Raw genomic sequence first — 57,054 nt, 5'->3', positions numbered from 1 at the left:
CAGGGTGACACCGACCGCATATTCCTCGTGGCAGTGTTTTTTGTACGTAAAGTCGCTCATGCTTGCGGATAGGGCCAGAACATCCTCTGATTTTTTGTAAATAAACTGCTCCACAGCTTCCGCCTCCCTCCTCTACAAAATTCCCGAAACCATTACAGCCGAGTATATCATAAACAGTGCCATAACCGTGTTCGCCGCCCGCCGGTGAGCCTGCAGAAAGGCTCTGAACACCGCTCCGAATACCAGCCAGGCCATAAATGCCAGGAACCCGATAACCGTTATGACAATGACGAACACGGTGAGAATAAGCGGAGAGCTGTAATAAGGCAGGATATAGCCTGGGATTACAGTTAGCGTAAACAGGATTACCTTAGGGTTGATGAACTGCATCAGCAGGCCGGAGGCAAAGCTGGACGTATTGTGATTCTGGGCTTCCGCTGTGTTCATACGGTAAATCTGATAGGCCAGATACAGCATATACAGGCTGCCAACGGCCTGCATCACGGTGAGAACACCGGGCAGCACGCCGGCCAGTATCCGGTTCAGCAGGGCAGAAGCGGCAAGCAGCAGGCCAAAGGCCAGCGTTGCACCCCATACGTACTTCATGGCCTGCTTCAGGCTGTTGTGCTGGACTGTGGAAAGGATGACAATGTTGGTCGGTCCCGGAGTAAAGGTGACAACGACGCAATATACAAGAAAAGCGGTAAGATTCATGAGGACCTCCTGTTGTGTAGTCAACATGAATCGTACACCGGAACGCACGGCGGCTATAGTACATTATTGCAGCAGACTGGCGTAGGCCTCAGACCAGCTGTTTGCCGGGCAGCATCTGATTCTGCTCCAGCATCGCCCATAGCTGCCCGGTAATATCTTCGGCTGAATAGGGCAAGGGGTTCGTGAACCACCATTCGATCACTCCAACAGTCGCGGAAGCCATAAATTGAATTCGTACCTCCTGATCCACCCCGGCGGGGAACTGCTCCTCCGTAAATTGCTGACGGATACCCAGGCAGATCATCTCAAGCAGGCGGCTGCGCAGGGCGGGAACTCCCTTGCTTGTCAGCAGGGTGGTGTAGAACGCGGTATGCTTTTCCAGCATAGTGAATACACGCAGCAGGGAGTCTTTTGTCGGATATGGGGGTTCATTATTCCCTTCCAGCGGCATGCAGCTGGCGATGAGCTGATCCAGATGGGTCTCGATGCATAAGTCCAGCAGGTGGTACTTGTCCGTATAATGGGCATAGACGGTTCCGCGGTTAATGTCTGCGCGCTCGGCAATTTCATTGATTGTAATCTTCTCGAATTCCTTTTCCGCCATCAGGCTGATCAGGGCCTCCATTATGGCTTCCTGGCTTTTCCGGACTCGTCTGTCCATGCGCGTGCTCTCCTTTGATTCAGCTTATTTAAAAAAGTTATCGGACATTTGTGTGCATTCTGTCGGGTAACCTACAATAACGCCGATTTTAACAATTGTACAGAAGGATAAGCTGAATTATATTGGACAAATGATCGAAAAACAACATTTGTTCGAAAAAGAGGGGATAAAGATGAAGACATTGGTTTATGGCGCAGGGGTGCTCGGAAGCTATCTGGCGCATGTGCTGATCCAAGGCGGAAATGATGTAACGATGCTGGCGAGAGGGAGCCGGGCGGAGGAGCTGAAGCGGAACGGACTGATCATCCGCCACTATTTTCAGCTTAGGACGACCACTGACCCGGTGAAGGTAATCAGCACGCTTGAGCCCGAGGAGCATTATGATCTGATTTTTGTCGTGATGAAGTTTAATGACTTCCCGGCAGTCCTGCCGGTGCTTGCAGCGAATATTAGCAGCAACATTGTCCTGGTGGGCAATAATCCGGAGGCGCATGCTACGCAGAGAATGCTGGAGGAGCTTAGCGGAAATAAGAAAAATATGGCGTTCGGATTTCAGCTGAGCGGCGGACGGCGGGAGAAGGACCGCATGATTTCCGTCCGCGCAGGTGGACAGATGGTGCTTGGGGCGCTGGACGGACCCGTTCCCTTCCAGGACATGCTGGCTACGGCCTTTGCACATACCAAATATAAATTAAGCTTCCTTGAGGATATCGATACGTGGCTGAAAAGCCATATTATCACGATTCTGCCGATGAATCTCGCTACATTTGCGGTTAAAGGCGATGTGAAAATACTTGCGCGCAACAAAAAGCTGCTGCAGCAAATTATCACGGCGATGGATGAAGGCTTCAGTGTGCTTGAGACACTGGGATATACTGTAGTCCCGGCAGGTCAGGTTAAGGCAGTCCGTTCCTACCGCAGGCTTATGTATCTGTTCCTAAAGGTGTATCACAGGCTTCCGGTCGCCCGGATGATCGATGGCTCGGTGCATGAGCTTACGGCGCTTAACAGCGCTTTTGACAGGCTGAAGCAGCAGGCAGGGGTGGGAACTCCGGTTTGGGATGAGCTTGTTGCCCTGAATGGCGAAAGGTAAGACTGGCTGAACGCAGAATCCGGCGACAATTCGGGCGAATTTGTGTACACTAGGCTTAAGCACATGCTTAATCTGCATCTGAGGTGTCGAAAAGAATGGATAATGAGCTAACCATAAGCAGGCTAACAGCCGGGGACAGGGGCGCGGCAGCGCAGATTTTCGAGATTTCAATTACGGATGCCTTTGAACAGGAAGGGCTGGGGGATCTGCGGGAGGATCTGGCTCAGGAGATCGACGGTAAAAATCATCTGGTCCAGGCTGCGCTTTCCCGTGCCAATCCGGACACTTTTCTGCTGCTGGCCAGGCTGAACGGCGAAGCCGCCGGAACGATATCCTTCGGGCCCTGCGGTGAAGAAGTGCGGATATGCACCGGCGGACGGCTGAACGATGTAGGTGAGCTGGGCAGCTTGTACGTACTCCCGCAGTTGCAGAACCGGGGTATCGGATCAGCGCTGATCCGTAGTATGGCCGAGCTGCTGGATGGACAGGGAATTGAGCAGTTTTGTCTGGACAGCGGCTATAAGCGCGCACAGCAGAGATGGCTGCAGAAGTTCGGTGAGCCTTATGTAACCGCCCAGGACTACTGGGGTCCCGGCAATCCGCATATGGTGTGGCTATGCAAGGTGAAGGATTACGTGTAGACTGCCGGTGCCCGGGACTTAACGATATTCCAGGCGGAGATTATCACTGTCAAAATAGACGAGATCCCCCTCATCATAATGCCATACGGCTCTCAGCCGGTTGGGCTGGCGGATGCCGTTAATGATTCTGTAGTTATCCATGTATGCCGTCCAGCGTACGTTCTGCTTGGAGCCGTCTATGCCTATTGCGGTACGGTCATCTGTAGTAAAAGATATGCACTCGCCGTTCTCGCGGAAGCTGAAGATGCCGCTGGCTGTGCTGCCGTAACGGGAAATGGTCGCTTGGGCGTGCAGATCATCAATGGGCTTCCAGGTGACATAGCTTTGGAGAGCAGCACTTGGCAGCAGTAAAGCTTCCGAGAGAAAGGTGACCAGACAGGCCTGATCCATTTCAGCCCCCCGTTCATTGAAGAGCGTGAACACCTTGCCCAGAACCCCCTTCATTCCCCCCGTACCCTCAATATAGGTATCAAGCCCCTGAAATGGAATACCGTACAGCTTCGTATTGATAAAAGCGGCCCTGGCTGTATGTGCTGCGGAATTAACCTGCTTGTAACCGATGCTGATAATAGCTTTGCCGGGACCCAGGCTAAACTTAACATTGCGGAATTCAGCCTGCATTGCGGACATCTTCGCGCAGCCGGTAAAGCCAGCCGTTTCAAAATACCTCCGAACCGGAGGCGGGAGTGGTGTCCAATCCTCTGCGGTGAAAGCAGTACCTGAAGCCGGTTCACCGGTTATTAGGTTGTTAGACAGCCGCTGAAACCGGGTTTTGATTCCTGAGTAGGGAATCCGCCAAAAGACCAGGACAGCAGCAGCCAAACAGATTATAGTGATGGTTAGCACAATCATGAATAATCTACTCCTTTTCAACAGCCGGAGAACCGGCTTCCATCCGGATGATATTCCGGCTCAGCCCGGCTAATCCGCGGAACAAACCGCCTGTTAACTCCCCGTCGAAGCCATTGAATAATTCTGCCATGAACTTCTCCTCTTTCCCGCTTCTTCCCGCCAAATAAACCATACATGCCTCAGTCAGCCGAACACGGACAATCCTTGCATCCTGTGCATCCTTGGCCAGCTCCACCAGCCCTTGCTTTTCAAGTAACAGCGCCATCTTCTTGACATTCTGCCGTGAGCTTCCGGTCATTGCCGCGAGATCGGACAAGGTAGGGGCAGCCGAGCCGCTTTTCAAAATAACAGCGATCAGCAGCCACTGCTTCGTCGTCATTTGCGCATCGAGCTTATCGCCCAGTGCCTGAATCCGGTTGGCAAGCATGAGTAAAGTCCCCAGAATGTATGCTTGTTGTTCTTGTTGTTCTTGTTGTTCTTGTTGTTCTTGTTGTTCTTGTTGTTCTTGTTGTTCTTGTTGTTCTTGTTGTTCTTGTTGTTCTTGTTGTTCTTGTTGTTCTTGTTGTTCTTGTTGTTCTTGTTGTTCTTGTTGTTCTTGTTGCTCATTCTCATTCAAAATGATCATCTCCTGCGCTGAAGGGTAACTAGTTACCTATTTAGTATATTCAATAATCCCCGCGGTGTCACTACATCCCGGGGCGGAGATATAAATGGTCTTGGAGACTGTTAAGCAGGGCCGGGGAGCAGGAGTATAATGAGGCAGCAGTGAACGTTCCGAAAGGATACATACACGTTTACATTCAGTTTAAATAAGGGATTTAAGATCCTTATATATTAGCAGTGCAGGAGGAGAGGCCAATGAATCAGCAAGGAAACAAAGCTGGGCAGCAGGGTGAATTAGCGATTGAGGCGCAGGGGTTAGTCAAAATTTTTGGAGATAACCGCGCGGTGGATGGCGTGGATTTGAGGGTGCCTACCGGCACCATCTACGGGGTGCTGGGGCCCAACGGTGCGGGAAAAACGACCGCGATCCGTATGCTGGCTACACTGCTTAGACCGGACGGCGGCTCAGCCAGAATTTTCGGGCATGATGTAGTGAAGGAGCCGCAGATCGTGCGGCAGCTGATCGGAGTGACCGGACAGTATGCCTCGGTCGATGAATCGCTCAGCGCCACCGAGAATCTGGTGATTTTCTCCCGGCTGCTCGGGCTGGGCCGTGCCGATGCTAAGCGCAAGGCGGCGGAGCTGCTGGAGGAGTTCGGGCTGAGCGAAGCGGCCAGACGGCCGCTGAAGAATTTCTCCGGCGGGATGCGCCGGCGTCTGGATCTGGCGGCAAGCCTGATCGCGCAGCCGCCGCTGATTTTTCTGGATGAGCCGACGACCGGGCTTGATCCGCGGACCCGCAACCAGATGTGGGATACGATCCGCCGTCTGGTAGGCTCGGGCTCGACCGTGCTGCTGACGACGCAGTATCTGGAGGAGGCGGATCAGCTGGCCGACCGGATTGCGGTGATTGACCATGGCCGGGTTGTAGCCGAAGGCACCGTCGATGATCTGAAATCCTCAATCGGCAGCTCATCGCTGCATCTCAGAGTCCGGAATACGCAGCAGATGATGCTTGCCCGTCAGACGGTTGAGCGTGTGCTCAAGGTACAGACGGCTATCTCAGCAGAAGCGGCAGCAATTACTGCGCCTATGGGCAATGCGGATGCTGTGACCGACCTGCTGATTGCCCTCCGTGAAGCAGGGATTCCCTTGTCGGAGATGAGTGTACAGAAGCCGACGCTCGATGAGGTGTTTCTGTCACTGACCGGCAGCAGTTCAGGGGAAGCTGCCCCACAGGCATCAGGAAAAGAAAAACAGGTGGAGGGACAGAAGTATGAGTACATTCATTAAACCGGGCGCAGAGCGCCAGCTAAAGAACCATTCCAGCCTTGGTCAGTCGTTGCGCAATTCATTAACAATGGCCTACCGGGGGCTGCTCAAAATCAAACGCACACCGGAGCAGCTGTTCGACGTTACGCTGCAGCCGATTATTTTCACCCTGATGTTCACCTATATCTTTGGCGGGGCAATCTCCGGGGACGTGGTCAGCTATCTGCCGGTCATTATTCCGGGCATTCTAGTCCAGACAGTCATTACGACTTCCATAGTAACCGGAGTGCAGCTGCGCGAGGATATGGAAAAAGGGGTCTTCGACCGCTTCAAGTCACTGCCGATCTCACGCATCGCTCCGCTGGCCGGGGCGCTGCTCGCCGATACCGTCCGTTATACGATTGCTACGGTGCTAACCTTCACTATGGGGTACCTGATGGGCTATCGTCCTGAAGGCGGCCTTGGTTATGTAGCCATAGCGGCCCTGCTGGTTATTGGCTGCTCCTGGGCAATCAGCTGGATTTTTGCCTTCTTCGGTGTAATTGCGCGTACGGCTTCCAGCGTTCAGGGAATTTCGATGATTGTCCTGTTCCCGCTGACCTTCATGTCCAATGCCTTCGTACCGGCAGATACGATGCCGGACTGGCTGCAGTGGTTTGTTGCAATCAACCCGATCTCCCATCTGGTCACCGCTGTCCGGGAGTTAACCAACACAGGAACAGCAGGCGCAGACCTTATCTATTCCCTGATTGGCGCCGCTGTGATCGTGGCGGTCTTTGCCCCTATTACGGTGCGAGCCTACATGCGGCGCACATAAACTATTGTGATAGCTGTGTAAATGTGCGAAATGAAGGGCACAAATGCCTCTGATTTCGCCGGATGCAGCTAAATGAGCAAAATGAAGGGCACAAATGCCTTTGATTTCGCCCGATGCGGCTAAATGAGCAAAATGAAGGGCAATAATGCCCTTGATTTCGCCGGAAGCGGCTAAATGAGCGAAATGAAGGGCGATAATGCCTTTGATTTCACCGGATGTGGCTAAATAAGCGCAATAGAAGCAATTCAAAGAAAGGAATGTTCTAAAGACGTATAGTCTAGGGACATTCCTTTTTTTGTATGCGGATTGACAGATCATGGATTGAAGGGTATTATGATTTTGGATTTACTAATTTACTAAATTACTAAATTAGTAAAATCGAGAGGCCAAAGCAGCAACCCAAAGCAGCAACCCAAAGCAGCAACCCAAAGCAGCAACCCAAAGCAGCAACCCAAACTATTTATAACTGGAGCGTGTGAACAATGAAAATTCCTACGACGTTGAAGCATAAGCCTGTAATTGTATCCGAGAATTATGAGCAGGTGGACGGCCGTTATGCCGGTAATACGGATGCACAGGGCCTGTCACTGGGATTAGCCCAATGGAATGACCGGGGTAAGGTGGATATTTCAGCCAAGGTGTGGAGACATACGGGAGAGAAATGGTCCAGACAGTCTGAGGAGCTGCCGATGCACCGGGTGCTTGACCTGGCGATTCTGATCTGCAGAAGCAGCCTGTATTTTCAGGATGCCTACCGGCTGCCTGATATGTATGATGCTGAGAACCCGCAGATTGACCGGATCGGACTGCAGGGCGACGCGATGAATGTGGCGGTGTGTACCGATAATCCGATGATCGGCAACGATATTAAGCTGTTTGCCCAGGCGCTGGGCGAGGACGGCGAAATGATTGGTGAACGCCTGAGCGTCCTGTCACGGGTGCTGAAGGAGATGGGCTATTAAAGCTCAAGCCAGCTGCCTGCCACGGCTGAGCTAACTATGCAAGCTGAACTAAATATTGACGCTCAGCAAATAGCCCCGGGAACTCAGCATTCGCAAGATCAGCAAATAGCCCCGCCGACACAGTATTTGCAACAGTAAATTGCCCAGCAGAACACAGCATTCATAAAATCAGCAAATTGCCCAGCGGAACTCAGCATCCGTAAAATCAGCAAATTGCCCCGCGGAACACAGCATCCGAAAAATCATCAAATTGCGCCCGCCGAACGCAGCATTCGCAAGATCAGCAAGTTATCTTATACGCTCACCCTGTATACCCACACATTAAGCAACAGAGCGCAGATCAACGAGAGGAGAGAATCACATGGACAAGAGCAAACGTAAAGAGCTGCAGGAGGAATACAAACAGATCAAGACCTACATGGGAGCTATTCAGATTACCAACAAGGTCAGCGGAAAAATCTACATCGACTCGTTCTCCAACCTGAAGAACAAATGGTTTACCCTCCAGATGCAGCTGGACATGGGACGGTTCGCGAATGCGGCCCTGCAGAAGGATTGGACGGAGCTCGGTGGCGCGGAGAACTTTACCTATGAGGTGCTGGAGCAGAAGGAAGCCGATGAAACGGCCGATATCAAATGGGAGTGCAAGCAGATGCTGAAGCAATGGCTCGACAAGCTGCAGCCGTATGAGGATAAAGGGTATAATAAACCGTTACTCCGTTAAAATTACTCCGGCAAAATAAACCAGCCGCATGAGCTCAAGCGAGACTCATGCGGCTGTATTTTAATCGATCAGCCATTCTCCCCGGGCCACCTGATGGACCAGTCCCCCGACGCTGATGGCAAATTGGCCAGCTATTGTCTCTGCATTAACATGAATTAACGACGGTCTGCCGATCATGTACCCCTGTTCTACTCGATACTGCAGCCGGCTGCTGCCCAAGACCTCATACTTCAGCAGGTAGCCCGCCAAATTGCCGTTCGCACTCCCCGTAGCCGCATCCTCCGGAAATCCGGAATCCTCACAGAATACCCGCACATGAAGAGCATTGTCCTCATGAACCGTCTCCCTGCAAAAGACAAGCAGATTCGCCCGGAAAAATTCCGCCAGGAACCTTTCATAAGCGATATGGTTAATCCGGCACGATTGCACAGCCTCCAGCGAGCGCAGCGGCACAATAATGGAAGGAAGACCCGTGGATATCTCCTGGACAGGATAATCCGGCTCCAGCTCGTCCGGGCTGATACCCAGAATCTCAGCGATAACCGCAGCATTCACCGTGCTTCCGAATTGAGGAGGATTCTGCTTCATCCACAGCTTGCCGCTGCTGTCCGGCGAAACAGGAATTTGTCCTACCCCGAGATTCAGTACAACGGTGGTGCCGGAATCTTCATTTTCCCTCTGACGGATCCGCTGCTCAATCTCCTGCCGGATAATAAAGGCTGTCCCCAGACTCGGATGACCGGCAAAAGGCACCTCTGTATCCGGGGTGAAAATCCGCACATTATAACCGCCGTTCACCTGCTCATCTGATGCGATAAACGTGGTTTCTGCGAAATTGGTTTCTTTGGCGATTTGCTGCAGCAGCGTCTAAAGAAGATCAGCGGTATGGCGGAATACGGCCAGCTGATTGCCTGCATATTTTTTTTCACCAAAAACATCTACAATATAAAAAGGAATCGAACTCAACTTATAGCCTCCCCGGATCGTTAAGAATACTGTCAAGAATAAAGGGTAGCCGGGCGGATTGCAAGATTCCGGTGCCGTGCTTCAGCAGACTTAATCCTTCATCACCCGCAACTTCCAAATATAGGAGACGTATATAAGGGAAAACGAGCGGATAGGAGGAGTTGCCATGGGAAACAGTGCTAAGAGGTTTTTAAAGCTGTTTTATAAAAATGTAAAAGAGATCCGGGCCCCGGCCCCTTATGAGGTAAACAACCTGCGTGTCATCTGCGTTCATTGCCGGCATGACCGGTTTGACCATAGCTTTGCCCAGTTGAATACGGCTTTGCTGAGCTTTTTTAATCTGGATTTTGCGAACCGTTCGGCTAATATTCTGACCTGTGACCGCTGCGGGTATGTTCACTGGTTCAATAAAGATATCAGGAAGGTGAAAATGTGATAAAGACAAAAGCCTTTGCCGGATTAACCACGTGTATGATAGCGGCAGGTCTATTGCTCACAGCATGTAACACGGAGCCCAAGCCCGATAAGCTGTCCCTCCAGGATGCTGAAGCTGTTATCCGGGAGACACTGGGACAACAGTCAAGCACCGCTGTGTTAACGGGTGAGCTGACTGAAATTACTCCGGAGGACGTGTGGACGGAGACGGGCTATCAGCTTTTTAAGGATGGCAGCAGTCTGGACACCTATGTTGTAGCAGACGGCAAAGCTGCGGTGCTGGGAACCGGCTTTGGCGGTTATGGGGTTACTAGCGTTGTGCCTTTTGATGTGAGTGGTGACGGGACGAAGGATCTTGTGTATGCTTATTCCTACGGGTCAGGTATCCACCGTTCGGTGATGTCCTGGATGGACCTCAAGAGTATGGCCGAGTATCCGGTGCAGAGTACCTTGGAAGACGGCGGCTTCCGGACCTATGATCTTATTTTGCAGCAGGAAGAGGATTCAATCGGCGTATACCAAATTAGCGGTGAACAAAACCGGGAAACGACAACCAAGGCGCTGCTGAGCTATCCGGCTCAAAAGGATGTCCAGTCCATGAAGCTCACCAAAGACGGTGCACTCGTACGGGAGAATGACGGACTTTATTATGAAGCAACCGGCGGAGATTAAGCGAACAGGTATATACTAACAACAGGTTGGGAGATGATGCTGCTTGTTCCTGCGCGGTCTGGAAATGATGCTGAACAATATACCGGAGCCCCGCCGCTACCCTTTTTCCATCCCGGCTTTGAAGAATCTTGAGCGGCTTGAATTTAAGAACAATGTAACGTTTCTGGTCGGAGAGAACGGGTCAGGGAAATCCACTCTGCTGGAGGCGGTAGCGTACCAGTGCGGCTTCAATACGGCAGGCGGCGGCCGGAACAATACCTATGAGGTAGATGCCTCGCATTCGGCACTGGGCGAACACATCCGCTTATCCTGGCTGCCAAAGATTACGAATGGATTTTTTCTGCGGGCAGAGACCTTTTACCATTTTGCCTCCCATCTGGATACAATGCCTGAAAGCCTGCGGTATTACGGGGGCCAGTCACTGCATAAGCAGTCGCACGGGGAGGCCTTTTTGTCCCTTTTTACTAACCGGTTCGGGAAAAAAGCGATCTATCTGCTGGACGAGCCCGAAGCCGCGTTATCACCTGCAAGACAGCTGTCTTTGCTGCGCATTATCAAGGATCTGGAGAAGGAAGCCCAGTTTATCATCGCGACGCATTCGCCGATTCTGCTCGGTTACCCGGGTGCGCAGATTCTGAACTTTGACAGCCACCCTGCCGGAGAGATCCGGTATGAGGATACGATGCACTACATCATTACCAGACAGTTTCTGGAGAACCGGAATGCGGTTTTGCGGGAGCTGTTCAGTGACGAGTGAACGAATGATTGATTGAACGAATGAACATCGCAGGAGGAATCATCATGGCAAAGGAATATTCAAGAGCATATCTGGAAAGTGTGAAGCAGGAGCTGCTAAACAGGCTTGGACTGAAGCAGGTATATTACAAGGGGATGGCCGGCGATGACCTGCTGTTTGAGGCGACGGGCTTTGACCGGGGAACCTCTCATAAATTTTGTGTCCGGACCAAAAACGGCTCGGTTGATGAAGCAGTCGGCGGCAAATGGATGAAGGTACGCGGCTTTACCGTTAAAAGTAAGGAATTAGGCTAAACTCCCGGCATTAGCTGCTTCGCTGGATTTGTGGCGGTTTTTTGACTAAGTTCCTTGTATTCGATATAGTTGAAACCAAGATAGAGGCAGTTGAGAGACAGGAGGAACAGCATGGAGGTTTTTGCAGAGTACCTGGACGGGATCAAGAATGCTGCACACCGTACCCGGACGGAAGAGGTGCTTAACTGGGTAGCCGGACGTTTTCCTGAGCTGGAGCCCAAAATAGCCTGGAATCAGCCGATGTTCACCGATCATGGCACCTATATTATCGGTTTTAGTGTATCCAAGCAGCATATGGCTGTTGCACCGGAGGTAGCGGGAATTAACCGGTTCTCCGGTCAAATCGTACAAGCCGGCTACGATCATACGAAGCAGCTGCTGCGGATAAAGTGGGAAAGTCCGGTTGACTACTCCCTGCTTGAGGAAATGATTGAATTTAACATTCTGGACAAAGCAGACTGTGCCACCTTCTGGCGGAAATAGAGTAAGTAGTTTAATACAAAAGAAAGCCGGCCGCAATGCTTTTCATTGTGGCTTTTTTGTATTTCTGAGAGAATATAACAAAGTCAGTTAACTGTAGAAAAGGATGTGGCTTAATATGCAGTTCGAGACGGAACGGTTATTGATCAGGGAGTTTACGCTTGAGGATTTGGAGGAGGTCCATGCCTATGCCTCAGATCCGCTGGTAGCCAAGTATATGATCTGGGGACCGAATACGGAAGCCGAGACAAGAGATTATATTAGCTTGACCATGGAGCTGCAGAAGCAGTCGCCGCGCCGCGATTACGAGTTGGCAGTTGTGCTGAAGGCTACCGGTCAGTTGATGGGCGGCTGCGGGATTCATCTTAGCGAGCCCCGGCAGGGGGAGATCGGCTATTGCTTCAATCCTCTTTTCTGGAACAAGGGATATACGAGTGAAGCTGCAGCGGCGCTGCTCCATCTCGGATTCGGTGAATTTGCGCTGCACCGGATTTATGCCACGTGCCGGCCGGACAATATCGGTTCAGCGAAGGTGATGCAAAAAATCGGCATGCGTTACGAGGGGCACCTGCGGGAGCATATGTGGCATAAAGGCAGATGGCATGATTCCTTCCTGTATTCGATTCTTGAACATGAATATATGCAGAAATTCTGAATATTCCCGTATAGGGGGCATAAGATGAGAAAAATCAGCTTGTTTGTTCTTTCGGCTTGTGCAGCTGCAGCCTATCTGATTCTGGCCGGTTGCTCCAGTGAGGTTACGATGCCGAGCGAGCCTATTAAACCCGAGGTAAGGATACAGAAGGAGCAGGTATCGCTCGTTAGCGGAGAGTCCTGCTGGGCGTTAACCGAGAAAGAGGGACTATGCTCAGATCCCCCGCACCCGGATACTTTTTATAAGACAGTCAAGGAAGGAGCGGTAACAGCCGGCGGCGGGAAAAAGCTGACCTTTGATTATCCGCTAAAGCCGGAGGCATTCTATCTGACAAGGATTGACCCGGACGGCACCGCGGAATCAGTAGGCAAGCCAGATCAATACAGCTACAGACTTCCCGGAGAGCCGGGGGAATATATCTACAAATTGTCGGCGGTCTGGGATGAACGGCGTTCGGCGGCGGTCTATTTTGCCGTAGTCATTAAGTGAATGTGCGGAAATAGGGTAATAACCGAGTAAGGAGGAATGCTGAGTGGAATGGATATTAGAAAATGTTGAAGAAACCAGCCTACTGTACCCGGAATCGTTCTTTATTCCCTCTGAGCATGAAAGAAGCTCCCAGCAGACCGGAAGACTGGTCAGACTGCATTTCGTATTAACGAATCCGGCAGAAGGCGGGCCGCGTGCAGAACGGATGTGGGTGGAGATTACCGGACAAGACCCTGTCAGCTGCCGTTATACCGGTATTTTGACCAATGCACCGGAATACCTGAAGTCACTGAAGCATGGAGACACGGTACAATTTGAACCGAAGCATATTGCCCGCACCATTCTTCGTGAAGGTGACCCGCTATGGCTGGCAGTCGGCGAGAAAATGGCGCTCGTCTCGAAGAAATGCCTGGAGCCCGGCAGCGCGGTGCACTGGATGTACCGGCAGGCCCCGGACCGGGAGCAGGACAGCGGCTGGAGGCTGTTTGCCGGGGATGAGGATGAAGCGTATCTCGGAAATTACAGCAATGTGCGATTGATGCACGTATATGCCATGATGGATCAGGACCCGAGCCTGCTTGAGCCGTTTAAGGGAGAGGTTGGCAGTGCTTTTGAGCGGGAGAGCAGGGACGGGGCATGGGTCCGGGTGAGGGATTGGGTGCTGGAGGAGTAGGTGGGCCGAGGGGGAAAGTGTGATGCCGGAATACTCGCATATTCAGACTTATGTGAGGTACAGTGGACTTAAATGGGAAGTGGCGGACAACGGTTTTATGTATCAAGGCGGGAATGCAGATGCAGAGGAGGTCCCTGTAGAGGGGCTTTCGCTGCATGTGCGGTCTTATTTGGTTGGTCTTACGCCTGAGGTGTTTCCCGAGCTGTCTGAGTCGTGGCTTGAGGTGAGCTTGCTGTTCTGGACGGAGGAAATTACAGCAGATTACAGAACGGGTGAGCTGAGAAGTGAGGTACAGCCCTATATTTGGAGTCTCATGGAGCAGTTTGCGGATTACTATGATCAGGCGGGAATTTACTTTACGGACGAGGCGACTGGTGGCAAGCCATGGGATGCGGCGGTGACCGGAAACAACGGAGAATTGTGGTCATTTGATGCTGCACTAATTCCTGAGGAGCTTATTGAGCGGTATGGCCGGCCTGATGAACAGCTGTTTCACTATACATACTCCGGGAAACGTTTACTATTGGTACGTAGAGAGGTTTGGGGTGGGGAACCGTGGCTGTAACTTCCACTGAATAACTGTACTTTGTGCAACTATATCAACGACTTTTTGAGTTTTATCGGTTTAAGTGTACTCGGTGCAACTATTATCGGCCCTTTTGAGCTAAAGCGCAGTTTTAGTCCAAGATAGTTGCACGGAATACACTTATTCCTGAAAAAGTGGCTTTACTCCCCGGTTTAGTTGCAGCGAATACACTTATTTCTCGTTTAGGCCCGATACAACAAACAGCCGCCCCATCAGGAGCGGCTGTTTAATGCTAATGGTCTATTCTTCCTCCGCAACCTCACGGTCCGGAAGCTGCGACACATAGCTGTCAGACAGCTGGAGCAGCTTCAGCGCCGAATTGAATTCGTCTTCGGTGGACTGCAGCGGCTTGTCGCCGTCGCCGGACAGCGTGTAATGCTGGCCGTCCTCGAAGCCGCTGCCGGACAGGAACAGCTCTTCATTGTTGACGAAGGAACCGGTCGGCAGATAATAACGCTGCGGCAGCAGGTTGTATTCTCTCTCGTTCAGAATATCCTGGCCAAAGTGAATATGTTTGTCAAGCGGCACGCCAAGCAGATTGGCTACTGTCGGCAGAATGTCCACCTGACCGCCTAGCTGGTTCTGTACGCTGGCCATGGGTACTCCGGCAGACGAAATGATCAGCGGAATGTTGATCAGGTCGCGTTCGGTGTATTCTTTTCCGAGAATCTCCTGCAGCAGAACCTTATCCTCATCCTTCAATGAGAAAATCGGCAGTCCGCGGTGGTCGCCGTACAATACAACCAGGCTGTCATCCCATACGCCGTTCTCCTTGAGCTCAGCGATGAACTGCCCCAATGCATAGTCTGCGTAGTTCTGGGCGCGAATGTAGTTACCGACAAAGGTACCCTCATACCGCTCCGGCAGTGTCATCTGATACTTGTTCTCCGGGATGGTAAACGGATTATGTGAGGACATCGAAATGACATGGGAATAGAACGGCTGGCTGCTCTCATTCATCCGGGCCAGTTCTGCAGAAGTCCTGGAATAGAGCACCTCATCGGAAGAACCGTAGAAGATCGTATCGTTCTCGCCAAAGAAAGCTTTGTCATAATAACGGTTAAATCCCAGCGCCCGGTACAGCTCGCCGCGGTTCCAGAAATCTACTTCATTCGTATGGAAGGTTGCGGTGTCATAGCCCTGCTCCTGCAGCAGCTTGGGTAAGCTTGGCAGCTCCTTGGGCGCATAAATCTCGGTTGCCGGACCGTCCGGCGGTACATAGAACGAGGTGTTAACGATAAACTCCGCGTCCGAGGTATTGCCTTGGCCGACCTGCTGGAAGAAGCGCGGGAAATAGATGCTGCTGTCTGCCAGCTTATTCATGTTCGGTGTAATTTCCTTGCCGTCGATGGAAAGATGGATCAGGAAGTTCTGGAAGGATTCCATTTGAATAATGACCAGGTTTTTACCCTTGGCGGCCCCGTTCAGAATCGGTTCAGTCTTAACGGTAATGCCTTTAGTCTGATCAATGACAGACTGCGTAATCGCCGAGCTGTCGATCAGCTCCTCCTCATCATCTGCAAGCAGGGCATAGGCTTCGTAATTGAGAATACCCATCTGCTCGGCCTGAACCGTTTCGTTCATACTGGCTTTGTTCGGGAAGATATTCATCATACAGATCACGAGCGAAATACAGAACAGGACGGCGACAGCCTTACGGTTGCTGCGGCGTGACATCGCCTTTTTCCAGGCCACTGCCTTCTTGCGGCTGAGCATGATCAGGCTGATGACGATAATATCCAGGAAGATCAGCATGTACTGCGGATGGAGCACGGCAAAAATACTCTTTTTAACGGCACCCACCTGTTTAGCTTGGCCAAATACCTGCGAGGTAGCAATAATTCCGAAGTGGTTGTGGTAGATGATCAGTGAAAAGAATAAAACGGTAATCAGCAGATTGACGAGCATGTAAATGGCGATCTTCCGCTTTGTGGCGAACCACTCAATCAGACAGAAGATAATCAGGACAAAGGGGATTTCTTTGAACAGGGTACTCCAGGTCGGCCCGTCTTCGAACAGGTAGTACCAGGCAAAGTAGCTTTTTAACAGCATAATGATAGAGAAGAATAGTATAGATCGTTTACTGAGTGTGCGTGGTTCCTTCAACCGCATTGCTTATGCGCATCCTTTACACTTTAATTAGTTCATTCTATTACATCGCAGCTTGCAAATTCAACTCTAATAGATTACCTGAAAATGCTGAAAATTCCTATGTAAAAATCAAATATATTTTGCAGCAAATATTTTCAATCCCTTCTGGAGTTGCGGCCCCAAAACCTTTATAATATGACGAGTATACTTTGTAAAGGAAAAGGTGTTAACTTCATGAGCATATTAAATGTAGAGAAGCTGAGTCACGGGTTTGGTGACCGGGCTATTTTCACGGATGTATCCTTCCGCCTGCTGAAGGGTGAGCATATCGGTCTGATCGGTGCCAACGGTGAAGGGAAGTCTACCTTCATGAACATCATCACGGGTAAGCTTCAGCCGGATGAAGGCAAGGTTGAATGGGCTAAGCGCATGCGGGCCGGTTATCTCGATCAGCATGCCGCGCTGACTAAGGGACAATCAATTCGTGATGTGCTGCGCAGTGCCTTCCAGTACCTGTTCGATATGGAGCAGGAAATGAATGATATGTACGGCAAGATGGGCGATGTCACTCCGGAGGAGCTGGAGCAGCTGCTGGAGGATGTCGGTACGATTCAGGATACGCTGACTAACCAGGACTTCTATATGATCGACGCCAAAATCGACGAAACTGCCCGCGGTCTCGGCCTGACCGACATCGGTCTGGACAAGGATGTTCACGATCTGAGCGGCGGACAGCGCACCAAGGTACTGCTTGCGAAGCTGCTGCTGGAGAAGCCGGACATTCTGCTCCTCGATGAGCCGACGAACTATCTGGATGAGCAGCATATCATCTGGCTGAAGCGTTACCTGCAGGAATACGAGAATGCCTTCATTCTGATCTCCCATGATATTCCGTTCCTCAATAGCGTAATCAATCTGATCTACCATATGGAAAATCAGTCGCTTTCGCGTTACGTCGGCGATTACGAGTATTTCCAGCAGGTGTATGAGGCGAAGAAGTCGCAGCTTGAATCTGCGTTCAAGCGTCAGCAGCAGGAAATTTCTGACCTGAAGGACTTCGTTGCCCGGAATAAAGCGAGTGTGGCTACCCGTAATATGGCGATGTCACGCCAGAAGAAGCTGGACAAGATGGAAGTCATCGAGCTGGCCAAGGAGAAGCCGAAGCCGCAGTTCAATTTCAAGCAGGGCCGTACTTCCGGCAAGGTTGTATTTGAGACGAAGGATCTGGTAATCGGCTATGATTCTCCGCTCTCAAGACCCCTTGACCTGAGCATGGAACGCGGACAAAAGATCGCGCTCGTCGGCGCCAACGGTATCGGTAAAACGACACTTCTGCGCAGCATTCTCGGTCAGATCCCGACTCTTTCCGGTTCCGCCAGACTTGGCGACCTGCTGGAAATCGGCTACTTCGAGCAGGAAATGAAGGATGCCAACTACAATACCTGTATTGAAGAGATATGGACAGAGTTCCCTTCCTTCACCCAGTTCGAAATCCGCGCGGCACTTGCCAAATGCGGCCTGACCACCAAGCACATCGAGAGCAAGATTGCGGTTCTGAGCGGCGGCGAAAAAGCTAAAGTCCGGCTCTGTAAGCTGATTAACCGTGAATCCAACCTGCTCGTACTCGATGAGCCGACGAACCACCTTGACGTAGATGCCAAGGAAGAGCTGCAGCGTGCGCTCAAAGCGTACAAGGGCAGCATCCTGCTGATCTCCCACGAACCGGAGTTCTACCGCGATATCGTAACCGATACGTGGAATTGTGAGTCGTGGACTACAAAAGTATTTTAATAAAGTATTCTAATCTGTATAGCTGTGTGACGGGCTGCCTCGGTGAGGCGGCCCGTTTTTGCGTGGAGGCGGCGGATTGTATAATCCTTTATAGGTAAGCGGGGGTGTAGCTGGTATTATATTGGGTATCGGAGCTTAGGAGGAGGGGTTATATGAGAGTAAACATGCGGGCAGGCCGAAAGCCTAAAAAAGAAGAGCGGCTATGATTTGTAAAAACAGTAAACACAGCCTTATAAGCCTGCTGGCTATTATATTACTGGTATGCGTCAGCGCTGGCTGCTCCGGAAAGGTTGACAAAGATGCAGCAACAGATAACCCGATCGACCGTGCCTTCAATGAAGATATCAAAAATGCATCAGCTAGCTACAACTGAGGTAAGGTATGTAGCTCATACGTATTTGGCGGCATGGGAGGCGGAATGGAACTATCTGTTTGAGGGCTTGATGAAGCACTACCAGTTTGAAGAAGACAAAAACATACTGAGGGAATATAAGAAGAGCTATGAGGCTTTTATTGAAGCGGGATCGACGCTGGAGTGGACAGACTGGACGGATACCTCTGTAGCGCCAGGCAAAGATCGCCCATACGGAACCGGAACAATAGGTGCTTCTTTAATGGAGGAAGCCAGCTTATACCGTAATCAGGTTCTGTACCTGATAGATAAGTACTATTCTGATTCAGAAAAGTACCAATATGGAGAATACACTTATTTGTACAGCGGAAAAGGAGCGGAGTTTGATAAAGCTTTGTAATATGATCAAGGAGCTGAACCATGATTTCAAAATCCAAAGCCTTTGGAATTTTAGCAATAATCCTGTTATTGTACTTATTCTGGAATTCGCTCAGGTCATCTACCTTCGAACTTGCTAAGGTCACAGCGATAGATGATAAACAGATTCAGATTGTAAATTTGAGCGGGCAGATCAGGACATTGAAGACATCGGTTGATCTATCAGGGCTGGTTGAAGTAAATCATGAATATTTAATTGATTTTGATAAACGAATCGGAGTAAAACCCCAGCTGCAATCCATTAAAGTATTCGAGTGAAAAATCAAATAGTAAGCAGATAATCCAAAAACGTATCGGAGGCTAATATGGACAGCATTATTTTTGATCTGGACGGGACGATGTGGGATTCTTCGGAGGTGGTGACGGTGGCGTGGAATGATGTGCTGCGCAGGTATGCGGATATTCCGCATGTAATCACCAAGGAAAATTTACAGGGGATTATGGGCCTGCAGCCGGCCGAGGTTGGCACAATCCTGCTTCCCGGTATGGAAGAGGCAGTGCAGCAAAAGCTTCTGGACGAGTGCTGTGAGGCCGAGTGTCACTACCTGGCTAAGCAGGGCGGCGTGTTATATGAAGAGCTTGAAGCCGTGCTTACGGCTTTATCGGCACAATATAAGCTGTTCATTGTAAGCAACTGTCAGAAGGGGTATATCGAGGCTTTTTACGAGTATCATCAGCTGGGCAGGTTCTTCGACGACTATGAGAATCCGGGCCGGACAGGGCTGTCCAAGGGAGAGAATATTAGGCTGATCATGCAAAGAAACAAGCTGGAGAATCCGGTCTACGTGGGAGATACGGAAGGGGACCAGAAGGCCGCAGCGTTTGCCGGAATTCCGTTTGTTTTTGCCAGCTACGGGTTTGGTGCGGCCAGTGGTGCGGATTATACGATTAACCGCTTCAGTGATCTATTGGAGCTGTTCAATTAAGCCTTACCTCCAAATTAGCCAGGGATGGAGCTGAAACACATGCACGGAAAATCGAGTGTTGTTAAGTTTGGCGGAGTTGCGCTGATTGTGGCGGGGGTCCTCTTTTGGATACAGTATCTGTTTATGCTGCCGGTACCTGCTCCTCCAATGACCTCTGATCCTGAGCTGATGGCATGGCTGGCCGAGTGGAAATTTAATATGTCCATGGCGGATGAGCTGCTGTTCTTTGCCCCGCTGTGTCTGATACCGGCTATTGCTGCGCTATATCATGTTCTGGTAAAGACTGATTGGATCAAAACCCTGGTGGGCTGTGCACTTCTGGCGCTCAGCATTCCCGTTTACATACTGCTTGTCATTATCCTCGGGAGAGTGGTTTACCCAGTCTTTAATATTGAAATTTCTGCAGAGAGCCTCAGGCTGATGTTCAGCATGTATTACGGGGGACTGCATACGGCGGCGCTTATCATGGGGATTGCAACGATTGTACTGAGTTTGGTTATCCTCAAAAGCCCGCTCGGCAGGTCCTGTGCCTATTTGGGTTTTGCTGCCGGGGTCCTCGACCTGATCGGGTCTTTCCCCTGGCTGATCGGGACAACTGCAACGTTTATATGTCAGCTGGCTTCTGCGGTGTGGTTTGTTGTGCTTGGAGCCGGACTGATCAGGATTTCCCGAACGGCAATGCCGGTGAGTCTGCCAAAGAGCTGAGCAGCGGCTTGACTTTCGAGGTCTACTGCAATAAACTCATCACATGAGGTTTACTACAGTAAACTTGATATGAGGAGGAGCTGCATGGAAGCCTATAAATTGTTTGATGCCGAGTATAAGTTCGCCTGCCTGATCTGGGATAACGAGCCGATTAATTCAACAGAGCTGGTGAAGCTGAGCCAGACCAAGCTGGGCTGGAAGAAATCTACTACCTATACCGTGCTCAGAAAGCTGTGTGAGCGGGGAATTCTGAAGAACGAGGATGCAACCGTTACAGCTATTATCAAAAAAGCAGAGGCACAGCAGCACGAAAGCGAGACGGTAGTGGAAAAAGCCTTCGGGGGGTCGCTGCCGCAATTTCTAACTGCTTTTCTGGGCAAAAAGAAGCTGTCCGAAAAGGAGGCAGAGGAGCTGAAGCGGATCATTGAGGAGGCGACCCGATGATTACGGAGCGGTTTATCTCTGTCCTCAATATGAGCATTACAGCGAGCTATGTGGCAGCTGCAGTGATTTTGATAAGGTTATTTCTGCGCCGTGCGCCCAAAATATTCTCCTATCTGCTATGGTCCGCCGTAGGAATCAGACTGGTTCTGCCTGTCAGCTTCACTTCGGACTTCAGTCTGCTGCGGCTGTTTCAGCCTCACTCACAGACAGGGGCTGGAGCAGGGGTTATGAATTTTGTACCGCCTGACATTGGTTTGCAGTTCCTTCCGGCTGTGGATGCAGGTATTAATGGAGTAAGCAGGCTGATTAACAGCTCACTTCCGGGTGCTGTACAGACCGCCAGCGTAAATCCGCTGCAGCTCATCCTGTGGACGGGAAGTATGATCTGGCTGACAGGGGCAGCCATTCTTTTACTCTACAGCGTTGTATCCTATGTGCGCATTACTGTTAAGCTGCGGACGGCAACGCTTGTTAAAGAAAATATTTATGAGTCGGATCAGATTGCAGCGCCCTTTGTGTGCGGTTTTATTAAGCCAAAGATTTACGTTCCTACCACAATGAGCAGTCAGGAGCTGCCCTATATCATACTGCACGAACAGACGCATATCCGCAGGATGGATTATCTGATTAAGCCGTTTGCCTTCCTGCTGCTCATCCTTCACTGGTTCAATCCCCTGATGTGGCTGTCATACGCGCTTATGGGCAAAGATATGGAAATGTCATGCGATGAAACGGTCGTGCGGAAGCTGGGCAGCGGGATTAAAGGGAGCTATTCTAGCTCGTTGCTCACGCTTGCCTCAGGCAAAAGGGGAGTTCCGGCAGGCAGTCCGCTTGCTTTTGGCGAAGGGAATGTGAAATCCAGAATCAAAAATATTCTCGCCTACCGCCAGCCCTCCCCATGGATCACCGCATTTACGTTTATCGTAATCACCATTATCCTTGCTGTTTGTATAGTTAATCCAAAGCCTCAGGTTGAAGTGCCCCCAGTACAGCAGGCTTATAAAGGCTACAAGGTGGAGCAGCTGTTAAAAAACCGCACACCCTACGTGGGTGCTGCCAGCAAGGTTGGCGGAATAATCGGCGGCCTGCCGGTGCCGGAGGGTTTGGAGCCTGCGGGGATGGAGCTTCAGACGGTGGCTCCGCCGTATGGCTTGACTATTAAATATGACATGCAGGATTCAGCCGGTGTGACCAAAAATGGTGCGATCAGCGGCGATGCGTTCTACCGCAATTCCATTGTGCTTTTTAGCCTGATCGACAACGTGGACAGTATAACCGTTGTCCTTACTGACCGGATGGGGGCAGTCACCTACCCGCTTACGGATGGCTTTATTCCAAATGGAGAAATAACCTACAGCTTTACCTTTGAAAGGGAACAGCTCGCCAAGCAGCTCGAAGGAGATATCCAACTGTATGCTACAGATGAAGCAGGGCTGCATCAGTTGATTGACCGTGTAGAGGGAGTTTTGCCGGTAGACTTATAACACATGATCAGTCAGTAATTAGTTGCCCGTATTCCGCCAAACAATACGCTTACAGGAGGCTGTAACCATGCAAAAGCTGTTTGAATACAACTGGCAGGTCCGCAAGGAATGGTTCAACTGGTGTGAAACGGTGAGTATGGAGGAGCTGATGAAGAAGCGTACCGGCGGTATCGGTTATTTTCTGCCTACGCTTTATCATATTGTGGCTGTGGAGTACGGCTGGATCTGCGGTGGTATTGAGCAGCGTGAGATTCACGTTCCTGACTTCGGGGAGGTAGCCAGCCTGCAGCTGGTGCAAGAGTTCTCGGAGCGCTGCCATGCAGAGCTTGCCCCATTCGTTTATAATTGGAATGACAGTCAGGAGAACCGGATGATGACTGACATCCTGGATGACGGCACAGAGGTGCCCCATCCGTGCGGAGAGGTTATGCGGCACCTGATTGCCCACGAAATCCACCATACCGGCCAGCTGTCCGTCTGGGCCCGGGAGATCGGTAAAGAGCCGGTGAGTGCCAATTTTGTCGGCAGGGGCCTGTTTTATAGTTAGCCTCTTTGAAGGCTTAGTAAATCTGAAATTAGCACTGGAAAAGCGCACAGAGCCGCGGGTTTCCGGTGCTTTTTGTGTAGTAGAGGCGAAAGGAGAAGTACCAAATAAATGGGGAGCATTCTATGGAACGAAAATATCAAGAAATACGTGAGTACACCGGACTGGAAATCAAAGAGATTCTAGATCGTCAGGTGATTGAAGAACTGATTCTGTTACCGATATCAGTAGGCTTGCATCACCCTAATTGGAGAATGGCTCAAAATTTATGTTTGGAATTAGCACAGCATAAAGATGCTCATGTAAGAGCAAATGCTGTGTTTGGATTAGCTCATATCGCAAGGACAAAGGGAGTGCTTGATAAGAGATTAGTAAAGCCGGTTATTTTAAAGGAACTAAGGCAAAATGAAGAATACAGGGGAACAATTATAGATGCAGTAAGTGATATCAATCTGTTTTTAAATTGGAAGTTAGCCAAACGGTATTCTACAGATTAAATCTATAAGTGAAATACGTGCCATGAGAAAATGGAAGGAATCGAAGAAATTCTTTGTGAGATAAGGGATAAAAAATAAAATAATAGGAGGAGGAAGTAATCGGGTGATTCCATACTTACCACATATTGCTGCAAAAATAACTCTGTTAAAAAGTGACGGGAAAGGCAATGGCCGAAATAGGCCAGTGCAATCAGGCTACCGTCCGGCACATTTGGTGAAAGATGATTATTTAACGACGGGTATACATAAATATTATGGAGATGTTATGGTACAACCAGGGGATAGTGTAATGGGGACTATTACTTTTATAACTCCGGAATATTACCCTCGTACTTTATGGATCGGCAGAGTGTTAACAATTCAGGAGGGCAGCCGAGTAGTCGGATATGCCGAGGTAACACAAATATACAATGATATTTTGGTAAAAACAGATTGAACTATTACCCTCCAGAAACGTGAGGAACCAACAATGACCCTAACCCTGGCAGCAACCGGCTTTTCAATCCTGATTACTATAGTCATTTTGTTTCAGGCAGCACTGGCTGCAGGTATGCCCTGGGGAGAGTATGCGATGGGCGGAAAGTTTCCTGGAAGGCTTCCGGCTCCTATGCGAGTGGCGTGCCTGATTCAGATTGTAATTCTTGCTCTGCTTGCGCTGATAGTGCTTAGTAAAGCGGACATTCTTTTGCCCGGCTGGCGGGAGCTTGCGGATGTGGCTGTCTGGTTCGTAGTCGCTTTTTCCGTGGTAGCTTCTGTTCTAAATCTTATTACCAAAAGCGTCCGGGAACGAAGAATCTGGGCACCGGTTTCGATATTAATGCTGATCAGCAGCCTTATAGTGGCACTTGGAGGATAATGGAGGAGCATAAATGAATATTACAAGCGATACAGGAATGAAGAAAAGGGGATTGACCTGTGAGATTCCGAATGAGCGCGGACGTTTCCTGGGAGATCTCCTGCAACCGTTCGATACTGCTGCCTATGACTGGTATAACGGGGGCGAGGAGGCTTATTTCTGTAATGAAGAGATTATTACAGACCCTCTTTTCCCTAATCAGCTATTTGATATGGACGGTGTCGTGCTTAAGGATATTGTAGAGAATAACGAGTACTATATTATTTTTGCAGACCTGAAGGCTTTTCCGAAGGGGACGAAGGTGGTCAATGTTCAGACGTACGAAGAGTACGTAAAAAGTGACTGCCAGTTTGTACTAATCATTGTGGATTGTGTGTATGCTGCGGTTTACTGTAAGGATCAGGACAAACTGGCGGAGCTGTATTTGAATGCACAATCACAGGGCTACAGCAACGTGCAATACACGACAGATGAAAATGATTTCAGAACGAGGTTGTCGGCCTGGTAGCGGCGCTGATTATTATTAGGCATGTAGAATCATAAGTCACAGAAAAGGAAACCGTTTGCAATTATAATGTAAGCGTTATCTAAATGCTGCTATACATTATTGCGCAAATGGAGGAATAGGACTTGAGCTTACCCAAAGTTTCCTTTAACCTGCTTGTGTTTATGGGGCTGTGCATTCAGTACACTTTAATGCATCTTTTTTCGGCCGGGGAGATTATCGCGATTTCAACCGCGGAGCTGGTCATTTATATGCTGTTCACTTTTGCCGGGCTGGGCACCTTTTTCTCCCGCAGAAGACGTGCTCTGGCGGAGCAGGGCTGCGGATCGGTAGGACTCTTTTTCACCGTGCTGTGGACAGTTTCCCTGTGCTCCCAATTCCGTAAAGAATCTTATCCGGAGGCGCTCACGCTGATCAATTCGTTTGGTGTATCTGCGGCCGGTCTGGTGCTGCTGACAGAGATTATTGTGCTGTTCAAGGTTTAGTGTGTATGTACATAAGCTCCTGCTGCTAATGGCGGGGGCTTTTTCGTGTTTTTTGCACAAGGCCTCTATTGTCTAAGAGCAAGAATCACCGTTTCATTGCTTAATCTCTTCTTCAACATATGCTGAACTACGGCACACAGTATAGTAAGCAATAGCAGGCTTGAACCGATGGTCCAGGTAATCGAGCTGTGGCCGGGAACCCATCCCAGCTTGTTAATGAGCGTTCCGGTCAGCGTTGCTCCAAATACGAACAGCACAGAACCAACAGACAAGGCGGTGCGAATCCGCTCCGGCGTTGTTGATAACATGGAAACCAGCGTCATTACACTCGTTACACTGCGGGTAAACAGCAGGAAAGTAATTGCGAAATAGACAAAGGCAGTGCTGAAATATACCTCCTGCAGTATCTCCTGCTTCATAATTGAAGCGTACCCCATAATGAGAATGTTCAGAAAGACAATGGGCCCTATACACAGCAAATGGGAGGATAGACTGTAGATCGAGGTTAGGCGATGAACATCCAGCTTATTGGCGAGGTAATATTCGCAGCGTCCGGTACTCTTTTCTGAGATGACAATCAGGCCAACCGTTAACATATTCAGCAGAAAATAGACCGATAGATTCAAGGTGAGCAGCGTATAGGCCACCGTAAATCCTGCTGAATCAGATTTGCCGTAGGATATCTGTATAACCGACTGAAGTGGAACGAGCAGTACAATAATAGCCATACTCAGATAAGAGGGACTACGCATTACATCTTTCAGGTTAAGCCGGTTAACCGGATGAAGATTCATGATCTAAGTTCCTCCAATGTGTCGAAAAATCGCTGTTCCAAATCTCCGTCAAAAGTCGCATTATTGATAACCGCAGCGTTACGCCCGTCTACCAGAATAGTAATCCAGTCACTGACCTTCTGGACCTCCGCCAGATCATGGGATGTGATGAGAATGGTTTTACCTTCGGCTTTTAGCCGCTGCAGTACGCTCCGCATGACCATTCTGGACTCCGGATCAACACCGGACGTTAATTCATCCAGTATCAGAATCTCCGTATTACGCAGTAATGTTATGAGCAGGGAAAGCTTCCGCTTCATCCCCTTGGAGTAGGTCGCAACCTTGCGGTCGAGCGCGGAGTCCAGCTGCAGCAGCCCGGCATATTGGAATACAGTGGATTCAACCTGCGCGGCGTCTGCTCCAAAATAAATCCCGAAATCCCGCAGATTGTTAAGGCCGGTCTTGGCCTCAAATAAGTAATCGTTCTCCAGAAGGACAGATACCGCCTGCTCATCCAAGCCGTAACGGATATCACCCTGGTCTAAAGGTAAAAGCCTGGTGATCAGGCGCAGGAGGGTGGTTTTGCCTGCACCGTTAGGACCGATAATGGAATAAATGCTGTTAAACGGGATGTGAAATGATACGTTTCTGATAATTTCCGTGCCGAGGAGAGCTTTACTGGCGCCATCTACGTTGATAGCGTATTTGCCGGCATGCGGGATATCTTGCTTGTATACCATTCTAGTGAGCTCCTATCACCTATAAATCATACTTGACTAGTGTGAATAATAGGTTTATAGTATGAAAAAAAGCTTGAAAAAAGAGAAAACTTTCCAAACAAGCAGTCAGTTACTCCGTTAAAGCACTAAAATAATAATTGTATACAATTATACAATTATATTTAATGAGTTCAAGTACATTTTCACATAGGGAGCATCAGAGGTATGGAGATACGATCACGAAGGCTGTCAAAGGATAATACCTACTATGCGTTGAAGCAAAAAATCATTAATAACGAGCTGGAGCCGGGTCAGGCGGTCAACGAAGAAAACCTGGCAGCAATGCTGGGGGTCAGCCGCACTCCCTTACGAGAAGCGATTCAGAGACTGGAGAACGAGGACTTTCTCGTCCGTCAGCCAAATGGAAGATTAAAGGTAGCTCCGTTATCGCTTAAAGAGGTTGAGGAGATTTTTCAGATCCGCAGCATGCTTGAAGGCCACATCGCCAGAAGCGCAGCGAAGAATGCAACCGATAAAGATATTCAGAAGCTGACCGTGATGATGACACAGATCAAGCAATCCTTTCAGCTCGGCGAGAAACAGAATTTTGTCTCCTACGGCTTTGAATTCCATGATTATCTGTCGGAAATAAGCGGGCTTATGACCTTTGAAAAGGTGCTGAACCAGCTTAGAGACCGCTCGCTCCGTTATTGCCGTTATGTCTCCCTGCACGGGGACTGGAATACGCAGGCGGATGAAGAGCATAACGACATCCTGCAGATGATTGCGGACAGAAATGAAGACGGTGCAGAGCAAGCGATGCGGGAGCATATTTTGAACAGTCTGGCTACGGCACTTGAGCGGATGAAAGGGGCGTTATGAACCTATGAATCTTACCTATAAGAATGATCACGAGCTGGAGGGCGAATTAATCGGGGTGCGGAGAAATCTGCACCGGGAGCCCGAGCTGGCCTATGAGGAGTTCAGAACAACAGAGAAGCTGCGGGCCTGGCTGACAGCTGCTCACATACATATTCTAGACCTGCCTTTAGCAACCGGACTGATTGCCGAAGTCGGACAAGGCGACGGGCCAATAGTTGCTATACGCTGTGATATTGATGCACTGCCGATTGAGGAGCAGACGGGCTTGCCTTATGCCTCTGAGATACCGGGAAAAATGCATGCCTGCGGCCATGACTTCCACACTGCAGTTATCTTGGGAGCTGCCCTGCTGCTGAAAGCCCGTGAGCATGAATTACCGGGACGGGTCAGAATCCTGTTCCAGCCGGCGGAAGAGACAGGCCACGGGGCGGAAAGTGTACTGGAATCCGGAGGTCTGAAGGACGTGGCTGCCATATTCGGACTGCATAATTCACCGGAGCTGCCTACAGGAACGTTTGGAACAAGGTCAGGACCACTGACAGCAGGCGTAGACCGGTTCGAGATTAAGGTGAAGGGTGTTGGCGCCCATGCCGCAACTCCGGAAAAAGGGGTGGACACCATTGTTACTGCTGCGCAGATCATTACCATGCTGCAGACGGTGGTAAGCCGCCAGAGCAGCGCGATCGAGCCGGTTGTGTTAAGCGTTACGAGAATTAACGGAGGGTTCACCTGGAACGTGATTCCGGAGCTGGTTGAGCTGGAAGGTACAGTACGGACCTACAATGAGGAGATCCGCCGTGAAATTCCGCTCCAGATGACGCGTATCATCGAAGGCATCGCGGGAGCAGCCGGTGCTGAGGCGAAATTGCTCTGGTATCCGGGGCCGCCGGCAACAGTGAACCATGCAGAATGGGCCGATTTTACGAAGCAGGCCGCCTCGGATGCAGGATATAAGGTAGAGGATATTCCGCTGCAGATGGGCGGAGAGGATTTCGCACTGTATTTACAGCAGATCCCGGGTGCGTTTGTAAATATCGGGGCTGGTCCGGGCTATGCGCTGCATCACCCGCAGTTTGATGTAGATGAGGCGGCAATCCTGCCGGCAGCTAAATATTTTGCAGCGTTGGCAGAACAGGCACTGCAGAAGCTGCAAGCATAAGGGGGAATGAACATGATTGAAATAAGAAATGTGCATAAAACATTCACCCGGAAAGGGATCGCGATCGATGCCCTGAAGGGAATCAGCCTGAAGGTTGAAAAGGGCGACATCTTCGGCGTAATCGGCTACAGCGGCGCCGGCAAAAGCACACTGATCCGCCTGGTCAATTACCTGGAGCGGCCAACCGAAGGCCAGGTGCTGGTTGACGGACATGATCTTGGAGCCTACAGCGTTAAGGAGCTGCGTGCAGCTAAGAAAAATATCGGCATGATCTTTCAGCATTTCAACCTGCTGGAATCAAAGAAGGTGTTCGATAACGTAGCGATCCCGCTTGTCCTGCTGAAAAAGAGCAAAGAGGAGATCCGCAAGCGGGTAACGGAGCTGCTGGCTTTCGTTGGACTAAGCGACAAGGCCGGAAGCTATCCGAATGAATTATCCGGCGGGCAGAAGCAGCGTGTCGGGATTGCCAGAGCGCTTGCCTCCAATCCGTCCATTCTCCTCTGTGATGAAGCAACCTCTGCCCTGGACCCGCAGACCACCCGTTCGATACTGCAGCTGCTGAAGCGGGTTAATGCGGAGTACAACATCACCGTGATGATCATTACACACGAAATGTCGGTCATTCAGGAGATTTGCAACAAGGTGGCGGTGATGGAGGAAGGACGGATCATCGAGCAAGGCAGCGTACTGGATGTATTCGGGCATCCGCAGCATCTCACCACGCAAAATTTTGTGAAAACCGTCATTCAAAATACCATAACGCCTAGTGTGCAAAAATCCATAAAAACCGGATCCGGCAGCCGGATCTGCAAGCTGAATTTCGTCGGAGCTGCAACCACTGAACCGCTGCTCTATGAGATGATCCGTGCGAACGAGGTCAAGGTCAACATTTTGTTCGCGAATACGACGGAGATTCAGGAGAAGACGCTCGGAACCGTAATTATTCAGCTGGATGGAGAGGGAACAGAGATTAACAAGGCCGTATCGTTCCTGAAAAGCAATGGAGTAGACGTAGAGGAGGTGGATCCGCATGTTCTCGACCACAGTAACCGGTGAGCAGTTTTTAACGGCTTTTATTGAAACCATTCAAATGGTAGGTGTGTCCCTGTTTTTCGGTTCCCTGCTGGGGGTTCCTATCGGGATATTGCTCGTAATCACCCGTCCGGGCGGTATATTGGAGAACAAGGCAGCCTATACCCTCCTTAATCCGATCATCAATATCGTTCGCTCGTTGCCTTTTATCATCTTACTGGTAGCTATCATTCCGCTAACAAGAGCAATAGTTCATACTTCGATCGGGACTGCTGCTGCGATTGTGCCGCTGATCATCTACATCGCTCCTTATATCGGACGGCTGGTGGAGAACTCCCTGCTTGAGGTGAACCCGGGAATTCTCGAAGCAGCGGAGTCCATGGGCTCTACCCCGTTTCAGGTAATCTGGCACTTCCTGCTGCCCGAGGCGTTTGCATCCCTGATTCTTTCGTTAACGACGGCAACAATCGGTCTAATCGGGGCAACGGCCATGGCCGGAACGGTCGGGGGCGGCGGGGTCGGCGATTTGGCCATCGTCTACGGTTACCAGCGGTTTGACACCGTAGTCGTGGTAGCCACAGTTATTATCCTTATCATTCTGGTACAGGGCATTCAGTCTTTGGGCAACACACTGGCGCGCAAAATTCGCCGTCACTAAACACTACATATACTTGGAGGTAGCCGGCAGATGAGTAATTGGAGTAAGCAGGACCGTTTCAGAGCCTTATTATCCGGAGAGCGGGCAGATCGTCCGATTGTCAGCGGATGGCGCCATTTTATCGATAAGGAACAGACCGCAGAGGATTTGGCGGCAACGACCATCTCCTTCACGAAGCAATATGATTGGGACTGGGTCAAAATCAATCCGAGGGCAACCTATCTGGCTGAAGCCTGGGGCAACCAGTATGATTTTGCAGATTATCAGACCGTTTTTCCACGCCAAAAGACAACCGTAATTCCGGCGGCGGAGAACCTCTGGGAGCTTGAAGTGAAGAAAGCGGCGGACACGGCTGTTTTCCAGGAGCACTTGGAGGCCGTTAAGCAGATACGCCTGGGATTACCTGACACCCCGCTGATTCAGACGGTATTCTCACCGCTGACGGTGCTGCTGTTTATCGTAGGGCGCTCCGCTTATGTAACCAAAACGGTATTTGGCATCGAGCAGCCGGTGACAATGGAGTCACTGTTCAAAGAGCACCGGGCGGCGGCGCATCATGCACTGCATGTGATTTCGCTAACCTTAGCCGATTATGTAAAAGAGCTGCAGCAGGCGGGCTCCGACGGGTTGTTCTATGCGGTAACAGGTACAGCACATCCGGGCTTGTTCGATGAAGCAATGTTCGATGAGCTGTCCAGACCTTATGATTCCATCGTCCTGGAAGCAGCCAGCTACGGCAAAAACATCCTGCATACCTGCGGAGCCTATTCACAGCCGGAGAAATTCAACGATTACCGGATCGACGGCATCAGCTGGGATACCGTTGCCGAAGGCAATCCGGGTCTTGGAGCCAATCTGAAAGCTACTAAAGTAGGCGGAGTTGATCATGGCCTGTTCGCCATGAACGATATAACGCAGATCAGGCAGCAGGCTAAAGCTGCTTTGAATGTGATGAAGGACCAGCCGTTTATTCTCTCGCCAAACTGTGCGATCCCCCTGAACGTAACAGATGAGGCGTTAGTGCAATTTAAAAACATAGTATTGGAATAGGAGATGAAGGTAATGAAGAAATTATTATTGGTTATGCTGATCGGGGTTATGGCGGTGCTGACAGCCTGCGGCAATAAGGAAGCGGAAAGCGCAGGAGAAGACAAGAAGGAAATCACCGTCGGATTTGGTGTGGGAACCTATGAAGAGCAATTCCGCCAGTCGATTCTGCCGATTCTTGAGGAGCAGGGCTATAAGGTAGATATCAAAACCTTCTCCCAGAACATGCAGGTTAACCCGGCAATGAAGGAAGGCTCGATTGACGCAAGTATTTTCCAGAGTACAGCTTACATGGAAGCTATTAATGAAGAAATCGGGGCAGACATGACTGGAATTGCTTACGTTCCGGGAGCTCCGCAGGGCCTGTATTCCGTAAATCATACGACACTGGATGATGTAAAAGACGGTACAACGGTTGCTGTTCCGAATGACCCGGTTAACCAGGAGCGTGCGCTGCGGATTATGGAGGAGCTGGGCTGGATCAAAATCAAGGAAGGTGCTGGCGTAGCCGACTTCAACATCAACAGCATGGAGGCAGACAAATTCAATATCGATATCAAAATTCTTGACCCTGCACAGATTCTGGTTTCCCTACAGGACGTGGATTACGGTGTAGTCAACGGTAACTATATTGCCAACTCGCCGGACAGAAAAATTACAGATGCGCTGAAAATCGAAAACACGCCTATGCAGCACAGAATTATCGTGTCAGTTAACAAAAAGGATGAGAACACCCAGTGGGCTAAGGATCTGAAGGCGGCTTACGAGTCGGCTACGTTCGAGGAATACATTAAGGGACTTGAGAAATATGACGGCTTTATCCTGCCGGAAGCATGGGACAACAACTAAGAAAGGGAAGTGGATGTAAGTGGCACAGAAGCAGATTCATTTTATCGGCGGCGGACAGATGGCGGAAGCCATGATCCGCGCTTGTATCGCAAATAACACCCTGTCGGCAGATGAGATCAGTGTAACAGATGTGAATGAAGCACGTCTTCAGCTGCTGAGTGACAAATACAAAGTGAATACAGGCAGCTCACAGGAGCATGGCCTGTCTGCAGCTTCCATTATTGTAATTGCCGTTCGTCCGCAGGATGATCTGGCTGTACTGGGCCAGCTTGTACAGCAGCATGCTGCACCCGCTGCTACAATCGTTTCGATTGTGGCAGGGGTGACGATTGCGCAGCTTGGCGGTTATTTTGGGGCAGAACGCCCGATTGTCCGGGTCATTCCGAACACTCTGACCGATACAGGCTACGGCTATAGCGGTGTTGCCTTGAATAGTCATGCTACGCGTGATCAGGTGGAGGATTTCCTGCTCGGCTTCGGCAAGGTTCAATATCTGGACGAGGCCTACATCGATATCTTCACAGGCTACGGTGTGGCCGGACCGAACTATATCTATTATTTCATCGAATCCCTTGTGGATGCCGGTGTGCTGGCCGGACTTCCGCGGGAACAAGCGTGGAATGTAGCACTGGAAAATATGCTGGGTGCAGTCACGATGCTGCGGCAAACCGGCCTGCATCCGCGGCAGCTGCTCGATATTAACAACTCGCCTGGCGGAGTCGGCATGCACGGCTTATACGAGCTCAACAACAGTGACTTCGCGGCCGGACTGCAGCGCAGCGTACTTGCTGCCGTTAAGCGGACTACTGAGCTGGGAGTGAAGAAATAATATGGCTACCATAACATGGGATCATCTGGTGCATTATGTCAACGATCTGGATCAGCCGGTCGAAAGCTTCCGGGAGCACGGGCTGGTTGCTTTTAGAGGGGGCGCTCATAAAGCATGGGGGACCTACAATTCCTTAAGCTACTTCGGGCTCACCTACATCGAGTTCCTCGGCATTGAGAATCTGGAGCTGGCGAAGGCCACAGAGCACAATGTCGTAGTGCGGGATGCGGTACGGCTTCTGCCTGAGCATGAAGCTTTAAGCAGAGTTGTGCTCCGGACGGATGATATAGATGCAGTAGCAGCTTCCCTGCACGCGGCAGGCTTGTCCTTATCGCCGATCATCGATGGAAAGCGTCTGGATAACGCCGGCCGGCTGATCGAGTGGCGGATGATGACGATTGACGGTGATTTTGCAGGACTCGCCTATCCGTTTATCATCCAGTGGAATGGAACCGATGAGGAGCGGCTGGAGAACATGACGGCCTCCGGCATCATTCAGCCTCACCCTGCAGGAGCCGTTGAGATGGTGAGCGCGGTATTCCGCGTCTCTGATCCGGCCGCGGCTGCCAGTCATTGGAGCACATTATTCGGACTGCCGGTTACTGAGTCAGAGGGCGGCAAATTCAGCCTGAAGGCTGGAGCACAGTCGTTTGATTTTGTGCAGGGGGATGAGAACGAGTTCAAGCAGGTTATTTTTGCAGCGGAATCAGCAGCATTGAAGGGCAAGACGATTCAGGTCGGCGAAGGTGAATATGTATTCACCTGATCAAGGCTGATAGCAATAAGGGAGGGCCTCTGGACTATGTTCCGGGGGCTTTTTTGCGCGGACAGAGAGTGTTAGAAGGAAAATGTAATCGAAATGAAACGAAATACCATAATTTGTTCTATATAATGGCTTAGACAGGGGCCGGGCGCTGGTATGATGAAGGTGAGCGGGATTCTATTGCAGTTTGTACAACAGATTTTGGATAAATCTGCCTGAAAGTCGAATCTATTGTATTTAGTGCAGCAGATCTACCGTTTTTTTGTGTTCTGAGCTTATTTCTTTCGTTTCAATTGTATAAACTACAATAGAATGATTTTTTGTGAAGCTTAGACAAGATTCTGTTGTATAAAATGCAATCATGCCAAGGCTCGCTATGTTACGGATGAAGCTTGAAGGGAGTGGATCTCATGCAAGGCCGAGTCTGTATCGAATATAGACGATTAAGTTATTATGCAGTAGAGTGCGAGAACAAGGAGTTCTCGGTAATAGTGGTTCTTCGTGGACTCTTGTCATTAGAGGATATGCTTTCAGGTGAGCTTAACTTGCCTAGGGAGAAGCCGGTTTATAATGAGACGACGAAGGAAAATTTAGATGTATCTGTTCTTGCAATACATTTAACCCGTGCAGAGGCAAAGAGATTTATGGTGGATAAGGTGAAAGGGCGATAATTTATATGAGTCTTAATCTGGTACCGCTGCGAATACCGACAGGATGGAAAGTGAATCTGAATGATTTTACAGAGTCTTTTCCAGATAAATTTACTGATGATAACTATGAACATCGCTGGAAATTCAAAGAGGATATACTGCAGCTTGAAAGCGATTATAAGAAAAGAGTAATCGATCTTGGCTGGTATCCTGAATTCGATGCAGACGGTCAATATACGCTAATGCTTGTTGATGTTAGTGAGGAGAACGGGGAAGGATCATTTTATTGGAATAAACTAATAGAATACAGATCGAGAAGCATTGAAGAGATAAGGATGAAGATTGAGGAGTTTCTGAGAACGTGATGAACGTGTAATTAACGACGTTATGGGTTGAACTTGAAAACATAAATTAAGGGGAAAGTGGCGGAGGGGAATTTTGGAACTGTAGGAGCGATAGCGACCGCCTTTGTCTGCGGATTTCAACCGTGTATAGCGGTACAATTGAAGAAATCTGTAGACAACAGCGGCCGGAAGTCCAAACATTCTCTGGAGTCACGGTTAACCCTCAATTACAGAGTTGTAGGCGAAAGGACCACCAAACATGAATATCCAGGGAATCAACCATTTTTGCTTTTCCGTCGCCGACTTGGAGCGGTCTATTACCTTTTATTCGGAGGTGTTCGGGGCCCGGATTGTGGTTAAAGGGAGGAAGCTGGCTTATTTTGATCTGAACGGGCTATGGATCGCGCTCAATCAGGAAGAGGTGGTGCGGGACCGGGATAATCGGACATACACGCATATCGCTTTTACCATTGATAAGGCTGACTATGAGACTCTGCTGAATAAGCTGAAGGAGCTGCATGTTGAGGTACTGCCGGGGCGGGCAAGAGATGCCAGAGACAAGGAATCTATCTACTTTTATGATCCGGATGGACATCTGTTTGAGTTTCACACGGGTAACTTGCAGGACCGGCTGGACTATTACCGTGCAGAGAAAGAGCATATGATTTTTTATGATGAGGAAGTCACCAGGAAAGAGGTTTGATGTGGATAGCTTAATCCGCTCCTGAAGTGATAAATGTCGCAATAATCCGGCTGCAATGTCGCAAAAGTACATGGAACCGGTGTGCAGAGGTAGAGTATACTCAACCTTATAAATCTGATAATGAAAATCATTATCACATAAATAGGGGGAGTCAGCATGAACAGAGCAACAAAAAGGCAGTCATCATCACTATTATTGGTATGGATGCTGGCGCTGGTACTTGTACTTACGGCTTGCGGTGCTAATTCTAATGGAGGGAATGCAAATTCGGGCAATGCTGCACAGGCATCTGCTGCTGCGTCGGCCGAGCCGTCGCCGGCATCCGAAACACAGGCTTCGGCAACACCGGAGGCACAGGCTGCTGCAGCCTTCCCGGTTACCATCAAGCATATGAAGGGCGACTATACGCTGAACGAGAAGCCGAAGGTAATTGCCGCGCTGGATGTGAAATTTGTAGATCAGCTGGTAGCGCTTGGCGAGCAGCCTGCAGGCAGTGTGGTTGCCGGAGCAAAGGGAGCCACGTTCCCGGAATATCTGATGGATCAGCTGAACGATGTACAGGTCCTTGGCACACGGGATGAGCCTAATCTGGAGGCTATTGTAGCGCTGAAGCCGGATCTGATTCTGATGACCGACTTCCAGGAAGAAGCGTATGAGAGTGTCAGCAAAATAGCGCCAACAATCGTACTCGACTTCTACGAGGACTGGCGGGATACGCTGGCGACGATCGGTAAAATAACAGGCAAGCAGGCCGAGGCTGTGACTGTGCAGCAGGCTTACGAGGACAAAATTGTCGGTCTGCGGGAGCAGCTGGCAGCGAAGCTCGGTGAGGATACAGTAGCGCTTATTCGTCCAAGACCGGAAGGTATTCGTGTCCACGGGCCGGAGCACCGGACAGGCAGCATTCTGTATGAGGATTTGGGATTGAACGCACCTGAATTTGTTACAGCCATTACAGAGGACACTTCCGTTGAGATTTCCATGGAGACTGTTGCTGATATCGGAGCGGACCGCTATTTCCTGCTGTCGGATGACTTGTTTGCCAAAGATGCAGCGGAGCTGGCAAACAGCCCGGTCTGGAAGTCGATGGATGCAGTCAAAAACAAACGTGCCTACGACGTAAATGCAACACTCTGGATCGCTTATTATGGCCCGATTGCCATTAACATCATAGTCGATCAGGCTGCGGAAGCGCTGCTGGGAGCGCAGTAAAATGGACGGCTATCTGTCGTCCGCCTCATGGAAGCAGCTGACTGTGGATTACGGCATAAGGCCCGGTGAACCGCCCGCAAACAGCGTCCGCACGATTGCTCTAAGCCAGCTGCAGGATGAAGCTGCGTGCCATGAATATATTAGCTGGTTCAGAGACTACATCGGTGCGCCGGATACCCTGGTTGCTGCCTCCATGCTGGCCAAGCGGATCGGCTATCTGTGGATTGTGCCGCTGCTGACGGCGATGACCTTCCATAACCGTGAAGTCTTATGTCAGATGGACAAAAGCTTTCTCTATCATCCGGATTTATCCGCCGGACAAGGAGGGACACGTTTTCCCTTTCTGGCTTTAGAGGGACTGCGGACTACGGCTGCACCTCCGGACAATAGGGCGGTATGGCGTGAAAAGGTGGTTAGGGAGGTTTTTGCAGCACGGCTTGGGCCGCTGCTGCAGACCCTTTCCGCAGCCGGCCCCGTTTCCATGGCGATACTCTGGGAAAATATAATGGTGCGCATTGCCCCGCTATATGCTGCCGGAAAAGAGGATTCCGGGCAGGATAAGCAGCAGATGAGCGAGGATTTTACTTACCTGACCGGGACTGCACCCGGACACTTGTTTAACATGAGACGCAATCCGTTTACCCGGTTTACAGAGAATAACGGCCTGGTTCAGGTTGCGAGGAGCAAACGGAGCACCTGCTGCTTTTATTACCGGATGTCGGGAGAATATTGTGTAAAGTGTCCGAAAATTGACAATGAGAATGAATCTCAATTAAAATGACAAAGAAGCAACAGGATGCTATTGTCAGGAGATGAGAGAGATGCCGCTGCAGGACCAGGCAAGTATATGGAGTGATCTGGCAATCAAAACGCTTGACGTGAGCAGCGGTGTTGTGCCGCCCGGCGGCGTTCTAAGCGAAAAAGAATTGACTGCCAATCTGCTGCTGCTGGCGGGAGGCGGACAGGGAAGGCTTGTGATGAACGGCGGGGATTGCCGTATCCAGGCCTTTTTTGCCTGCCATGCGGTTAAGGGCTCAGCCTTTACCCTGACTGCCGGAGCAGAAAGCCTTTATTATACCGTTATTACCTATAAGGCTGTGCAAATGTCTGAAGCCGCACCGGTACTGTTCCCGCCGCGTAATCACCCGCTGTACACTTCATTTGTTCACCCTCTGGAGGTGCCGGCAGGACTGCACCAGACAGCAGAAGAAATGGAAGCGAAGTGGAGCAGGGGCGAAGGGCTGGAGCGGTTTCATGTTAATGCCCTGCTGCAAGGTATGCTGTACGAGCTGATGATGGAGGTTGAACGCGGCCGGGGCGGGAGTGGACCTGATATGGTGGATATCGTCACTGCCTATATTGCGGGGCACTACCGCCAGGAGCTGGAGCTTAAGGAGCTGGCTGCGCTTGCCGGCTGCAGTACGAGGCAGCTTCAGCGGCGGTTCAAGCAGGAGAAGCGGGTCGGACCGATGGAATATGTGATCCGGCTGCGGATGGAGAGCGCACAGCGGATGCTGCGCCATACCGATGTCCCGATCAGTGAAATCGCCGAAGGAGCGGGCTATCGTGATATGTATTATTTCAGCAGGGCTTTTAAGAAATATTACGGAGTGCCTCCGCAGCTTTACCGGCGTACAGCTGCCGTTGGAGCTGGAGCGCTTCCGGCTTACACCGGACTGAGTGACCGTTTTGCTTCCTCGTACGGGTCACTGCAGGGTCCGGTGATCCGCCACATGCGGGGCGAATATGGGGTTACCGCTGCTCCAAGGCGTATCGCCGTGCTCGACGTGCAGTATGCCGACCATCTTCTGGCCCTGGATGTAGTCCCGGCAGGAAGTGTTGGCACGGGCAGCAGTGCTTCACTACAATTTCCGCAGTATATCAGGGACAGGCTTGACGCTACAGCAATGACCGGAAGCTATGAGTACCCGGATCTGGAAGCGGTTGAACGGCTGCGGCCTGATCTTATAATCTGTACCGAGGTGCACGCCCCCCATTATGAACGGTTAAGCCGGATCGCTCCAGCCCTGATGTTCAAACGGAATGAGAGCTGGCAGACGATATTACGACTGTTCGGTATAATGACGGATCAGCAGGCGAGGGCGGAGGCCATTATTGCGGATTACCACCGCCGGACAGCCTTGCTGTCCGGAGAGCTGGCAACAGCTCTGGGCGGTCAAAGTGTGGCTCTGATCCGTCCGCGCGAGTCACTGGTAAGGGTTCATACAGCCTCTCATCGCACAGGTGCTGTGCTGTACCGGGATCTGGGGCTGCCAGCTCCGCTGTTTGTGGCAGATACCTCAGATACGGCATACCATATCCCGGTTGACAGACTGCCTGCGGTACATGCAGATCACTATTTTCTGCTTAGCAGTGCGCAGGTGCAGGATGAGATATCTGCGACCGAGCAGAGTACCCGGGTCATGCTGCATGCAGAGGAGCAGCCGCAGATTTATGCGGTGGATGCTGCTACCTGGATCGGCTGCTACGGACCGACAGGGATTAATTACATCGTGGACCAGGTGGAAGGCGTATTGCTGGCATGAGCGGAACAAGCCGGGAGGGAATAAGATTTTTATAGAGTACATGGCGAAGCTCTTGTGGTTATCACAGGAGCTTTTTACTGCGGATTATCCGATCAGCCTATTCTATTTATTTTCTAAAAGTATACTATAATTACCAAATATATGTTATTCTGATAGTGACATCCGGTTCTTAGCGTTGTTGAAACCAGATCCATGGGAAGGAGGGCGCTCGGATTTTTTTGCGGTCCAATCGTTTGGTTTTTTGATAGCGTTTGCATGCTGCATAACCACAAATAAAACGGAGGTTTTGACATGCTGGCCAAAATGAAAAAATGCGGGTTTTACGGCTTGGCTCTACTCTTGCTGGCTTCGGCTGCTGTGACCGGATGGAGTGCAAAGGCAGCTGCGGCTACCCCTATCACCTCGGATTTCAGATCCCTGTCGTCATCACAAATTATCAGCGAAATGGGTGCCGGATGGAACCTGGGCAATCAGCTTGAGGCCTCTAACAACGGTACTCCAAGCGAAACGGCGTGGGGCAATCCCGTTGTCACCCAGGACCTGATCAAGAAGGTGAAGGCTGCGGGCTTCAAAACGATTCGCATTCCCGTCTCTTACCTGAATCACATTGGAGGCGCTCCTAACTACACCATAAATGCAACCTGGCTGAACCGGGTGAAGACGGTTGTCGATTATGCTTATAACGAAGGCCTGTATGTGGTCATTAATATTCACGGGGACGGATACAATACCGTTCAGGGCGGCTGGCTGCTGGTGAACAGCGGCAATCAGACGGCCATCAAAGAGAAATACAAGCTGGTATGGCAGCAGATTGCCAATAAATTTGTGGGCTATGACGAGCGGCTTGTTTTTGAGTCTATGAACGAGACTTTTGACGGTAATTATGGCAATCCAAATGCAGCTTATTACGCTAACCTGAATGCTTACAACCAAATTTTTGTGGATACGGTTAGACAAACCAGCGGCAACAATAGCGCAAGATGGCTGCTGATTCCAGGCTGGAATACGAATATCGACTACACTGCCGGCAATTACGGCTTTGTTCTGCCGACCGATACGTACCGCTCCTCAACCATCCCAAGCTCGCAGAAAAGAATCATGATTTCCGCACACTACTATTCCCCGTGGGATTTTGCCGGGGAGGAATCGGGAACGATCACGCAGTGGGGGGCCACGGCCACGAACCCGGCGAAGAAATCGTCCTGGGGCCAGGAGGATTACCTTGATTCACAGCTTCAGGCGATGTACAACAAATTTGGGACTCAAGGGTATCCGATCGTAATCGGCGAGTTCGGCTCCATTGACAAAACAGCTTATGATTCCAGCAATAATGTGTACCGTGCAGCCTTTGCCAAGGCGGTAACAGCAGCGGCGAAGAAATACAGCGCAGTACCGGTCTACTGGGACAACGGGTACAACGGCCAGCATGGCTTTGGTCTGTTCAACCGTACGAATAATACGGTAACGCAGCAGGGGATTATTAATGCGATCATGCAGGGCATGCAGTAAACCTTAAAATGATATAAAAACGGCGTAGTCCTGTAATGGGGGCTGCGCCGTTTTTAAATAGATAGAAGATAGATAGGATGTTAATATGTTATATTAATGAAAATAATTCCTGAAACTAGAAAGAGGGGCCATCGATGAAAATGTGTAAAAGGTTCATTCGAGCACTCGCGCTTAGCATCCTAATCATCGGGTTAATACAGTCTACTCCATCCATCGTTTCGGTAGCAGCGGCTAAAGCCCAATCCTCTACTGCTCCCGGTGTTCGTGTCTATCTTAACAGTAAGCAAATAACCTCTTCTTCTGGTAATCCGGCATTGGTAAAGGGGACGGTTATGCTTCCGCTGGATAGCTTCTATTATATTAGCGGCTTAACGGTTAAGTATGATGAACGTACGAAGGTAATCTCTATCGAAAATATGTTCACAAAAGGCAGCATGAAGGCCGGGGAGCGAAGCGCAACAGTTAACGGGAAAAAGCTTGCGTATTCCGCAGCTCCCCAGCAGATAAATAAGCATCTTTATGTGCCCCTGCGTTTTGTCAGTGATGCCATCGGAGGCACACTGAACTGGAATGCAGCAACCCGCCAGGCTGTGATCAGCTATCCGGAATTCGTTGGTGACGGCAGGACTAGCAATGATGCGTATTTTATCAATGGTGTGAATGGAACTTTATATAAACGGGATGGGGCAGGAGTGGTCCGTTCTCTGGGAGCATCCATAGCAAAGCTAACTCCAGGTTATGTTGCGGATACCCGGATTTCATTCGTCAAAATTGCCGAGGATGCAGACTTAGTAACCATTGAAAATTCCAGCGGTGAGCCCTCGATAAACCTGACCGTCATTAATCTTTTTGTGAAAAAGGGTGCCATTCTGCGCCAGTCTGAAGCTCATTATTGGCAGTTCTATCCTGATAATATCAAGACGTATGACGGTAACGCGGTTCTGAACGATGGCCATACGGTCCGGTTGATTGCCCCAGATGCTTCGGTTAAGCAAACCTGGAATATCTCCAAGCTAGCAGGCACACCGGATGACAGCTACGCTATTGAGGCTATTGGCGAGAACTATTTAGTGGCCCGGTCATCTTCGGAAGGACTGCTGACACTAATTGATCTGCAGGCTAACAAAGCAATACTGCTCTACAAGGAGTTCGATATTAACCCTGCCGATATGCCGGGGTTCAAGAACGATGGCCTCCGGTTTACCGGAAGCGTTGGGAACGGGTCAGAGGTGCAGTTCGAGTTCACAAACGGGAAGCAAGTAAAGACGGTATTTACTTATACATTGGGGGAACCGTAATGACAAGCCAGGATATAAAAGGAATCTGAAAAAGATGTTGAAGAGGATTTCTTTCTTAAGCGCCAAAAGCTGTTCGAGAAAAAAATTTAATATGCTCTGTACAGCTTCCTAATCAGCCAAGGCTTCAACAAGGGCAGAACGGTTGCGGGCTGCATCGCTTTGGTGTGGTCCATACCGCTGCCCTTTATGATCTCTACATCCCATCCAAGCTGCTCTAATGCAGCTTTGTTTTGCTCCAGCTTGCCGACAATATCGACGGTTACACTGCCGAAGTTCTCACCGTAGACAATCGTATCCTTTTCCCCGGCAAAAGCCAGTCTCGGGAGCTCCAGCAGCTGCTGAATCGCCCGATCATCAACCCCCCGCAAATGCTCATACATCGTAACAAACTGCTTTGTCTGATTCGGATCAATCTGAACCTGAATGTTATCCCAATCCAACTGCTCCGGGTCTATAGGAACCTGCTCATCAGCTACATAGGTATTCTGGTTACTGGAAGCTTGCTGGTATGTTTTGTTGGTTACAATCAGCATTTCTTTATATGGACCGTCTAATGGCGGGAAGCCGCCCATGACCAGGCTATCGAGTCGATCCGTACGGATAGCCAACTGCAAACCAACCAAGGCCAGCCAGGAATAACCGTAATAGCTGAACCTCTCGACGTTCATTTCATCAGCGATCGTTAAGAGGTCATGCACAATGCTCTCAGGTGTGAGCTTATCCGGATTCGGATGCTGCAGCCGGTGCCCTTCATAGTCAAAAAATAATACCCGAAACGTATCCGCAAGCCCCTCCACAAAATGTTCCCCTAGCTCAGGGTCTACTCCCCACAGCCGGAGATGATCAGCCGCTGGTCCGTATACAGATTCTTTAGCAACGGGAAGCATGATTGCCGGAAAACCGGGGTTCCCGGTAAGGCCTGCTTTTAGCTGTGTTCCATCTGTGAGTTTAATTATCTTTTCCACGTAATCACTCCTAAGTAAGTTATATAATGATCATATAACATTCATGCAATATTCCGCCTTGGCGGAGCAGAACCTATATATATTGCGGGGTGTTTTCGCGGTATGTTATCGTAGCAGTTGAAGGTTTTACTTTAAGGATGGGAGACCCGATGGAGACATACACCCCGAACCAGATTGCCGGCACCTTGCAGGTCAGCACCACAACACTGAGAAGGTATGAAGAGCAGGAGCTGATCCCTCCTGTACCGAGAACCCCGAGCAATCACCGTTTCTACGGGCAGGTTCATGTTCAGGCGTTTAGGACCATAAGAGCTTTATTACTCGGATATGATATTCCTGTCGTTTACGAAGCAATGAGAATGTTTAAGCAGGGGAGGCCGGAGCAGGCCCTGTGGCTAGTGAATGAGCAGCAGTATCAGATTCAAGCGGAAAAGCAGCGGGTGGAAGAGATTCTCACGATGATCAGGGGTACCGATTTTACCAGATACAAAAACATTAAGCTGAAAGAACAGATGAACATTGGAGAGGTGGCCACGATAGCAGGTGTAAACACCTCGGCGATCCGTCACTGGGAATCCGAAGGACTCATTCAGTCCCAGCGGAATAAGGAGAATGGGTTCAGAATGTTCTCCATAGCGGAGCTTCGCAAAATCCTGGTCATCAGCAGCCTGAGAAAGACCGTCTATTATATAGACAACATGAAAAGCCTGCTTAATGATTTAGATACTCAGGATAATGAGCAGATCGAGCGTTCTTTTCAGCTGGCACTGAAGAATCTGAATGAGCGGCTTAGGCTGCAGTTTAAGGGAATCGCGGAGATGATGGGGTATTTGGAGGTTTATGCCGGGGAGGGGCAGGACCTATAATCAGAATATAAGAGGTGTATTAATGTCAAGAAATATAAGGTATATAACGTTTTTTGTGTTAGGTGCATTACCTTTGTTTATCTATCCATTCGTTTTATTAGCCAACATAATGTCTTTAGCCGGAAGCTGGTCAGGGCAAGAAGAATCTATTTTAAAAGCAATCGTGCTCTTATTCATAACTCTTACCAGCTCTTATCCAGTAACCTACATTATTTGTTTAGTGCTGTATCTAATAAAAAAGATCAAAAACAAAAACAAGAATGGTGCTGTTCTGGTATAGAAGCTGCCACTGTTGCCCTTGGTTCACTTAGTTCTAGCTATTCTTGTGGGATGTTTATGGGCGTTCTTGGATTGAGGTATGAAGGAGGAGCTTATGAAGAAGAAAATCATCTACATTATTTCATTCATTGTATTGGTGACGTTAATCATTGTAATGATCCTGCCTAAGCGAGAAATTGTTAGTGTTAGCCTCGTTTCCGACACAGCTACAATTACCTACACCGACGCTGAAAGCCTTGAAATCATCGGAGATGCCATACGGACTGTTAAAAAAGTGCCGGGGGCTGTTGATGTAGGCCCGCCATCCTACCGGATGACCGTTACCTATGATGATTCTGATGCTGTGCAATACAGCGTTTATATGGATTTTGAAACCAAAAACGGCTTTCTGATTAAAGATAGCAATAGTGAGCGGATGCTGGATTTAAGAAAAAAGAATTCGGAAGAGCTGGCGGATCTGTTGGCGAAGTGAAGATGTGAAGGGAAAAGCTCCTGTGGCTGTCACTGGAGCTTTTTTGTTGTGGGTTATTTGGTTGGTGGTTAATGCTGGGGGCCCGTATCATTTTTGCTGTATGAATAGAGAAATGTGAAGCCCAATATTAAAAGAATTAAAGGGATGATAAACCAGAGAAAGTTAATATCAAAGATTCCATAATTAAAAGCTCCGCTGTTTTCATTAGAGCTTTCTTGAACAGACTTAAGAGAAGAAATCAGAAAACCAGTACACAGGATAATTACAGAAGACAAAATGGAAGTACATCCAAGCAGTAATTTGAGCATAATCATCCTCCTGGAATGTTAGTCTTGTTAAAACAATAAGCATTTGTATGGTACCATTTTGTTCCATAAGTGTAAACGAGCTTAATCTAAATGGGGGAGCAATTAAAAGCCCGGACAGCAGATTATTCGGCTGTTCGGGCTGAATCTAAAAGAATGTGGATTATTTAGTTGGCGGGTATCGCTTGGGTATGTCCGTTTGCCCTAATAGGTAATCGATGCTTACCTTGTGGAAATTGGCGAGAGTAATGAGAACAGCGCTTGGTACATCCAGGTTCCCATTTTCGTAGCGGGAATAAGTAGTTTGTGAAATATGCAAAAGTTCAGCCATTTGCTGTTGTGTCAGGTCTTTGTCTTCGCGCAGATTGCGGATTCTTGTGTACATAGAGATCACCCAGTTTGTTTAATTCTTAGGATAAGCTGTTTTCTGATTCGTTCTATTCAATAAATAATCTGTACTCGTCTGATGAAAATCGGCCAGCTTGATCAGAATTGTCGTGGGAATATCTACATCGCCGCGTTCATAATTACTATAGATTCGCTGGCTGCACTGCAAATATTCGGCCATTTGTGTTTGTGTCATGTCTTTGTCTTCACGCAGATTACGGATACGTTGATACATCTGAGGCACCTCCAGAGCAAGCATAGCTTAGCGAATTACTGAAAGCCAGCACTTAATAGGTGAATTACTAATAGCAGAGAATTTGGGATGCTCAGGGGAAGTAGGTTCCTGCAATTTAGGAAGCTGTTGCACTCTTGGAAATGGATAAGCTGTCGAGACTCTGGGCTAAGTTCCCGTATTCATTTGAGAATGCATTGAATTATTTGCGGAGGGAGGAGCGGGATGTAATACGGGAGAGGTGCCGATTGGATTAGTACAAACGTAAAAATTAGTAGATAACTATAAGCATCGTTGAACCGGTTGTGATAAAATTACCCCGGTTTTTTATTGGTCAGGAATTTTATGGAAGGAAAAAGTAGATTATTGTAGAAATATTGAGAATGGTGGTTATAACAGAAATCTTCAAGTTAAGGGGTGCTAGTGGTGAACAAAAAATTAATGATATCGGTCATTCTTACAATCTTTTCGGTATTATGTTTATCCATTACGGTCTTTGCAGGCACTGTAGGGTACACTTTAAGAGTAAACGGTGCTGATATTAAAGGAGAAGCAAAAGTTATTGATGGAGTTACATATATACCTTTGCGTACAGTAATAGAAGGTTTAAAAGGGTCATATAACGTAATGCCTGAGTCTAAAACTATTAGCATTTTGAGAAGAGACATAAGCATGTATGGTAGTTACGATGAGTCCAATCCATTACATTTCGGTTCAAAGGCATACTTTGAAATAAATGAAAATTATGATAAATTTGTTGGTTCAGTTTCTATTGAAGAAACGAGTACAGGAAAGGAAGCTTTAAAAATCCTTAAAGAGAACAAAGAACCTATTCCAAGCGGTTACACCTATCTACTTCTAAAGATAAATCTAGAAATCTTAGCATCTGAAAAGTCTGGAGCATCGCTGTCAATAAATAATTACAGATTTCAGTATATAGATCCAGTTACTCTAAAGAGAACTCCTTCTTTCATGTTCTCCAAATACTTGCCCAGCGCTTCAGAAGGACAACCCTTTGATGGTTGGGTAGGATTTTTAGTTCCAGAAGGTCATCAATCCGGAATGATCGTTTTATCAAGTTCAGATGACCGACAGAATGCTCTATGGATGAAATTACAGTGACATCAGAAGATAAAGTGATTTGGCTGAGTAACAATAATAAGTTCAACTGGTATATAATTTATTGGCTTGATTTTTGCTAAGCTACAGTTAGTAAACAAACCGATCTTTAAATCTGTTAACCATTTGCCGTCCCGCTGATGGGGAATTCATGAAATCCATAAATATTAAAGCTTTTGCCAAATAAATTGGCGGAGCTTTTTTGTTTTGAATGAAGACAGGAAAAAGGACTTGAAAATCAAGTGTTGAACCTTCAGTAATTGGAATAAAAATACTTTTAACGCCTAACTCGGAGTATGATATAAAGTGCAGCATATTAGTGTTAGATGGAGGGTTCGGGTTATGGCAGACAAAAAAATTGGGGCAAGCGATTATCTGGCGTTAGGTTTGTATGCTTTTGCAGGATTCGGGCTTGAAGTTGTACTGTCGATGCTTTTGCCTTTACTATTCGGGATTGGAGGTTCTGATTATACTCTCATTCATCATTGTATACACTGGACGCTTACCTGTATTTTGTGGGGGAGTATGGCAATGTTTTTGATAAGGCTCTCAAGGAAGAAGTACAGCTTTGACATTATGAAGCTAAATGAAACGCCAGACTCAAAGGGATGGTTACTCGCAGTTGTAGTTTCTATTATTGCTATTGCAGTTACAACTATTGTATGGGACGGCTTTAAGCCGGTTCAAGAATACAATGGGATCGTAGAATTCATTTTTCAAAATGTTTATTACATGTTTGAAGCGGCCTTAATTCTGCTAACGATTGCTTTTGGACAAAAGTTGGGTGAAACGCTCATAAAAAGAGGCGGTCTGCCTTTTGGAGGGATATTTCTTGCGCTCACATGGGGGCTCGTACACATTTTTCTCCAGGGAGGTCAGACAGGTGTTTATGCTTTCTTCATGTCGGTTCTATACGGTCTTGTATACATATTGTTAAAAAAGAATATCCGGTATTCGTATATGATGATTGCAATTGTGTTTGTTTTATAAGTGAATATTTCATGAAGTTCCATTTGCATCAAAGAAACAAGCTCCTGTGGTTATCACAAGGGCTTGTTTTGCCGTGAATAATTACCTGGCGAGGGAGCGCAAGAGGAACTTTCTTTGGGTATGACAGAGAAACAATAATATGATACGGTAATGCATTATGCTGGAAAGGAGATGGGTTTTTAGCACTATAATATTTCATAAGTAGACAAAAGGGGGGGGGGGGGCAGTAATGAAGGTTAAGATTCTATTTGTATTATTATCAGTTTCTTTAGTAATAAATGTTGTGTTATTTTATGGATTATCTAAATATGATTTGGTGGAAAAAGGAAGTGCTCGAACAAGCATCAATTAGTCAACAGAAATACCTGAGAGTGAAGATAGCATAGAAGAAGAGAATACATACGGCTCAACTATAACAAACGAAACGGTTAGAGAAAATTTGCAAGCAGAACAACCTGGTTTCGGACATATCTATAGTTTGACAGATGATAAAATCATTGAGGCGATCAATGACGGGAAAAAAGATGTGGGTTATTTTGGTGAAAATTTTATGCTACCCTTAATAACTTCAACCAGCAACGATAGTATGTTCGAATACATGGATATTTTTATCGACACACCTTATAGATACGTGGCAATATATTCAAGTAACCAATACGCGAAGTATGATAGAAGATCAACTATTAAAAAAGTTTCGAGTTTTATCAACTATGATTACCTTTCACTTTCTGCTTATCTGCCCAGTGGCTCGGCAAATTTGTTAGCCACTGAATTGACTCAGGAGGGTGAAATAATAGAATCCTATAAGAATGACAATAATGAGGATCGAGATATCAAGAGTATCTACTTTTCAGTAGATGCTATAGATTTTCGGGAACTGGATATACTGGAAATATTTTAAAAAACAACCCTGAGAACTACTCTGAGTATAAGATTGCTTTTGAGGATTATGTTAAATAGGAGTATTATTTGCCTAGCCCTTTAGAAGCTTCTGCTAATGAAATTTGCAGAGGCTTTTTGTTTGTAAGTATAGGATTAGTGAGCGCGATTATTCTATTTAATAGTATAGTAACAGTTTGCTTGAAAAAAGAGACTGCTTAAGAGTACATTTATATTCCCAATTTTGTAAAGAATACAAAGCTATTTGAACCTTACAGGTGATATTAGTATTTGGAATTCGTGACTAGCCGGAATTCAATCTGAAGCTTAAATGCTTACTATAAATTTGGGATAGGTCAACCAACTGACACGATATTACGTAAGCAAGGCGATTTTTATCCGTTGAATAATCAACTTGTCATTGTTGGATGTTCGTGTAAACCAAATAATTTAGATGCTTCTGCCAATGGAATTGGTTGGAGCTTTTTTGTTCTCGATGGATACAGAATAAGGAGCAGAACGATCTGTCCAATTGATTGCAAGTTCTATGCTACTAGAGAGCATATTATCGAAATCAATATCGTCGTCTTTTATCCATCCCCTAGATACTAACTCTCGTCTTTTCCTTCAAAGTATTTATAGCATAAAAATACGCTCTTAGACCTGCATAGTCATTGCATCAAATCTTTTTTGTTGATATTAAAATGAATATTTTTATAGTGCTTTTAGGCTTTTGGAATAGGCTTATCATAATTTCTTTAAAAGTTCTAACATTATTTATTATCTTTTAATTTTGAATTGTGACAAAAGATGGACGGTTTGATTTTCAAAATGGTCAATTCAAAATATTTACACAATTAATAATTTACGAGTGGAAATACGTGTAGTAATATAAGCCATGCTGTCTAGGTAAAATTAACTAATTTCAGGAGGGTTTTATTTTTGAAAAACTACAGGAAAGTGAATTTATTCCTCGCTTTAATGCTTCTATCATTTTCAATACTATCATCAGTCAGTCCTACAGTAGCTTTTGCGAGCGCTGACTATTCAGGAGGATTATTAGATGGTGTACCCTTAAAAAGGTTCTCTTTTTCTTCTAGTAATTCACAAGAGGTCACAAGTATCACAGATAATAATGAAGCAACAAAAGCGGTGATTGATAAAACTATAATGAATAATGCTTACGATAGTATGTTCTATACATTTCCAAACCCTGTGACGGTTAAAGGGTATCGGGTTAAAGCAACAGCGATGGTGGAAATAAAAGTTACCACATCAACAGGAAGATATAGTGATCCGATTGTTGCTCAAAATAATATAAAAATTACTGGTGAATATGTAGCAATAAATGAAATAAAGAATGTAACTAAAATAGAAATTATGCCTCTCCCATGGTCTAAAACTGAAATTAGTGAGTTTAATGTTTATGACCCGGAAACTGAGCCGCCAAGCGCACCCGCTGAATTAAAAGCAGAGAGTTTTGACTACTCTAATGTGTATTTATCTTGGAGTAACTCAATTGATAATGTAGGTGTAGTTAAATATAACATTTATAATAATGGAATATTGATTGGATCGACAACAGCGACAAATTATTTAGTCCCTAATTTATCCAAACCATCAATAAATAATTTTTCAGTAAGAGCAGTGGATGCAGCCAATAATATATCAGTTGCAAGTAATGTAAGTACTTTGGATTTTAGTGATGTTACACCTCCGACAAAGCCAACGAATCTAAATTCTAAAAATATTAAACTAGATGGTGTAACATTAACTTGGTCACCATCAACTGATAGTTCTGGAATTAGCAAATATATTATTCGAGATCAAATTACAAATAAAGAATATATATCTACTGAACCTAGTTACACTTTTTATGATCTTAATAGTTCTTCAACATATTCCTATTCAGTAACTGCGGTAGATCCTCTGGGGAATAAGTCTTTAAGTAGTTCAATAATCCAAGTTACGACTGATGGATATATTAATAAGGGTTTGGAAGTTGCGGTAGACGGACTCTACACTAATGAAGGAAATTATAATGCAAGAACTTATCGAAACGGTAATACTTATGTAAATATTTCTGGTCTTTCAGGTGATATCAACGGCTTAGTTGAAGGTGTGGATTATATAAAAGAAGGTATGGATTACTGGTACTCAACAAGTTATTTATCACAACGAATGAATATTACACAAACATCCGATAAAGTTTTGTTGACTCCTAAAACAGTATCCTCTGTAATGAAGACAAGTTTAACAAATGTATCAGAGAGTGTTTATAACTTTAAAACTACCACAACAGTATCAGAAAACGTGTATGACTTGAGAAGCTATTCCATTGATTTTGAGAGTTTAGCAGAACAACTTTATATCTATCTGGAAAGCTACCCTGATTCTAATGCAGTGGAGATTAATAACTTTATTGAATCCTTATTAAGAGACGTAAATAGCGATTCAAGTGCTACAGAAGAAAATAAAAATTCTTCGTTACAAAGGGGGGCATTAATAACTACTAGTGCTTATGAGCCTGGTCCATTAAATCCACTTGAAGTGACATTGTCGAATGAAAATGCAGAAAAAACCCTATGGTCTTTGTTTAATGGTTATATATCTTTAACTACTGCCGAAAAATTATTTAATGAAAGCGAATTAACTGATGGAAATGGTGACGCATTTAGACATGCTTATTGGGGAGCACTTATGGCTGCGGACCCTTATGTCGGTTACAATTGGGCGGAACGATGGGGAACCGCGCACGAAACAGGAGATCCAAATAATCCTGCTGACCCGAAGTTAATGGACTTATATAATAATTTTGCAGGAAGATCAATAGGGCTTTTGTATATAACTGATCTTCATGGTCGAGCGTTGCCTGACACCTGGATGAATGATCTACAATTTGCAGTATTAAGGGCTTTAGAAAATGGTGAATTAAAAAAGATAGACAATGGACTGGAGTTTACTTCGCTTTCTCAGGTTAACACTTTAAATTCTTCAAGCAATACGAGTGTAATGAGCCTAGTTAGTCCTATGGGTGCTTCTAGTAATCCTTACAATAGTATCGAAGTAACTGGAAAGCATATTAAAACCGATGATGCTGGACAAAAGAATCAAAATCAGACTGCACCCGCAGGATTTGTGAATATTAAAAATTACTTAACAAATAATAATTTTAAAAACGGTTGGGGGCAGGTACAATACATCGGAAAAGATAAGCTTACTATAAGAGCATGGATTAACAATCCAATTAAAGGACGTAGTTTCGAGGATATTACAGTGCCTATGGCTATGCTATTGTATAAGGATGGTTACTATACAACTCCTGATATCATTAAGTCTACATTGGGGTTATATTTTGAACAAAAGATGAAAAAGGGAACTTATCTTAGGCAATGGGCAGCAGAAACAACATCGGGTGTAATCTACAATGTTAAGCCCGAGGATCAGTTTAACGTTTTCGGAGGGAAAAGTGGATATGATATCAATACTTATATAATTTCAACAGGTCCGATATGGGAAACTGAGTATCTTGCAACTTCAAATGAGGATAGATTAAAAGACCTTCAAAAAAGTTTGAATTTAGTAGCTGCTTTCCCTATTATTGGCGTTGCCGCTGGTGGCGGTAGTACAATAATTGATTTTGTTACGGGAAATACCAAAGATGCCATTATATCTGTTGGTTTTACAGCGGCTGGGCCTATAGTCAGTAAGCTCTCAGGTCATGCTGCAGGTGCTGTATTAAAAGCCTATAATTCATCAAAAATTAAAACGACTCTTCAGAAGGCTAGCAGTTCCATAAGCGATCTTAGAGGAGCTATTAATAAAAATTCTTTAGATAACTATATTACTAAAGTTTATTCAAGATTCAATGGGCGTTTGGAAGTTGAATATGCTGGTATTGGCCGAATGAGTTTAAATGAAAATCAGCTAACAGTAAATGCTGACGATATTGCTCGGAATAGATATAATAATTACGTACAGGCAAAATGGTCGGAATCATCTTGGGATGAATTCGATGCAGCTGAAGAAATTAAAATTCATAAAAAGGGGGCTCATTTTGAGCAAAGCGGTCGAACAACTGTCTTAAAACCTTCGAACTCCTATTCAAAAAATGGATATAAGTATAAAACTGATACTTTGGGTAGAATAACTAAAGTGGAGGGAGATCTGGTATTAAAGGCGGCTGAAAGAAATAGTTATGCACAAAGAGCTGCAGGAAGATCAGACCGCATTAGAGCAAATGATCTTGTTCCTCCTTACAGCGCACAACCTGAAAAGTATGCTGATGCTGGTGGACATCTTATAGCTTCTAGATTTAATGGTTCAGGAGAGCTAGATAATTTAGTAGCCATGAATGGTCAAATTAATGGTTCGGGTGGAAAATGGTATGAATTAGAGGAGCTTTGGGCTAACGCTATCGACAAAAGAAAGTTAAATGTAAATGTGAAAATTGAATTGAAGTATTCCAATAATTCACTTAGACCAGATGAATTTTTAATAACATATCAAATTGGAAGCGAAGAAATTGAAAAAGTAACTATTAGAAATCAATATGGAGGATGATTTCATGTCAACAGACACTTTAGAAAGATTATATCAATTGATAGCAGAAAAACTTGTTGAGATAATTCCAGATGAGTGGAAGAAAATCTACCTTTATGCAGAAATCCTTTCAGATTCAAGAACAATTTACTTTTATTATGAATCACAGACGTTAAATAGATTAGTATATTCGCATAATATTCCTGAAACCTATGAGGTTGAAGAAAGTATATATAATGATATGCTAAGTGAACTGGGACAATATTTCGATGCCCTACATGCAGAATCTAAAAAAATATCCCTTGAAGATTGGTCAAGTTTAACGATGTATTTAGATAATACAGGCAAATTTAGCATTGATTTTGACTACAAAGGAAAATATAAGCTGGGATTAGGTCTTCAAAAAGTAGTATGGAAGTATGAAGTTCTAGGGATATATCCATCTGATGAATATTATCAGAAAAAGCTTGATGATTATTTAAAGAATCAAGAACATAATTAGATAGGCTAGTACAAATTGGTCGGCTGTTTTGTTACAGTCGGCTTTCGTTACATATCCTCCAGGTAGATACAATAAAATAACTCTTTCATCAAATCATTTATGTTCTTAATGGTCTTAAATCCGCATCTATTCTGGATGATGAGTCTGTCTATCGATTTCTCTCCGTAATAAAAACCTCCATAATAGTAATCTATAGAGGTAGCCCATGTCATATGGAGCTACCTTTTTTCCTTTACCTGCGCCTTCCCCCACCTTTTTGGGTAAACTAACCCTAGACGTACTTTACCTAAATCAGCCGAAATGAGGGGATGCCCCATGACAACTCAAAATGTACCTAATAGATTAGCAAACGAAAAATCACCCTACCTGCTTCAGCACGCCCACAACCCCGTGGATTGGTATCCATGGGGGGAGGAGGCTTTTGCCAAGGCGCAGGCGGAGAACAAGCCGATCTTCCTATCCGTCGGCTATTCGACTTGCCATTGGTGCCACGTAATGGAGCGCGAGTCCTTCGAAGACCAGGATGTCGCCAAGCTCCTTAACGACAACTTCGTAGCCATCAAAGTCGACCGCGAGGAGCGGCCGGATATTGACGGGCTGTATATGTCGGTGTGTCAGGCGCTGACCGGGAGCGGGGGATGGCCGCTGACGGTGCTGCTGACGCCGGACAAGAAGCCGTTTTATGCGGGAACATATTTCCCGAAACGGCGGATGCTGGGGCGAATCGGGCTGATGGATATTCTGGAGCAGATCCATACGAAGTGGGAGCAGGACGGCGATGCGCTGGACAAGCTCGGCGATGATCTGCTCGCAAGCTTGCAGGAGCTGGACCGCAAGAATGCCCAGCAAGCAGGCGGGGATAGCGGAGCGCTGCCCGGCGAAGAGCTGCTGCATGAAGCATTCCAGCTGTACCAGCGCCAGTTCGACGAGGAGTACGGCGGCTTCGGCAATGCGCCGAAGTTCCCGACGCCGCATAATCTGTCGTTCCTGCTGGCGTACAGCCAGACTTATCAGCAGCCGGAAGCGCTGCGGATGGTGGAGAAGACGCTGGACAGTATGTATCGCGGCGGGATTTACGACCACATCGGCTTTGGATTTTCCCGCTACTCTACGGACCGGGAGTGGCTGGTGCCGCATTTTGAGAAAATGCTCTACGATAACGCGTTGCTGGCCATCGCTTATCTGGAGGCTTTCCAGATTACCGGGAAGCCGCTGTATGCGGAGATTGCCGAGCAGATCTTTACGTATGTGCGGCGCGATATGACTTCGCCTGAAGGGGCATTTTACTCTGCCGAGGATGCTGATTCCGAAGGCGTTGAAGGCAAATTCTACGTCTTCACCCGCGATGAGCTGGCGGAAGCGCTGGATCTGGAGGATATGCACTCGTATTGCCATGTGTACGGCATTACACCTGAGGGCAATTTCGAGGGTGCGAATATTCCTAACCTGCTGCAGGGCCTGCCGGAGGACATGGCTGAAAGGATGGGTATGAATCCGCTTGGCATGAAGACGCGGACCGGGGAGTGGCGAGAGAAGCTGTTCGCTTACCGCGAGGAGCGGATTCATCCGTTGAAGGATGATAAGGTGCTAACCGCCTGGAACGGCCTGATGATCGCAGCGCTGGCGAAAGGCGCAAAAGCGCTGCAAAAGCCGGAATATGCCAAGGCTGCGGCAGCAGCGGCAGATTTCATCTGGGAGCAGCTGCGCCGGCGTGAGGATGGCCGCCTGCTGGCCCGTTACCGTGACGGGGAAGCGGCGATTCCGGCCTATGTGGATGACTATGCCTTTCTGATCTGGGGCCTGACTGAGCTATATGAAGCTACAGGCCAAGTAGTCCATCTGGACCGGGCGCTGCAGCTGAAGGATGGATTGCTTGCGCTGTTCAGCGACGAGGAAGGCGGCGGCTTTTTCTTCACCGGCATAGATGGGGAAGAGCTGCCTATCCGCTCGAAGGAGCTATATGATGGCGCCCTGCCGTCCGGCAACTCGGTTGCAGCCAAGCAACTGTACAAGCTGTCGGTGATTACGCAGGATGTGGAGCTGAAGGCGATAGCTGAGCGGACGGCTGCGGTACTGGCTTCTGCGGCGGGAGAATATCCGCCGGGCTATTCAATGTACCTGCAGGCGCATCTGGCGCTGCTGTCCGGCGGACGCGAATGGGTGCTGTCCGGCAAGCTGGAGGACCCGGTGCTGCATAGCATGCTGGCTCAGGTCCAGCAGACTTACCTGCCGGATGCCTCTATGATTGTTAACTATGCTGGCAGTGACGGCGAAGACCTTCACAAGCTCCTGCCTCATCTACAGGATAAGCCGGCGGTGGACGGGCAGGCTACGGCCTACGAATGCCGTAATTTTGCCTGCCGGGCCCCGCTTACCAGCCTAGATGCAGTCAAAGAGCTGCTGGCTACCGGCCGGCAGGTATAATTGAAACACTAAAGGGACAGCCCGCAATCGGGCTGCCCCTTTTTCCCTTGGTTTCCGGCCCAGCCTGCTATCTCAGGTAAACTGAGCGTAAAAAGAATCACGCGGTATCGCTGCAGCCACCCTGTGCCACTGGGCCTGTAGTTCGGCGATAACGGCTTTGCCGGGCCAGCCTTCAGGCAGCAGCTCATCCGGCAGGGAAGGGTCGGCCATAATCAGGCCGCTCATCTCCTCGCCGATCTGCAGGAACAGCAGGAACAGCGGCAGTGCCTCACCGCTGCGGATGGCGTCATCTGCAAGCGGGATAAACTCCCGGGAGATCCAGGCGCTTTTGTCTAAGTAAAGGGCTTCGAGCTTATCCAGCTGCCAGATGTGCCAGGCCTTGGCCGGGGTAATGGCTCCTTCCGCAAACTCCCCGCGCAGAATGGAGACATTGCCGGTGAGCTGCAGGCTCTCCACATACTCCGTCACTTCCTGGCGGTAATTCCAGGGGGAGATGTAGACACTGTTATATAGAAGCCCATAGCCAAGCTGCAGAATGGCCGTACGAAAAGCATCCCGTTTCTTGCGCTCCTGCTCCGGCACCTCGAGCATGACCACATCCCAGGTATGATCCCACTGCTGCTCATAACGGGCCGGTTTGCTGTTAATGGATTTGA

65 protein-coding genes (2 of these 65 running past the window's edge) are annotated in these 57,054 nt (G+C 48.0%); 51 read left to right on the top strand and 14 right to left on the bottom strand.

Going from position 1 to position 57,054, the window contains the following annotated elements; genetic code table 11:
• From R70723_RS19585 to R70723_RS19575, 3 genes are all read right to left on the bottom strand, one after another.
• Positions 1–114, bottom strand: the 5' end (the start) of a protein-coding gene (locus R70723_RS19585; RefSeq protein ID WP_039874566.1) for a helix-turn-helix transcriptional regulator. Its footprint begins 669 nt before the window's first position; only the first 114 of its 783 coding nucleotides appear in the window; its start codon is at positions 112–114; its stop codon lies off the left edge, out of view.
• Positions 115–132: 18 nt separating this feature from the next.
• Entirely contained in the window at positions 133–714 is a 582-nt protein-coding gene (locus R70723_RS19580; protein ID WP_039874564.1) for a LysE family translocator, read from the bottom strand.
• A gap of 88 nt (positions 715–802) precedes the next feature.
• Positions 803–1,375: a TetR/AcrR family transcriptional regulator gene (locus R70723_RS19575; protein WP_039874562.1), complete on the bottom strand. Its 573-nt coding sequence runs from the start codon at positions 1,373–1,375 to the stop codon at positions 803–805.
• A gap of 172 nt (positions 1,376–1,547) precedes the next feature.
• Here R70723_RS19575 and R70723_RS19570 point away from each other — a divergent pair, with 172 nt between their 5' ends.
• Complete coding sequence (locus R70723_RS19570; RefSeq protein WP_039874559.1) at positions 1,548–2,468, top strand: ketopantoate reductase family protein; 921 nt, start codon at positions 1,548–1,550, stop codon at positions 2,466–2,468.
• Positions 2,469–2,563: 95 nt separating this feature from the next.
• Entirely contained in the window at positions 2,564–3,109 is a 546-nt protein-coding gene (locus R70723_RS19565) for a GNAT family N-acetyltransferase (RefSeq protein WP_039874555.1), read from the top strand.
• Positions 3,110–3,127: 18 nt separating this feature from the next.
• Here the strand turns inward: R70723_RS19565 and R70723_RS19560 are convergent, their stop codons facing one another.
• On the bottom strand, positions 3,128–3,961 hold the full coding sequence (locus tag R70723_RS19560) for a DUF6544 family protein (RefSeq protein WP_039874552.1): 834 nt from the start codon (positions 3,959–3,961) through the stop codon (positions 3,128–3,130).
• Between the two features lie 7 nt (positions 3,962–3,968).
• Positions 3,969–4,577, bottom strand: coding sequence for a MarR family winged helix-turn-helix transcriptional regulator (locus R70723_RS19555; protein ID WP_231574753.1), 609 nt, complete (start codon positions 4,575–4,577; stop codon positions 3,969–3,971).
• Between the two features lie 242 nt (positions 4,578–4,819).
• Between R70723_RS19555 and R70723_RS19550 the strand changes: the two genes are divergently transcribed.
• The 4 genes from R70723_RS19550 to R70723_RS19535 all read left to right on the top strand — a co-directional run bounded on the left by R70723_RS19550 (position 4,820) and on the right by R70723_RS19535 (position 8,339).
• Entirely contained in the window at positions 4,820–5,857 is a 1,038-nt protein-coding gene (locus R70723_RS19550; protein WP_039874549.1) for a daunorubicin resistance protein DrrA family ABC transporter ATP-binding protein, read from the top strand.
• Positions 5,841–6,653 (top strand): ABC transporter permease, encoded by an 813-nt coding sequence (locus R70723_RS19545; protein WP_039874546.1) that lies wholly within the window; start codon positions 5,841–5,843, stop codon positions 6,651–6,653. The genes R70723_RS19550 and R70723_RS19545 overlap by 17 nt, the downstream gene beginning before the upstream one ends.
• A 482-nt stretch (positions 6,654–7,135) precedes the next feature.
• Positions 7,136–7,615: a DUF6530 family protein gene (locus R70723_RS19540; RefSeq protein ID WP_039874544.1), complete on the top strand. Its 480-nt coding sequence runs from the start codon at positions 7,136–7,138 to the stop codon at positions 7,613–7,615.
• Positions 7,616–7,976: 361 nt separating this feature from the next.
• Entirely contained in the window at positions 7,977–8,339 is a 363-nt protein-coding gene (locus R70723_RS19535) for a GIY-YIG nuclease family protein (protein ID WP_039874541.1), read from the top strand.
• 60 nt (positions 8,340–8,399) lie between these two features.
• On the opposite strand, the gene R70723_RS31650 is transcribed toward R70723_RS19535, so the two are convergent.
• The gene (locus R70723_RS31650) at positions 8,400–9,191 is read right to left on the bottom strand and encodes a PhzF family phenazine biosynthesis protein (RefSeq protein WP_331281990.1); all 792 of its coding nucleotides are present in this window, start codon (positions 9,189–9,191) and stop codon (positions 8,400–8,402) included.
• A 280-nt stretch (positions 9,192–9,471) separates the two neighbouring features.
• Here R70723_RS31650 and R70723_RS19525 point away from each other — a divergent pair, with 280 nt between their 5' ends.
• The 9 genes from R70723_RS19525 to R70723_RS19485 all read left to right on the top strand — a co-directional run bounded on the left by R70723_RS19525 (position 9,472) and on the right by R70723_RS19485 (position 14,324).
• Complete coding sequence (locus R70723_RS19525) at positions 9,472–9,741, top strand: hypothetical protein (protein ID WP_197071784.1); 270 nt, start codon at positions 9,472–9,474, stop codon at positions 9,739–9,741.
• The gene (locus tag R70723_RS19520; RefSeq protein WP_039874540.1) at positions 9,738–10,412 is read left to right on the top strand and encodes a hypothetical protein; all 675 of its coding nucleotides are present in this window, start codon (positions 9,738–9,740) and stop codon (positions 10,410–10,412) included. The genes R70723_RS19525 and R70723_RS19520 overlap by 4 nt, the downstream gene beginning before the upstream one ends.
• Before the next feature lie 64 nt (positions 10,413–10,476).
• Positions 10,477–11,169, top strand: a complete 693-nt coding sequence (locus tag R70723_RS19515; protein WP_372238229.1) for an AAA family ATPase — start codon at positions 10,477–10,479, stop codon at positions 11,167–11,169.
• A 44-nt stretch (positions 11,170–11,213) separates the two neighbouring features.
• On the top strand, positions 11,214–11,462 hold the full coding sequence (locus tag R70723_RS19510; RefSeq protein ID WP_039874536.1) for a hypothetical protein: 249 nt from the start codon (positions 11,214–11,216) through the stop codon (positions 11,460–11,462).
• Positions 11,463–11,573: 111 nt separating this feature from the next.
• Positions 11,574–11,945: an iron chaperone gene (locus R70723_RS19505; RefSeq protein WP_039874535.1), complete on the top strand. Its 372-nt coding sequence runs from the start codon at positions 11,574–11,576 to the stop codon at positions 11,943–11,945.
• Between the two features lie 115 nt (positions 11,946–12,060).
• The gene (locus R70723_RS19500; RefSeq protein WP_039874534.1) at positions 12,061–12,597 is read left to right on the top strand and encodes a GNAT family N-acetyltransferase; all 537 of its coding nucleotides are present in this window, start codon (positions 12,061–12,063) and stop codon (positions 12,595–12,597) included.
• A 24-nt stretch (positions 12,598–12,621) separates the two neighbouring features.
• Positions 12,622–13,086: a hypothetical protein gene (locus R70723_RS19495; protein ID WP_039874533.1), complete on the top strand. Its 465-nt coding sequence runs from the start codon at positions 12,622–12,624 to the stop codon at positions 13,084–13,086.
• A gap of 43 nt (positions 13,087–13,129) precedes the next feature.
• A complete protein-coding gene (locus R70723_RS31645) occupies positions 13,130–13,759 on the top strand; it encodes an immunity protein Imm33 domain-containing protein (RefSeq protein ID WP_047171164.1) in 630 nt (209 codons plus the stop codon).
• A 22-nt stretch (positions 13,760–13,781) separates the two neighbouring features.
• Entirely contained in the window at positions 13,782–14,324 is a 543-nt protein-coding gene (locus R70723_RS19485; protein WP_039874532.1) for a hypothetical protein, read from the top strand.
• A 261-nt stretch (positions 14,325–14,585) separates the two neighbouring features.
• On the opposite strand, the gene R70723_RS19480 is transcribed toward R70723_RS19485, so the two are convergent.
• Positions 14,586–16,457: an LTA synthase family protein gene (locus tag R70723_RS19480; protein WP_039874531.1), complete on the bottom strand. Its 1,872-nt coding sequence runs from the start codon at positions 16,455–16,457 to the stop codon at positions 14,586–14,588.
• A gap of 213 nt (positions 16,458–16,670) precedes the next feature.
• On the opposite strand from R70723_RS19480, the gene R70723_RS19475 reads away from it, so the two are divergent.
• The 13 genes from R70723_RS19475 to R70723_RS19415 all read left to right on the top strand — a co-directional run bounded on the left by R70723_RS19475 (position 16,671) and on the right by R70723_RS19415 (position 25,463).
• On the top strand, positions 16,671–18,227 hold the full coding sequence (locus R70723_RS19475; RefSeq protein ID WP_039874528.1) for an ABC-F family ATP-binding cassette domain-containing protein: 1,557 nt from the start codon (positions 16,671–16,673) through the stop codon (positions 18,225–18,227).
• Between the two features lie 350 nt (positions 18,228–18,577).
• Positions 18,578–18,979: a hypothetical protein gene (locus R70723_RS19470; protein WP_039874526.1), complete on the top strand. Its 402-nt coding sequence runs from the start codon at positions 18,578–18,580 to the stop codon at positions 18,977–18,979.
• Positions 18,980–18,999: 20 nt separating this feature from the next.
• The gene (locus R70723_RS19465; protein WP_039874525.1) at positions 19,000–19,275 is read left to right on the top strand and encodes a hypothetical protein; all 276 of its coding nucleotides are present in this window, start codon (positions 19,000–19,002) and stop codon (positions 19,273–19,275) included.
• A gap of 47 nt (positions 19,276–19,322) precedes the next feature.
• Entirely contained in the window at positions 19,323–19,943 is a 621-nt protein-coding gene (locus R70723_RS19460; RefSeq protein WP_039874524.1) for an HAD family hydrolase, read from the top strand.
• Positions 19,944–19,982: 39 nt separating this feature from the next.
• Entirely contained in the window at positions 19,983–20,648 is a 666-nt protein-coding gene (locus R70723_RS19455; protein WP_039874523.1) for a hypothetical protein, read from the top strand.
• An 84-nt stretch (positions 20,649–20,732) separates the two neighbouring features.
• Positions 20,733–21,092: a BlaI/MecI/CopY family transcriptional regulator gene (locus R70723_RS19450; RefSeq protein ID WP_039874518.1), complete on the top strand. Its 360-nt coding sequence runs from the start codon at positions 20,733–20,735 to the stop codon at positions 21,090–21,092.
• Positions 21,089–22,576 (top strand): M56 family metallopeptidase, encoded by a 1,488-nt coding sequence (locus R70723_RS19445; protein ID WP_039874516.1) that lies wholly within the window; start codon positions 21,089–21,091, stop codon positions 22,574–22,576. The genes R70723_RS19450 and R70723_RS19445 overlap by 4 nt, the downstream gene beginning before the upstream one ends.
• A gap of 67 nt (positions 22,577–22,643) precedes the next feature.
• Positions 22,644–23,123: a DinB family protein gene (locus tag R70723_RS19440; RefSeq protein ID WP_039874513.1), complete on the top strand. Its 480-nt coding sequence runs from the start codon at positions 22,644–22,646 to the stop codon at positions 23,121–23,123.
• 122 nt (positions 23,124–23,245) lie between these two features.
• A complete protein-coding gene (locus R70723_RS19435) occupies positions 23,246–23,617 on the top strand; it encodes a hypothetical protein (protein WP_039874511.1) in 372 nt (123 codons plus the stop codon).
• Between the two features lie 103 nt (positions 23,618–23,720).
• Positions 23,721–24,053: a hypothetical protein gene (locus R70723_RS19430; RefSeq protein ID WP_231574752.1), complete on the top strand. Its 333-nt coding sequence runs from the start codon at positions 23,721–23,723 to the stop codon at positions 24,051–24,053.
• 33 nt (positions 24,054–24,086) lie between these two features.
• On the top strand, positions 24,087–24,473 hold the full coding sequence (locus R70723_RS19425; RefSeq protein WP_039874510.1) for a hypothetical protein: 387 nt from the start codon (positions 24,087–24,089) through the stop codon (positions 24,471–24,473).
• Positions 24,474–24,486: 13 nt separating this feature from the next.
• Entirely contained in the window at positions 24,487–24,981 is a 495-nt protein-coding gene (locus R70723_RS19420; RefSeq protein WP_231574751.1) for a DUF2691 family protein, read from the top strand.
• A 122-nt stretch (positions 24,982–25,103) separates the two neighbouring features.
• Complete coding sequence (locus tag R70723_RS19415; RefSeq protein ID WP_039874507.1) at positions 25,104–25,463, top strand: hypothetical protein; 360 nt, start codon at positions 25,104–25,106, stop codon at positions 25,461–25,463.
• Between the two features lie 65 nt (positions 25,464–25,528).
• Here the strand turns inward: R70723_RS19415 and R70723_RS19410 are convergent, their stop codons facing one another.
• Positions 25,529–26,257, bottom strand: a complete 729-nt coding sequence (locus R70723_RS19410) for a hypothetical protein (RefSeq protein ID WP_039874504.1) — start codon at positions 26,255–26,257, stop codon at positions 25,529–25,531.
• Positions 26,254–26,976: an ATP-binding cassette domain-containing protein gene (locus R70723_RS19405; protein ID WP_052421388.1), complete on the bottom strand. Its 723-nt coding sequence runs from the start codon at positions 26,974–26,976 to the stop codon at positions 26,254–26,256. Before R70723_RS19405 ends, R70723_RS19410 begins: the two co-directional genes overlap by 4 nt.
• A 204-nt stretch (positions 26,977–27,180) precedes the next feature.
• On the opposite strand from R70723_RS19405, the gene R70723_RS19400 reads away from it, so the two are divergent.
• From R70723_RS19400 to R70723_RS19325, 15 genes are all read left to right on the top strand, one after another.
• The gene (locus R70723_RS19400) at positions 27,181–27,837 is read left to right on the top strand and encodes a GntR family transcriptional regulator (protein WP_039874501.1); all 657 of its coding nucleotides are present in this window, start codon (positions 27,181–27,183) and stop codon (positions 27,835–27,837) included.
• A 4-nt stretch (positions 27,838–27,841) separates the two neighbouring features.
• The gene (locus tag R70723_RS19395) at positions 27,842–28,996 is read left to right on the top strand and encodes an amidohydrolase (RefSeq protein ID WP_039874500.1); all 1,155 of its coding nucleotides are present in this window, start codon (positions 27,842–27,844) and stop codon (positions 28,994–28,996) included.
• Between the two features lie 12 nt (positions 28,997–29,008).
• Entirely contained in the window at positions 29,009–30,052 is a 1,044-nt protein-coding gene (locus tag R70723_RS19390; protein ID WP_039874497.1) for a methionine ABC transporter ATP-binding protein, read from the top strand.
• Positions 30,027–30,686, top strand: coding sequence for a methionine ABC transporter permease (locus R70723_RS19385; protein WP_039874495.1), 660 nt, complete (start codon positions 30,027–30,029; stop codon positions 30,684–30,686). The genes R70723_RS19390 and R70723_RS19385 overlap by 26 nt, the downstream gene beginning before the upstream one ends.
• A 30-nt stretch (positions 30,687–30,716) precedes the next feature.
• Positions 30,717–31,736: a uroporphyrinogen decarboxylase family protein gene (locus R70723_RS19380; RefSeq protein WP_039874493.1), complete on the top strand. Its 1,020-nt coding sequence runs from the start codon at positions 30,717–30,719 to the stop codon at positions 31,734–31,736.
• Positions 31,737–31,748: 12 nt separating this feature from the next.
• A complete protein-coding gene (locus R70723_RS19375; RefSeq protein WP_039874491.1) occupies positions 31,749–32,582 on the top strand; it encodes a MetQ/NlpA family ABC transporter substrate-binding protein in 834 nt (277 codons plus the stop codon).
• A gap of 19 nt (positions 32,583–32,601) precedes the next feature.
• On the top strand, positions 32,602–33,411 hold the full coding sequence (proC, locus tag R70723_RS19370; RefSeq protein ID WP_039874489.1) for a pyrroline-5-carboxylate reductase: 810 nt from the start codon (positions 32,602–32,604) through the stop codon (positions 33,409–33,411).
• 1 nt (position 33,412) lies between these two features.
• A complete protein-coding gene (locus tag R70723_RS19365) occupies positions 33,413–34,177 on the top strand; it encodes a VOC family protein (protein WP_039874486.1) in 765 nt (254 codons plus the stop codon).
• 718 nt (positions 34,178–34,895) lie between these two features.
• Positions 34,896–35,189: a hypothetical protein gene (locus R70723_RS19355; protein WP_144027036.1), complete on the top strand. Its 294-nt coding sequence runs from the start codon at positions 34,896–34,898 to the stop codon at positions 35,187–35,189.
• Positions 35,190–35,427: 238 nt separating this feature from the next.
• Positions 35,428–35,871, top strand: a complete 444-nt coding sequence (gene fosB, locus R70723_RS19350) for a metallothiol transferase FosB (protein WP_039874478.1) — start codon at positions 35,428–35,430, stop codon at positions 35,869–35,871.
• 156 nt (positions 35,872–36,027) lie between these two features.
• Positions 36,028–37,083, top strand: a complete 1,056-nt coding sequence (locus R70723_RS19345) for an ABC transporter substrate-binding protein (RefSeq protein WP_039874475.1) — start codon at positions 36,028–36,030, stop codon at positions 37,081–37,083.
• 1 nt (position 37,084) lies between these two features.
• Complete coding sequence (locus R70723_RS19340) at positions 37,085–37,864, top strand: (2Fe-2S)-binding protein (RefSeq protein ID WP_039874471.1); 780 nt, start codon at positions 37,085–37,087, stop codon at positions 37,862–37,864.
• Positions 37,865–37,904: 40 nt separating this feature from the next.
• Positions 37,905–39,629, top strand: a complete 1,725-nt coding sequence (locus R70723_RS19335; RefSeq protein ID WP_039874469.1) for an AraC family transcriptional regulator — start codon at positions 37,905–37,907, stop codon at positions 39,627–39,629.
• A 291-nt stretch (positions 39,630–39,920) separates the two neighbouring features.
• Entirely contained in the window at positions 39,921–41,138 is a 1,218-nt protein-coding gene (locus R70723_RS19330) for a glycoside hydrolase family 5 protein (protein ID WP_081957433.1), read from the top strand.
• A 134-nt stretch (positions 41,139–41,272) separates the two neighbouring features.
• Positions 41,273–42,436 (top strand): stalk domain-containing protein, encoded by a 1,164-nt coding sequence (locus R70723_RS19325; protein WP_081957432.1) that lies wholly within the window; start codon positions 41,273–41,275, stop codon positions 42,434–42,436.
• Positions 42,437–42,522: 86 nt separating this feature from the next.
• Here the strand turns inward: R70723_RS19325 and R70723_RS19320 are convergent, their stop codons facing one another.
• On the bottom strand, positions 42,523–43,401 hold the full coding sequence (locus tag R70723_RS19320; protein ID WP_039874467.1) for an alpha/beta fold hydrolase: 879 nt from the start codon (positions 43,399–43,401) through the stop codon (positions 42,523–42,525).
• 149 nt (positions 43,402–43,550) lie between these two features.
• Here R70723_RS19320 and R70723_RS19315 point away from each other — a divergent pair, with 149 nt between their 5' ends.
• Both R70723_RS19315 and R70723_RS19305 read left to right on the top strand, forming a co-directional pair.
• Entirely contained in the window at positions 43,551–44,267 is a 717-nt protein-coding gene (locus tag R70723_RS19315; protein WP_039874466.1) for a MerR family transcriptional regulator, read from the top strand.
• Positions 44,268–44,640: 373 nt separating this feature from the next.
• Positions 44,641–45,018 (top strand): YhfM domain-containing protein, encoded by a 378-nt coding sequence (locus R70723_RS19305; protein ID WP_039874462.1) that lies wholly within the window; start codon positions 44,641–44,643, stop codon positions 45,016–45,018.
• Between the two features lie 68 nt (positions 45,019–45,086).
• Here R70723_RS19305 and R70723_RS19300 read toward each other — a convergent pair whose 3' ends face one another.
• From R70723_RS19300 to R70723_RS19290, 3 genes are all read right to left on the bottom strand, one after another.
• Positions 45,087–45,326 (bottom strand): hypothetical protein, encoded by a 240-nt coding sequence (locus R70723_RS19300; RefSeq protein WP_039874460.1) that lies wholly within the window; start codon positions 45,324–45,326, stop codon positions 45,087–45,089.
• A gap of 160 nt (positions 45,327–45,486) precedes the next feature.
• On the bottom strand, positions 45,487–45,708 hold the full coding sequence (locus tag R70723_RS32990; protein WP_039874458.1) for a helix-turn-helix domain-containing protein: 222 nt from the start codon (positions 45,706–45,708) through the stop codon (positions 45,487–45,489).
• An 18-nt stretch (positions 45,709–45,726) separates the two neighbouring features.
• Positions 45,727–45,945: a helix-turn-helix domain-containing protein gene (locus R70723_RS19290; protein WP_039874456.1), complete on the bottom strand. Its 219-nt coding sequence runs from the start codon at positions 45,943–45,945 to the stop codon at positions 45,727–45,729.
• Between the two features lie 423 nt (positions 45,946–46,368).
• Here R70723_RS19290 and R70723_RS19285 point away from each other — a divergent pair, with 423 nt between their 5' ends.
• The 6 genes from R70723_RS19285 to R70723_RS19260 all read left to right on the top strand — a co-directional run bounded on the left by R70723_RS19285 (position 46,369) and on the right by R70723_RS19260 (position 56,398).
• Complete coding sequence (locus R70723_RS19285; RefSeq protein WP_039874453.1) at positions 46,369–47,064, top strand: stalk domain-containing protein; 696 nt, start codon at positions 46,369–46,371, stop codon at positions 47,062–47,064.
• Positions 47,065–47,403: 339 nt separating this feature from the next.
• Positions 47,404–48,051, top strand: coding sequence for a hypothetical protein (locus R70723_RS19280; RefSeq protein ID WP_039874451.1), 648 nt, complete (start codon positions 47,404–47,406; stop codon positions 48,049–48,051).
• A gap of 439 nt (positions 48,052–48,490) precedes the next feature.
• Positions 48,491–48,952 carry a hypothetical protein gene (locus R70723_RS19275; protein WP_039874447.1) on the top strand — a complete coding sequence of 154 codons (462 nt, stop codon included), beginning with the start codon at positions 48,491–48,493 and terminating at the stop codon, positions 48,950–48,952.
• Between the two features lie 920 nt (positions 48,953–49,872).
• Complete coding sequence (locus R70723_RS33490) at positions 49,873–53,493, top strand: DNA/RNA non-specific endonuclease (protein ID WP_144027037.1); 3,621 nt, start codon at positions 49,873–49,875, stop codon at positions 53,491–53,493.
• A 4-nt stretch (positions 53,494–53,497) separates the two neighbouring features.
• On the top strand, positions 53,498–53,974 hold the full coding sequence (locus R70723_RS19265) for an immunity protein YezG family protein (protein ID WP_039874444.1): 477 nt from the start codon (positions 53,498–53,500) through the stop codon (positions 53,972–53,974).
• Positions 53,975–54,289: 315 nt separating this feature from the next.
• Positions 54,290–56,398 (top strand): thioredoxin domain-containing protein, encoded by a 2,109-nt coding sequence (locus tag R70723_RS19260; RefSeq protein ID WP_039874442.1) that lies wholly within the window; start codon positions 54,290–54,292, stop codon positions 56,396–56,398.
• Positions 56,399–56,470: 72 nt separating this feature from the next.
• Here R70723_RS19260 and R70723_RS19255 read toward each other — a convergent pair whose 3' ends face one another.
• On the bottom strand, positions 56,471–57,054 hold the 3' portion of the coding sequence (locus tag R70723_RS19255; protein ID WP_039874440.1) for a PaaX family transcriptional regulator C-terminal domain-containing protein. 202 nt of this gene lie beyond the right edge of the window; the window shows 584 of its 786 coding nt (coding positions 203–786); its start codon lies beyond the right edge, outside the window — the gene reads right to left on this strand; it ends in the stop codon at positions 56,471–56,473.

The sequence above is a fragment of the Paenibacillus sp. FSL R7-0273 genome, assembly GCF_000758625.1.
Lineage (GTDB): Bacteria > Bacillota > Bacilli > Paenibacillales > Paenibacillaceae > Paenibacillus_AQ.
The sequence above is the reverse complement of the archived record's forward strand: the minus strand, read 5'-3'. Positions and strand labels throughout refer to the sequence as shown.

Excerpts from the sequence above, each read along its gene's own strand:
- R70723_RS19580 (WP_039874564.1), bottom strand. The coding sequence starts at position 714 with ATGAATCTTACCGCTTTTCTTGTATATTGCGTCGTTGTCACCTTTACT.
- R70723_RS19575 (WP_039874562.1), bottom strand. The coding sequence starts at position 1,375 with ATGGACAGACGAGTCCGGAAAAGCCAGGAAGCCATAATGGAGGCCCTG.
- R70723_RS19570 (WP_039874559.1), top strand. The coding sequence starts at position 1,548 with ATGAAGACATTGGTTTATGGCGCAGGGGTGCTCGGAAGCTATCTGGCG.
- R70723_RS19565 (WP_039874555.1), top strand. The coding sequence starts at position 2,564 with ATGGATAATGAGCTAACCATAAGCAGGCTAACAGCCGGGGACAGGGGC.
- R70723_RS19560 (WP_039874552.1), bottom strand. The coding sequence starts at position 3,961 with ATGATTGTGCTAACCATCACTATAATCTGTTTGGCTGCTGCTGTCCTG.
- R70723_RS19550 (WP_039874549.1), top strand. The coding sequence starts at position 4,820 with ATGAATCAGCAAGGAAACAAAGCTGGGCAGCAGGGTGAATTAGCGATT.
- R70723_RS19545 (WP_039874546.1), top strand. The coding sequence starts at position 5,841 with ATGAGTACATTCATTAAACCGGGCGCAGAGCGCCAGCTAAAGAACCAT.
- R70723_RS19540 (WP_039874544.1), top strand. The coding sequence starts at position 7,136 with ATGAAAATTCCTACGACGTTGAAGCATAAGCCTGTAATTGTATCCGAG.
- R70723_RS19535 (WP_039874541.1), top strand. The coding sequence starts at position 7,977 with ATGGACAAGAGCAAACGTAAAGAGCTGCAGGAGGAATACAAACAGATC.
- R70723_RS19525 (WP_197071784.1), top strand. The coding sequence starts at position 9,472 with ATGGGAAACAGTGCTAAGAGGTTTTTAAAGCTGTTTTATAAAAATGTA.
- R70723_RS19515 (WP_372238229.1), top strand. The coding sequence starts at position 10,477 with ATGATGCTGAACAATATACCGGAGCCCCGCCGCTACCCTTTTTCCATC.
- R70723_RS19510 (WP_039874536.1), top strand. The coding sequence starts at position 11,214 with ATGGCAAAGGAATATTCAAGAGCATATCTGGAAAGTGTGAAGCAGGAG.
- R70723_RS19505 (WP_039874535.1), top strand. The coding sequence starts at position 11,574 with ATGGAGGTTTTTGCAGAGTACCTGGACGGGATCAAGAATGCTGCACAC.
- R70723_RS19500 (WP_039874534.1), top strand. The coding sequence starts at position 12,061 with ATGCAGTTCGAGACGGAACGGTTATTGATCAGGGAGTTTACGCTTGAG.
- R70723_RS19495 (WP_039874533.1), top strand. The coding sequence starts at position 12,622 with ATGAGAAAAATCAGCTTGTTTGTTCTTTCGGCTTGTGCAGCTGCAGCC.
- R70723_RS19485 (WP_039874532.1), top strand. The coding sequence starts at position 13,782 with ATGCCGGAATACTCGCATATTCAGACTTATGTGAGGTACAGTGGACTT.
- R70723_RS19480 (WP_039874531.1), bottom strand. The coding sequence starts at position 16,457 with ATGCGGTTGAAGGAACCACGCACACTCAGTAAACGATCTATACTATTC.
- R70723_RS19475 (WP_039874528.1), top strand. The coding sequence starts at position 16,671 with ATGAGCATATTAAATGTAGAGAAGCTGAGTCACGGGTTTGGTGACCGG.
- R70723_RS19470 (WP_039874526.1), top strand. The coding sequence starts at position 18,578 with ATGCATCAGCTAGCTACAACTGAGGTAAGGTATGTAGCTCATACGTAT.
- R70723_RS19465 (WP_039874525.1), top strand. The coding sequence starts at position 19,000 with ATGATTTCAAAATCCAAAGCCTTTGGAATTTTAGCAATAATCCTGTTA.
- R70723_RS19460 (WP_039874524.1), top strand. The coding sequence starts at position 19,323 with ATGGACAGCATTATTTTTGATCTGGACGGGACGATGTGGGATTCTTCG.
- R70723_RS19455 (WP_039874523.1), top strand. The coding sequence starts at position 19,983 with ATGCACGGAAAATCGAGTGTTGTTAAGTTTGGCGGAGTTGCGCTGATT.
- R70723_RS19450 (WP_039874518.1), top strand. The coding sequence starts at position 20,733 with ATGGAAGCCTATAAATTGTTTGATGCCGAGTATAAGTTCGCCTGCCTG.
- R70723_RS19445 (WP_039874516.1), top strand. The coding sequence starts at position 21,089 with ATGATTACGGAGCGGTTTATCTCTGTCCTCAATATGAGCATTACAGCG.
- R70723_RS19440 (WP_039874513.1), top strand. The coding sequence starts at position 22,644 with ATGCAAAAGCTGTTTGAATACAACTGGCAGGTCCGCAAGGAATGGTTC.
- R70723_RS19435 (WP_039874511.1), top strand. The coding sequence starts at position 23,246 with ATGGAACGAAAATATCAAGAAATACGTGAGTACACCGGACTGGAAATC.
- R70723_RS19425 (WP_039874510.1), top strand. The coding sequence starts at position 24,087 with ATGACCCTAACCCTGGCAGCAACCGGCTTTTCAATCCTGATTACTATA.
- R70723_RS19420 (WP_231574751.1), top strand. The coding sequence starts at position 24,487 with ATGAATATTACAAGCGATACAGGAATGAAGAAAAGGGGATTGACCTGT.
- R70723_RS19410 (WP_039874504.1), bottom strand. The coding sequence starts at position 26,257 with ATGAATCTTCATCCGGTTAACCGGCTTAACCTGAAAGATGTAATGCGT.
- R70723_RS19405 (WP_052421388.1), bottom strand. The coding sequence starts at position 26,976 with ATGGTATACAAGCAAGATATCCCGCATGCCGGCAAATACGCTATCAAC.
- R70723_RS19400 (WP_039874501.1), top strand. The coding sequence starts at position 27,181 with ATGGAGATACGATCACGAAGGCTGTCAAAGGATAATACCTACTATGCG.
- R70723_RS19395 (WP_039874500.1), top strand. The coding sequence starts at position 27,842 with ATGAATCTTACCTATAAGAATGATCACGAGCTGGAGGGCGAATTAATC.
- R70723_RS19390 (WP_039874497.1), top strand. The coding sequence starts at position 29,009 with ATGATTGAAATAAGAAATGTGCATAAAACATTCACCCGGAAAGGGATC.
- R70723_RS19385 (WP_039874495.1), top strand. The coding sequence starts at position 30,027 with ATGTTCTCGACCACAGTAACCGGTGAGCAGTTTTTAACGGCTTTTATT.
- R70723_RS19380 (WP_039874493.1), top strand. The coding sequence starts at position 30,717 with ATGAGTAATTGGAGTAAGCAGGACCGTTTCAGAGCCTTATTATCCGGA.
- R70723_RS19375 (WP_039874491.1), top strand. The coding sequence starts at position 31,749 with ATGAAGAAATTATTATTGGTTATGCTGATCGGGGTTATGGCGGTGCTG.
- R70723_RS19365 (WP_039874486.1), top strand. The coding sequence starts at position 33,413 with ATGGCTACCATAACATGGGATCATCTGGTGCATTATGTCAACGATCTG.
- fosB (WP_039874478.1), top strand. The coding sequence starts at position 35,428 with ATGAATATCCAGGGAATCAACCATTTTTGCTTTTCCGTCGCCGACTTG.
- R70723_RS19345 (WP_039874475.1), top strand. The coding sequence starts at position 36,028 with ATGAACAGAGCAACAAAAAGGCAGTCATCATCACTATTATTGGTATGG.
- R70723_RS19340 (WP_039874471.1), top strand. The coding sequence starts at position 37,085 with ATGGACGGCTATCTGTCGTCCGCCTCATGGAAGCAGCTGACTGTGGAT.
- R70723_RS19335 (WP_039874469.1), top strand. The coding sequence starts at position 37,905 with ATGCCGCTGCAGGACCAGGCAAGTATATGGAGTGATCTGGCAATCAAA.
- R70723_RS19330 (WP_081957433.1), top strand. The coding sequence starts at position 39,921 with ATGCTGGCCAAAATGAAAAAATGCGGGTTTTACGGCTTGGCTCTACTC.
- R70723_RS19325 (WP_081957432.1), top strand. The coding sequence starts at position 41,273 with ATGAAAATGTGTAAAAGGTTCATTCGAGCACTCGCGCTTAGCATCCTA.
- R70723_RS19315 (WP_039874466.1), top strand. The coding sequence starts at position 43,551 with ATGGAGACATACACCCCGAACCAGATTGCCGGCACCTTGCAGGTCAGC.
- R70723_RS19305 (WP_039874462.1), top strand. The coding sequence starts at position 44,641 with ATGAAGAAGAAAATCATCTACATTATTTCATTCATTGTATTGGTGACG.
- R70723_RS19300 (WP_039874460.1), bottom strand. The coding sequence starts at position 45,326 with ATGCTCAAATTACTGCTTGGATGTACTTCCATTTTGTCTTCTGTAATT.
- R70723_RS32990 (WP_039874458.1), bottom strand. The coding sequence starts at position 45,708 with ATGTACACAAGAATCCGCAATCTGCGCGAAGACAAAGACCTGACACAA.
- R70723_RS19290 (WP_039874456.1), bottom strand. The coding sequence starts at position 45,945 with ATGTATCAACGTATCCGTAATCTGCGTGAAGACAAAGACATGACACAA.
- R70723_RS19280 (WP_039874451.1), top strand. The coding sequence starts at position 47,404 with ATGGCAGACAAAAAAATTGGGGCAAGCGATTATCTGGCGTTAGGTTTG.
- R70723_RS19265 (WP_039874444.1), top strand. The coding sequence starts at position 53,498 with ATGTCAACAGACACTTTAGAAAGATTATATCAATTGATAGCAGAAAAA.
- R70723_RS19260 (WP_039874442.1), top strand. The coding sequence starts at position 54,290 with ATGACAACTCAAAATGTACCTAATAGATTAGCAAACGAAAAATCACCC.